The 43,800-nt window shown below is 37.4% G+C and carries 38 protein-coding genes; 28 read left to right on the top strand and 10 right to left on the bottom strand.

Annotation, left to right across the window (positions count from 1 at the left end; all coding sequences use genetic code 11):
- Nucleotide 1: 1 nt before the first annotated feature.
- A complete protein-coding gene (locus tag CBF33_RS09705; RefSeq protein WP_353094491.1) occupies nucleotides 2-85 on the top strand; it encodes an IS3 family transposase in 84 nt (27 codons plus the stop codon).
- A gap of 63 nt (nucleotides 86-148) precedes the next feature.
- On the opposite strand, the gene CBF33_RS09000 is transcribed toward CBF33_RS09705, so the two are convergent.
- The gene (locus CBF33_RS09000) at nucleotides 149-1,543 is read right to left on the bottom strand and encodes a 6-phospho-beta-glucosidase (protein ID WP_126763574.1); all 1,395 of its coding nucleotides are present in this window, start codon (nucleotides 1,541-1,543) and stop codon (nucleotides 149-151) included.
- A gap of 181 nt (nucleotides 1,544-1,724) precedes the next feature.
- Between CBF33_RS09000 and CBF33_RS08995 the strand changes: the two genes are divergently transcribed.
- A complete protein-coding gene (locus tag CBF33_RS08995; protein WP_126763572.1) occupies nucleotides 1,725-2,525 on the top strand; it encodes a MurR/RpiR family transcriptional regulator in 801 nt (266 codons plus the stop codon).
- Nucleotides 2,526-2,531: 6 nt separating this feature from the next.
- On the opposite strand, the gene proC is transcribed toward CBF33_RS08995, so the two are convergent.
- Nucleotides 2,532-3,344 carry a pyrroline-5-carboxylate reductase gene (gene proC / locus CBF33_RS08990; protein WP_126763570.1) on the bottom strand — a complete coding sequence of 271 codons (813 nt, stop codon included), beginning with the start codon at nucleotides 3,342-3,344 and terminating at the stop codon, nucleotides 2,532-2,534.
- 97 nt (nucleotides 3,345-3,441) lie between these two features.
- On the opposite strand from proC, the gene mprF reads away from it, so the two are divergent.
- The 4 genes from mprF (at nucleotide 3,442) to CBF33_RS08970 (ending at nucleotide 8,544) form a co-directional block, all read left to right on the top strand.
- The gene (mprF, locus tag CBF33_RS08985) at nucleotides 3,442-6,009 is read left to right on the top strand and encodes a bifunctional lysylphosphatidylglycerol flippase/synthetase MprF (RefSeq protein ID WP_126763568.1); all 2,568 of its coding nucleotides are present in this window, start codon (nucleotides 3,442-3,444) and stop codon (nucleotides 6,007-6,009) included.
- A gap of 64 nt (nucleotides 6,010-6,073) precedes the next feature.
- Nucleotides 6,074-7,039 carry an ABC transporter substrate-binding protein gene (locus CBF33_RS08980; RefSeq protein WP_126763566.1) on the top strand — a complete coding sequence of 322 codons (966 nt, stop codon included), beginning with the start codon at nucleotides 6,074-6,076 and terminating at the stop codon, nucleotides 7,037-7,039.
- Nucleotides 7,023-7,793, top strand: coding sequence for an ABC transporter ATP-binding protein (locus CBF33_RS08975; RefSeq protein WP_126763564.1), 771 nt, complete (start codon nucleotides 7,023-7,025; stop codon nucleotides 7,791-7,793). The genes CBF33_RS08980 and CBF33_RS08975 overlap by 17 nt, the downstream gene beginning before the upstream one ends.
- Nucleotide 7,794: 1 nt before the next feature.
- Nucleotides 7,795-8,544, top strand: coding sequence for an ABC transporter permease (locus CBF33_RS08970; protein WP_126763562.1), 750 nt, complete (start codon nucleotides 7,795-7,797; stop codon nucleotides 8,542-8,544).
- 49 nt (nucleotides 8,545-8,593) lie between these two features.
- Here CBF33_RS08970 and CBF33_RS08965 read toward each other — a convergent pair whose 3' ends face one another.
- Complete coding sequence (locus CBF33_RS08965; protein WP_126763560.1) at nucleotides 8,594-11,194, bottom strand: YfhO family protein; 2,601 nt, start codon at nucleotides 11,192-11,194, stop codon at nucleotides 8,594-8,596.
- A gap of 320 nt (nucleotides 11,195-11,514) precedes the next feature.
- On the opposite strand from CBF33_RS08965, the gene CBF33_RS08960 reads away from it, so the two are divergent.
- Entirely contained in the window at nucleotides 11,515-13,503 is a 1,989-nt protein-coding gene (locus CBF33_RS08960; protein WP_126763576.1) for a KUP/HAK/KT family potassium transporter, read from the top strand.
- A 62-nt stretch (nucleotides 13,504-13,565) separates the two neighbouring features.
- On the opposite strand, the gene CBF33_RS08955 is transcribed toward CBF33_RS08960, so the two are convergent.
- Nucleotides 13,566-14,588, bottom strand: a complete 1,023-nt coding sequence (locus CBF33_RS08955; protein ID WP_126763558.1) for a serine hydrolase domain-containing protein — start codon at nucleotides 14,586-14,588, stop codon at nucleotides 13,566-13,568.
- Nucleotides 14,589-14,721: 133 nt separating this feature from the next.
- Between CBF33_RS08955 and CBF33_RS08950 the strand changes: the two genes are divergently transcribed.
- The 4 genes from CBF33_RS08950 to CBF33_RS08935 all read left to right on the top strand — a co-directional run bounded on the left by CBF33_RS08950 (nucleotide 14,722) and on the right by CBF33_RS08935 (nucleotide 18,972).
- Complete coding sequence (locus CBF33_RS08950; protein ID WP_126763556.1) at nucleotides 14,722-15,894, top strand: MFS transporter; 1,173 nt, start codon at nucleotides 14,722-14,724, stop codon at nucleotides 15,892-15,894.
- A gap of 246 nt (nucleotides 15,895-16,140) precedes the next feature.
- Nucleotides 16,141-17,346: an NAD(P)/FAD-dependent oxidoreductase gene (locus tag CBF33_RS08945; protein WP_126763554.1), complete on the top strand. Its 1,206-nt coding sequence runs from the start codon at nucleotides 16,141-16,143 to the stop codon at nucleotides 17,344-17,346.
- A 125-nt stretch (nucleotides 17,347-17,471) separates the two neighbouring features.
- The gene (locus tag CBF33_RS08940; protein ID WP_126763552.1) at nucleotides 17,472-17,912 is read left to right on the top strand and encodes an OsmC family protein; all 441 of its coding nucleotides are present in this window, start codon (nucleotides 17,472-17,474) and stop codon (nucleotides 17,910-17,912) included.
- A 178-nt stretch (nucleotides 17,913-18,090) separates the two neighbouring features.
- Nucleotides 18,091-18,972 carry a YitT family protein gene (locus CBF33_RS08935; protein ID WP_126763549.1) on the top strand — a complete coding sequence of 294 codons (882 nt, stop codon included), beginning with the start codon at nucleotides 18,091-18,093 and terminating at the stop codon, nucleotides 18,970-18,972.
- 23 nt (nucleotides 18,973-18,995) lie between these two features.
- Here CBF33_RS08935 and CBF33_RS08930 read toward each other — a convergent pair whose 3' ends face one another.
- Nucleotides 18,996-19,685, bottom strand: a complete 690-nt coding sequence (locus CBF33_RS08930; protein WP_126763547.1) for a type 1 glutamine amidotransferase — start codon at nucleotides 19,683-19,685, stop codon at nucleotides 18,996-18,998.
- Nucleotides 19,685-21,031, bottom strand: coding sequence for a Mur ligase family protein (locus CBF33_RS08925; RefSeq protein ID WP_126763545.1), 1,347 nt, complete (start codon nucleotides 21,029-21,031; stop codon nucleotides 19,685-19,687). Before CBF33_RS08925 ends, CBF33_RS08930 begins: the two co-directional genes overlap by 1 nt.
- A gap of 191 nt (nucleotides 21,032-21,222) precedes the next feature.
- On the opposite strand from CBF33_RS08925, the gene CBF33_RS08920 reads away from it, so the two are divergent.
- From CBF33_RS08920 to CBF33_RS08905, 4 genes are all read left to right on the top strand, one after another.
- Complete coding sequence (locus tag CBF33_RS08920) at nucleotides 21,223-22,941, top strand: DNA-binding protein (protein ID WP_126763543.1); 1,719 nt, start codon at nucleotides 21,223-21,225, stop codon at nucleotides 22,939-22,941.
- A 130-nt stretch (nucleotides 22,942-23,071) separates the two neighbouring features.
- A complete protein-coding gene (locus CBF33_RS08915) occupies nucleotides 23,072-24,424 on the top strand; it encodes a cell division site-positioning protein MapZ family protein (RefSeq protein WP_126763541.1) in 1,353 nt (450 codons plus the stop codon).
- 46 nt (nucleotides 24,425-24,470) lie between these two features.
- Entirely contained in the window at nucleotides 24,471-25,256 is a 786-nt protein-coding gene (locus CBF33_RS08910; RefSeq protein ID WP_126763539.1) for an AAC(3) family N-acetyltransferase, read from the top strand.
- Between the two features lie 20 nt (nucleotides 25,257-25,276).
- Nucleotides 25,277-25,456: a 2-hydroxymuconate tautomerase gene (locus tag CBF33_RS08905; protein ID WP_126763537.1), complete on the top strand. Its 180-nt coding sequence runs from the start codon at nucleotides 25,277-25,279 to the stop codon at nucleotides 25,454-25,456.
- A 31-nt stretch (nucleotides 25,457-25,487) separates the two neighbouring features.
- On the opposite strand, the gene nhaC is transcribed toward CBF33_RS08905, so the two are convergent.
- Nucleotides 25,488-26,870, bottom strand: coding sequence for a Na+/H+ antiporter NhaC (nhaC, locus tag CBF33_RS08900; RefSeq protein WP_126763536.1), 1,383 nt, complete (start codon nucleotides 26,868-26,870; stop codon nucleotides 25,488-25,490).
- Between the two features lie 399 nt (nucleotides 26,871-27,269).
- Between nhaC and CBF33_RS08895 the strand changes: the two genes are divergently transcribed.
- From CBF33_RS08895 to whiA, 8 genes are all read left to right on the top strand, one after another.
- Nucleotides 27,270-28,226 carry a LacI family DNA-binding transcriptional regulator gene (locus tag CBF33_RS08895; protein WP_126763535.1) on the top strand — a complete coding sequence of 319 codons (957 nt, stop codon included), beginning with the start codon at nucleotides 27,270-27,272 and terminating at the stop codon, nucleotides 28,224-28,226.
- Between the two features lies 1 nt (nucleotide 28,227).
- Complete coding sequence (locus tag CBF33_RS08890) at nucleotides 28,228-28,884, top strand: hypothetical protein (protein ID WP_126763533.1); 657 nt, start codon at nucleotides 28,228-28,230, stop codon at nucleotides 28,882-28,884.
- 132 nt (nucleotides 28,885-29,016) lie between these two features.
- The gene (uvrB, locus tag CBF33_RS08885) at nucleotides 29,017-31,011 is read left to right on the top strand and encodes an excinuclease ABC subunit UvrB (protein WP_126763531.1); all 1,995 of its coding nucleotides are present in this window, start codon (nucleotides 29,017-29,019) and stop codon (nucleotides 31,009-31,011) included.
- An 18-nt stretch (nucleotides 31,012-31,029) separates the two neighbouring features.
- On the top strand, nucleotides 31,030-33,849 hold the full coding sequence (gene uvrA, locus CBF33_RS08880) for an excinuclease ABC subunit UvrA (protein WP_126763529.1): 2,820 nt from the start codon (nucleotides 31,030-31,032) through the stop codon (nucleotides 33,847-33,849).
- 129 nt (nucleotides 33,850-33,978) lie between these two features.
- Complete coding sequence (locus CBF33_RS08875) at nucleotides 33,979-35,016, top strand: branched-chain amino acid aminotransferase (protein ID WP_126763527.1); 1,038 nt, start codon at nucleotides 33,979-33,981, stop codon at nucleotides 35,014-35,016.
- A gap of 126 nt (nucleotides 35,017-35,142) precedes the next feature.
- Nucleotides 35,143-36,030, top strand: coding sequence for an RNase adapter RapZ (gene rapZ / locus CBF33_RS08870; RefSeq protein ID WP_023606372.1), 888 nt, complete (start codon nucleotides 35,143-35,145; stop codon nucleotides 36,028-36,030).
- A complete protein-coding gene (locus tag CBF33_RS08865) occupies nucleotides 36,027-37,022 on the top strand; it encodes a gluconeogenesis factor YvcK family protein (protein ID WP_126763525.1) in 996 nt (331 codons plus the stop codon). The genes rapZ and CBF33_RS08865 overlap by 4 nt, the downstream gene beginning before the upstream one ends.
- 21 nt (nucleotides 37,023-37,043) lie before the next feature.
- Nucleotides 37,044-37,985: a DNA-binding protein WhiA gene (gene whiA / locus CBF33_RS08860; protein ID WP_126763523.1), complete on the top strand. Its 942-nt coding sequence runs from the start codon at nucleotides 37,044-37,046 to the stop codon at nucleotides 37,983-37,985.
- Between the two features lie 46 nt (nucleotides 37,986-38,031).
- On the opposite strand, the gene clpP is transcribed toward whiA, so the two are convergent.
- Entirely contained in the window at nucleotides 38,032-38,625 is a 594-nt protein-coding gene (gene clpP / locus CBF33_RS08855) for an ATP-dependent Clp endopeptidase proteolytic subunit ClpP (protein WP_023605592.1), read from the bottom strand.
- 172 nt (nucleotides 38,626-38,797) lie between these two features.
- Here clpP and CBF33_RS08850 point away from each other — a divergent pair, with 172 nt between their 5' ends.
- Entirely contained in the window at nucleotides 38,798-39,307 is a 510-nt protein-coding gene (locus CBF33_RS08850) for a hypothetical protein (protein ID WP_126763521.1), read from the top strand.
- A gap of 133 nt (nucleotides 39,308-39,440) precedes the next feature.
- Complete coding sequence (gene rplS, locus CBF33_RS08845; protein ID WP_126763519.1) at nucleotides 39,441-39,788, top strand: 50S ribosomal protein L19; 348 nt, start codon at nucleotides 39,441-39,443, stop codon at nucleotides 39,786-39,788.
- 56 nt (nucleotides 39,789-39,844) lie between these two features.
- On the opposite strand, the gene CBF33_RS08840 is transcribed toward rplS, so the two are convergent.
- Both CBF33_RS08840 and CBF33_RS08835 read right to left on the bottom strand, forming a co-directional pair.
- The gene (locus CBF33_RS08840) at nucleotides 39,845-40,678 is read right to left on the bottom strand and encodes a VOC family protein (protein ID WP_126763517.1); all 834 of its coding nucleotides are present in this window, start codon (nucleotides 40,676-40,678) and stop codon (nucleotides 39,845-39,847) included.
- 64 nt (nucleotides 40,679-40,742) lie between these two features.
- A complete protein-coding gene (locus tag CBF33_RS08835; RefSeq protein ID WP_023605588.1) occupies nucleotides 40,743-41,282 on the bottom strand; it encodes a biotin transporter BioY in 540 nt (179 codons plus the stop codon).
- Nucleotides 41,283-41,407: 125 nt separating this feature from the next.
- Here CBF33_RS08835 and CBF33_RS08830 point away from each other — a divergent pair, with 125 nt between their 5' ends.
- The 3 genes from CBF33_RS08830 to CBF33_RS08820 all read left to right on the top strand — a co-directional run bounded on the left by CBF33_RS08830 (nucleotide 41,408) and on the right by CBF33_RS08820 (nucleotide 43,568).
- Nucleotides 41,408-42,316: a YitT family protein gene (locus tag CBF33_RS08830; RefSeq protein ID WP_126763515.1), complete on the top strand. Its 909-nt coding sequence runs from the start codon at nucleotides 41,408-41,410 to the stop codon at nucleotides 42,314-42,316.
- Nucleotides 42,317-42,396: 80 nt separating this feature from the next.
- On the top strand, nucleotides 42,397-43,155 hold the full coding sequence (locus CBF33_RS08825) for a prolyl oligopeptidase family serine peptidase (RefSeq protein WP_126763513.1): 759 nt from the start codon (nucleotides 42,397-42,399) through the stop codon (nucleotides 43,153-43,155).
- Between the two features lie 77 nt (nucleotides 43,156-43,232).
- Entirely contained in the window at nucleotides 43,233-43,568 is a 336-nt protein-coding gene (locus tag CBF33_RS08820; protein ID WP_126763511.1) for a metal-sulfur cluster assembly factor, read from the top strand.
- The last annotated feature ends 232 nt before the right edge of the window (nucleotides 43,569-43,800 follow it).

Raw genomic sequence — 43,800 nt, 5'->3', positions numbered from 1 at the left:
CATTAAGTATTATAATAAAACACGAATTCAACAAAAATTGGGCTACAAGTCACCGATAGAATATCGGCAATCTGTAACCCAATAAGAAAGCTTTTTTGATACTGTCCCATTTTAATGGGTCAGTTCCTGTAAAAGCGGTGTTTTTGTTTTAGTTAGATTTCATTAAATCATGAACATATTGAACAGTTTCGGGTTGTTCTGCTTTAATTTTTTCAATAGCCTCTTTAAATTGTGGTAAATGATCTTCGTGAGCGATTAATAACTCATCTAATAATTGTTTAGCCAAGTGACCACCAGGTACTAATGGATTAATAGTGAAAGCCTGTAGAGCAGCACCATAATCACCTGTAATAGCAGCACGTATGGTTGTTTCTTCCATGCCTTTCATCCCTTGTAATAATCCACGGGCAGCAGGAGGGAATGCCCCCCAGTTATATGATTCAGGACCATGAGCGGTAATGGAAGCCGATACTTCAACCGCACAGTCATAAGGTAAGTCAGTTATCGTTCCGTTATTTTCCATCGAAACGACCATATCTGTACGTTTATCATTTTGTAATGACGCGATAACTTCACAAGCAGCATCACTGTAATGTGCACCACCACGTTGTTCTAGTTCCTCAGGTTTATAATCCAATGTTGGATCTTTATAAAGCTCGAAAAGAGCAGTCTCGGTTTCTTTAACGACTTGCGCACGTGTTTCACCGTTTTTAAATTCATCAATGGAATGATTTAACATCTCGTCTTCTATATAATAGTAACGGTGATAGCCACACGGTAACATTCCTAAATCTTTAATTTGTTCATAATGGAAAGGAACATTGTGAATGTTTTTTAGGTGACTTTCTGATTCGACTTGCGGACCGTAAATAAGGTCAATTAATTCATCTGTTCGTTCATTTCCTTCTTTGTCCCATACACGATGCCAGTGGAAATGATTAATACCTGCGTACTTGACAAATAAATCTTCCTCAGGAACTCCTAATTTTTCCGCAGCTTGTTTAGTATGACCGATAGGAACGTTACATAATCCAATCGTTTTCTTCCAGCCTGCATGTTTAATAGCGGCTTCAGTTACCATACCCGCTGGATTTGTAAAGTTGATTAACCAAGCATTAGGACATAAACGCTCCATATCAGAAATAATATCCATAATGACAGGAATAGTACGGAAGGCTTTAAACATACCGCCTGCACCGTTTGTTTCTTGTCCAAGAACACCGTGTGAAAGTGGGATACGCTCATCTTTAACACGAGCATCGAGTAGACCAACACGAAACTGAGTCGTTACAAAGTCAGCGTCTTTTAAAGCAGCCTCGCGGTCAAGTGTTAAATGAACTTCCCAATCTAACCCTGCAGCTTTAATCATTCGTTGCGCCATTGCCCCAACAATTTCTAATTTTTCACGACCTTCTTCAATATCGACTAACCAGATTTCTTTAATTGGGAGTTGGTCTTTTCGTTTGATATATCCTTCAATTAATTCCGGTGTATAACTAGAACCACCACCGATAGTGGCAATTTTCAATGCATGACGTGTCATAAACATCCTCCTTGTGATTGTTTTTCTTTTGATACATTTAGTGTAAGCCCTTACGGTTAAGACATCAATAGGTTGACTAGATTCTGGTTTGATTAATCAAAATTCTCATTTCTCAACGTTTAAATATGAATAGAAACGCCAAAAAAAGAAATATGAGGTATAATCGAGGTGGAGGTGTCCTATGATTTTAGAAAAACTAGCACAGGAGAGTAATCTAACTCCCTCTGAAAGAGAAATAGCTCGGTTTATCTTAGCGGAAACCACTGATTTACGTGGTCTATCCAGTGAAGAACTAGGGAAACGTACATATACATCGCAAGCAACAGTCACGCGACTGTATCAAAAACTAGGTTATCAAACATATCGGGAATTTATTGTTGCTTTAAATGAACAGTTAAATGAGCGTCATCGTGCTAATAATATGATTCGAGATAATCGCCCGTTCCGTGAAGACTCGACATACGCTGATGTCATTGAAACATTGCCACATTTGTATACAAAAACAGCTATTAATACGAAACTGATGCTAGACGAAATGGTTGTAAAAGAAGTGGCTCGACAAATCAGTCATGCTCAAATGGTGGATATCTACGGTAGCGGGATTACATCGACCTTAGCCGAGCAACTCGCTTTTAAACTACGTGCATTGGGTATTTTTTGTCAAACACACTCAGGCTATAATAGTAGCTATGTAGAACAAATTGCTTCAGATAGAACACATCTCTCTATTGTTATTAGTTTAACAGGTCGTAATAAGATGATGGAACAAGTCGCTCAGCGTTTAACAGCGAACGAACTGCCAGTTGTCATTATCGCGGGGTCACTTCGTCAGACGGAATTACTGCCGGGTGATTATGTTTTGTCACTAGATCGTAATCACTATTTTGGGATTGATACGATGTCGTCGCTTTTTTCTGCTCAGTATTTAATTGATTTGATCTTTTCGTTATTATTAGTTGAAAAAATAAAAAAAGAGTCGTAATCTAAGTTACGTCTCTTTTTTACTAAGAAAATAATCTTTTGAAATAGTAGCATCGACTGCTTTGACAATAGTAGGGATAAATCGTTCATCTTCTAATGTTGTGACACCCTCAATCGTCGTGCCACCAGGAGAACAAACATCTTGTATAAGTGTATTTGGTGATAGTTGTTTTTCACTCATTAACATAGCAGTGCTTTTGGTGGCAGATATTGCGATATTAACGGCTTCTTGATAAACAATACCATTTTTCACACCCGCACGCGCAAGTCCTTCTATAAATAAGGCGATAAAGGCAGGAGAACAACCCGCGATACCAGTAAAGGCTGGTAACATCGTTTCGCCGATTAAATATGCTTGTCCGACAGTCTCGACGAGAGCCGTTACATCATCCAATTCTGATTGATTTACCTGTTTGTTAGGAACAAGTGCAGTTGTGCTTTGTCCGATTTCAATCGCCATATTAGGCATTAAGCGGACGATTTTTTGCTGCTTGTGCGTTGCATCTTCCATACTAGCTAGTGAAATACCCGCAGCAAGCGATAAAATGATTTTCTGATTCTTCACAAATAAGTCACGATTTTCAGATAAGATAGGGATGATAGCGTGAGGTTTGACTCCTAAAATAATCCAATCGCATGTTTCAATTAATTCGGCATTAGAAGGCGCATACCTCACACCTAATAACTCAGCTTTCTTTTTAGAGCTGCTGATGCTCGAGCCAGTGACATATATACGGTCAGCTGTTATGTAGTGGTTATTTAGTAAGCCATGAATAAGTGCTTGCGCCATTTTGCCAGCACCGATAATTCCAATTTTCATATAAATATCCTTTCTATAATTGGTTCGATTAGTATTTGAAAAAATATGTTAAAATAACAAGAGAATTTAAGTATAAAGTAGAAAAGTAGGAATAAAAATGAAGCATTTTATACAGTCTATCTTTCAGTTTATCAAAAAATATCAACGTTTGATACAATTAGTTTTTTTAGCATCCGTTGGTTTATTTGTCGTCAATCAATTGACGGCCATTTTACATGGTATGACTTGGCAAGAGTTGAAACTATTGCTGTTCGGTCAAAGTAAAAAAACACTTCTAGCTATGATAGGGGTGGGATTACTTGCAGTTCTTCCTTTATTGACTTATGACTGGGTTACCATCCAGTTGTTGGAAGATGAAGGTGAAATTGATTTATCCTTTAAAGAACGCACGTTGACAGCATGGATGATTAATACATTAAACAATTTTATTGGATTTGGTGGCGTCATTGGGGCCACATTGCGCGGGAAGTTTTATGGAAAAAATCACGATGTTAAACGGGTCGTTGCGATTGTTTCTAAGGTCGCGTTGTTCATGTTAACCGGGCTGTCGTTCCTATCATTTTTAACATGGCTCGATTTAGTTTTTTGGCATTCAACTCATGTATTTTCTCACTATCGTTGGTGGTTGTTAGCGGGAGCATTGTATTTACCAGGCTTGTTAATTTTCATCTACTTGCGTCGTCAGACGTTGTTTAAAGAATTTCGTTTTTATCATGTTTTTGAATTAGTGTTAGGCTCTACTGGTCAATGGACGTTTGCGTTAGCGTATTTCTTTTTTATAGGAAAGCTTTTACAACTCAATATATCCTTTTTACACTTATATCCTTTATTTGTTGTTGCTACATTGATTGGGATGTTAACAATGGTACCTGGGGGAATGGGAACATTTGATGTGTTAATGATTATGGGGTTAGGTTCCTTAGGTGTTTCGCGTGAGCAAGCCGTAGTCTGGCTTTTATTTTATCGTCTTTTCTATTTTGTTTTACCTTTTTTGACAGGTTTATTAACGTACTTGTATCAAACAGGAAGTCGGATTAATCAGTTTTTTGACGATATGCCGAAAATGTTGACGTCAAAATTTGCTCACGCTGTTATGGTCGTATTGCTTTATATTTCAGGCGTTATCATGGTGTTAATTGGGACAATCCCTAATGTATCTCAGATTAATCGTTTTATGACCTATTTGTTTTCCTTCTCATTTAACTTTTTAGACCAGACATTAAATATGTTAGTCGGTTTTATCTTGATTGGTCTAGCCAGAGGGGTAGCCAATAAAGTAAAAGCGGCATATTGGCCGACTGTTATTATTTTAATGTTTAGCGTGGTTAACACCTTAACGCGAACCATGTCTTTTAAATTAGTTTTCTTTTATTTATTTGTGTTAGTTTGTTTATTCTTATCTCGACATCAGTTTTACCGACAACAACTAGTGTATTCTTGGGAAGCATTAGTAACTGACGGTATATTATACGGGTTGTTGCTTATCTTATATTCTGTCATCGGTTACTTTAACCGCGTAACGACCCCTGTTAAAGATGAACTCGCTCACTATATTTACTTTCCTTCTGAAGAAGTGTGGTTTCAGGGCTTGCAAGGAATTCTCTTAGCATTCTTCACGTTATTGATTCTGTATCATTATTTAGGTGGCGAGCAATTGAAACCTGGCGAGGCGTTTGATGCGGATAAGTGGCATCTGTTTCAACAAAAATGGTCGCGCACACTTTATATGCATACGCCTTTTATTCAAAATAAACGCTTGTTTTACTTTGAAAAGGACCAACAAACAGAAGTGCTAATAGTGTTTGAATTGAAAGCCAATCGAGTTTTTGTTTTAGGAAATCCAATGGGAAATCAAATGCATGTCGATCAAGCTTTAATGCGTTTTTTAGAAGAAGTCGATCGATTAGGTTATGAAGCTGTTTTTTATAATGTCAGTTCACCGATTGCTTTGACTTTACACGACCACGGTTACGAATTTATTAAAATTGGTGAAGAAGGCGTGATTGATTTAGCGACGTATGAAGACTCTGTGGCAGGGAATAATTGTTCAGACGACTTGACTTTTAATTTGCTAAGTGAGGATGAAATCCGTGATGTTGCTTGTCATTTACATCATATGGTGAGAGATTGGGAAAAGCAGCATCAACAAGTCTTTTACTCTTCGGCGCATCTAAAACTGGATGCTTTAATCGAAAGTGGTGTCGGTGTGGCGATGAGGCAAGACGAGATTGTTGGCTTTGTCACGTTGAAACAACTTTCTTATCGTCGTATGTCGTATGAGCTGTTATTTATTAAAAATGACGCACCGGAAGAGACCGGTCACTTTTTAGTGAACGCTCTCATTCACGAAATAAAAGAACGTGGTTTTCATTACTTTAGTTTAGGTTTTACCCCACTTGCGAATGTTGGGAAATCAGATTATTCATTCGCCGCGGAAAAAACAGTCAATTTATTGTATCGTTATAGTTCGCCTCAAAGTGGTTTTCAACCTATCAGACGTTTTAAAACACAGTATGTTACGGACTGGCATCCAGCTTATTTATCGTATAAAAAGAGACGCTCCCTGATGATGATTGCATGGCAACTACATCGTTTAATAACTGGTCATAATATCTTTTCGAAAAATCCAGTAGAAGTTTTAATGGAAGAAGAAAAGCAAAGATAGTTTTCTTTTTCACGATTATCAGTTAAAATAGTTAACTGTACCAAATAAGAAAGGAATGATGTAAATGAAAAAATGGTTAGCTTTAGCCGTGACTACTGTTGCTGCTTTAACCATCTTGGCTGGTTGCCAAAAACAAGATTCAACAACAAAAGAAAGCGCTGAAAAAGGTGCTTCTGAAAATAAAGTGGAAAAAATTCGATTGGGCGTCATGCCGTCGACCGATAATATTCCGTTCATTTTAGCTCATGATGAAGGAATGGATAAGAAAAATGGCGTTGATTTAGATGTTAAAGTATTTAAAAGCGCCTTGGACCGCGATGCTGCGTTTCAGGCAGGTGAGTTAGACGGTATTATTACTGACTTAGTCGGTGTAGCAATTTATAAAGAAGCAGGTAACGATGTTAAAATCGTAGGGGCCCCTCACGACCAGTTTGACTTAGTCGTTTCAGACGACGTCACATCTATGGCAGATTTAAAAGGAAAACCAGTGGTGTTTTCTGAGAGAACTGGGACAGCATATGCTGTGAACAAAATGCTTGAAGCCGAAGACATGACAGTAGATGACATTGTGGTGAAAGAAATACCTCAAGTACCGACACGTTTAGAATTGTTGAAAAACGGTCAAGTTTCTGGTGCGATTTTACCGGAACCATTTATTACGATAGGGAAGTCACAAGGATTGAAAGTTCTTTCTTCTACGCGTGATTTAGGGATTAACCCATTTGCCATTGTATTTAATGGAGAAGTCATCAAGGAAAAAGGCGATGCGATACGTGGTATGTTTGAGTCTTATAACGACGGTGTAGCATATATTCAATCTCATGATAAAGCAGATTATATTGACTTATTTGTCAAAGAAGTAGGTTTCCCAGAAGCGATGAAAGAAACCATTGAAATTCCTGAGTATGGTGCTTTAGAACAAGTTAAACAATCGGATATTGAGTCTGTTTTTGAATTTGCTAAAAATGAAGGGTTATTAACGAAAGAAGTATCACCTGAAGAAGTGTTAAGCAATGTCTATTTTAAATAATAAACAAACGCTTTATTTAGATGATATAAGTTTAAGACGTGCGGATAAGTTTATCATTAAAAACGTATCACTTGAACTAGCCAATCAAAAAGTCTATGCGTTGATTGGTCCATCTGGAACGGGTAAAAGTACGCTTTTAAATATTTTGTCTGGCGTGATTAAGGATTTTGATGGTCAAATTAAAATGGGTGAGCATTCGTATTCTCCTGACAATCATTTCATTAGTCTAATGCCTCAAAATTATGGGTTACTACCTTGGCAAACAGTTGAACAAGCGATATGTTTGCCGTTAAAAGCGGTTTTGAAAACAAAACAATTCAATAGTGAAGCTGAAACGAGCTATCAAGAAATGTTAAATCTTCTGGGCTTGAAGGGACTGGAGAAAGCCTACCCTAAACAATTGAGTGGGGGTCAGCAGCAACGTGTAGCAATCGCGCGTTCGCTTTTAATCCCCTCCCAGCTTTTACTAATGGATGAACCTTTTTCCGCACTAGATGCGTTAACACGTGAAACGTTACAAACCGTTTTCTTAAATAGTTGGCAACACTATCCTAAGACAACGATTCTAATTACACATGATATTGAAGAAGCGTTATTGCTGAGCGATATTGTCTTAGTAATGAACGGTCAACCTGGAAGGGTTACTAGAGAAATAGTCAATCCTTTAGCTAAAGATAACGCGACGTTGAATGAGCGACGTCAAGATGTGCGTTTTTATGAGTTAGTTGAGACGTTACGAAGGGAGATTCGTTGAGATGCAGACATCATCCAAAAATAAAGGAATCGCGTTTCTGATTAGTTTCCTTGTTTTGAACGTTTTATGGGCAGTTTTAAGTCGCATGATTAACAAGGATGTTTTACCTTCGCCAGTCGTCGTTTACACAGCTTGGCCACGTTTACTTGAATTAAACTTATTTGAACATATTTTTGCGAGTTTATGGCGTATTGCGGTTGGCATGGTTATCGCTTTAACATTGGGCGGCCTGATTGGTATTTTGATGGGGCGTTTTGAAAAAGTTAATCGTTATCTCGATCCTGTCGTTTATTTTTTATATCCGATACCTAAATTAGCGTTATTACCGATACTTATGTTACTTTTTGGACTGGGTGAGGTTTCTAAATGGTTGTTAATTATTTTCATCGTCCTACCACAAGTCATTGTATCCGTGCGTGACGCCGTAAAAGAAACACCTGAGCATTACTATCACATTTATCAAGGATTAAATATTTCACGTTGGCAACAATTTAAATGGATTACTTGGCCAGCCAGCCTCTCCGCCCTACTAAGTACTAGTCGTATTTCGCTGGGAACAGCCATTTCCGTCTTGTTTTTTGCTGAAAATTATGGAACAGAAAGAGGAATGGGATATTTTATCATGGATGCATGGATGCGGATGGACTATCCGTTAATGTACGCTGCCATTTTTACCTTGAGTATTTTAGGCTTAGTCCTATTTATTGCAATTGATCGATTAGCTAAGCATGTCATGAAATGGCAAGCATAAATAAAACACGTGAAAAGCAAGTATAGTGTTCTTGCTTTTCACGTGTTTTTTATTGTCTATTTTTTTGTCTGTATAAGAATATATAGTAGCTAGAGATTCCTACAAAAAATAGGAAGATACCTGTCTTTAGACCTTGAGGGAAGAAGATTAAATTAAGGGTTTGTTGTCCTTTTTCTACCGGGATAGTAATGAAACCGTCTTGAAAAGGTTTAATGTCTACTTCTTTTTCATTGATAAAGGCGCGCCATCCTTTGTCATAAGGAATTGTCGTCCATAACGTTTGTTTTTTGTCGCTCGTAAAGGAAGCAGTAGCAGAACGCTTCCCCATTTCGAACGCGACTTGTTGCTGACTTAGTTTATCCCATGTGCGTTCGAACGAGGGGATATCCAATAAGACAATATAAGGCGTCCAGATTGTAATGGCTGGCGTTCCAAAAAATTCGATGGAGAATGAAACGACCGTTTCTTCGTCGTAATAGCCTAAATCATAGAATAGACCTGTTGTACTGATTTGCGATTTCACTTTACGACCATTGACTAAGATGGTTGCACTCGAACTTTTAATCTGATTAAAATCAGAAGGAGATAAATTAAAGTAGGCTTGTTTATTCGCTGGAACAGTAATAGTAAAGAAGAGCGTTTTACCAATATTGGTTTGTTTTTCTTTAATTTGCCATTTTCTATTCTCGTACGTAATAGTTGCATTATCAAGTTGCGTTGGCAAAGGATACTGATAACTAAAGTAGTGCTCTTCCGTACTTGCTAGTTGATTGAGTAGTGTTTCTTGTGCAAGTAAGGGATTATTTTCCGGTAATTGAAAAGTATGTATTTGATTATCAGTTAAAAGACCTAAGTTTAATGCACGTTGATTTTGATAGGTTGACATCGAATCAACGTGGTCAACTAAGTCGAACTGATACTTGGATAGGGTATCGTTAGTCAGATTGTACTTGACACCAAAAAGACTATCCATTAGTAATGTATTATTTTGATAGCGTGTATTGGCATGGGCGCCACGTGAACGAAATCCTAATAGATTGAGAATCTCCGCACTTCTCGTATTACGTATTGAAGAAAATTGACTAAGTCCGGGATAGCCATGATTTAAGCTATCGTTGGCAGAGACAGGTGTCATCTGTTCCATTCGATAAAATTCAGAACCTTGTCGCTTTTTGATACGGGCTACACTTTCAGCTGTTTTTTTATAAGGTTCGCTATATAGGCTACGAGAAGGGTAATTCCAATCAGCTAAAATACCTTGTGTCATAAAGAAACTATTTAAGGATAATTCTATGACGATGATAGCGAGTGTCACGAGTGTCCACTTTTTTTTAGCATGAGTGTCATGTGCAGTATTAGCATAACTATATAGACAGACAGCATAGATGAGATAAAAGACGGCAGTGATAACAACGTGATACCATTTAATGTATGGATAATCAGTTTTAAAAATAGTCATGTATAGTAGACCAATAATGGGAATAAATGCCACAGATAAAAAAGGAAGCAAGTTAAGCGTCTCTCGTTCAAGATGTTCTAGTGTATAGGCAGTGATTAATAACAAGGTAAATGAAAAAAGAAAGCTATAACGAAATAGAAACATGTTTGGCGAGTGAAATCCTTGCCACATTAGGTTTAGCGGTTCCCAATAAAAACTTGTCATGATCAGTGTAAGGAGCAAGATGGCACTTGTTTTGACACGTTTATTTACTTTAGGTTGAACTAAAAATATAATAACAATTAAAAATGGGAGCAATCCTACATAGGTAAAGGGAATCGAGCCGTACTTAGTTGTATCATAGATGCCAATTAATTGCTTAGCAAATAAGTCAAATAGTTGAGTCGCCTCGGTCTTTCCCCAGTGAAGCTTAGAAAGTTCGTCACCATTGTTTTTTAAATCGAAAGCAGTAGGTAAAATCATAATCATAGATGCGATGCCGGCAGAAAAGGCGGTGACGAAGTAGTCGAGAATGTATTTTTTACGCCGTTCCCAATCGCTCCAAGTTAACAGACAAAAGTAGAGAAACGAAAATAAACCAATCATAAAACCAAAATAAAAATTACTAATAAATAAAATTAAGTATGACCAGAATAGTAAAGGACTTTTTCCAGTTTTTGTCACTTGATGAATACCTGTAAAAATAAGTGGCAGCCAGACAAAAGCATCAAGCCACATAATTAATTCTGATTGACCGATGATAAAAGACATTAAGCTGTATGAAAAAGCTAAGAATAAATGACTAGCATCGGATAGTCGAAATGTTTTTTGTGTGAAATAACCAAAGGATATCGACGCACAGCCTATTTTTAAAAGGGTCAGAAAGTATAGGGTGTCGGGCATTAAATGATTAGGCAGTAACAAGACTAAAGGAGTAAAAACACCTCCTAAATAATAAGAAATCAGTGCCCAGTAATTTAAACCAAGAGCGGAGTACCATGTATAGAATAAACTATCACCTTCAAGTAGAACACGGCGAAAACTCGCATGGAAATTTGAAAACTGTGAAAAAGAGTCACTGGCCATGACAGTTAATTTACTACCCGGGTAGATGCCGATAATTGCATAGCAAATAATCATGATAATGACTGGGACAAAAAACATGATAAAATAAAGTTTTTTGTCATGAAAAAATTGTCGTAAACGAAGCATAGATAAAACTCCTTTTTAGAATAATTTGACTGTACTCAGTTTAACATATAAGCTGAAGACAGTAGATAAAAACCCTCGTTAAATTAGCTTTTTTTATTTCGTTGTGAAAGTTCGCGAAAAGCATTGACAATTAATATAAAAATACTATAATTGTTTCTATTCATAAAGTTATCTCCATCAAAATTGTCAGAGTTACCGGTTGACTAAAAAGGTCAAAACCGGCCTTTTTCATGTTTGAAGAGAGATGGGAGGCATAATAAGTGTTACAAGAACAAAAGCAAAAGCGAGATCAATTTAAGATTGGTGGCGCACTCGTTGCTATGGGTGTCGTTTATGGCGATATTGGAACGAGTCCACTCTATGTCATGAAAGCCATTATTGAAGGAAATGGAGGCCTGTCAGAAGTTTCTGAGAACTTTATTATTGGTTCAGTTTCTTTGATTGTGTGGACGTTGACGCTATTAACGACAATTAAATATGTTTTGATAGCATTGCGTGCTGACAACCATGGAGAAGGAGGTATTTTCTCTTTATTTACACTGGTTAGAAAAATGAGTAAATATTTGATTATACCAGCGATGATAGGTGGGGCAGCGTTACTTGCCGATGGTGTTTTAACCCCAGCTGTTACGATTACGACAGCCATCGAAGGTTTGCGAGGAATCCCTGCTTTTTATAATGTTTTTGGAGAGAATCAACATGTCATTATTATTATTACTATCACGATTATCACGATTTTATTTATGATCCAACGAATAGGGACTGAAAAAGTAGGAAAAGCGTTTGGACCGGTAATGCTCGGTTGGTTTACTTTTTTAGGCTTAATAGGGTTGTACAACTTCTCAAACGACTGGACGGTATTACGTGCGCTAAATCCATATTACGCGTTTAAGATTTTGGTTAGTCCTGAAAACAAAGCGGGCTTATTTATTTTAGGGAGTGTGTTTCTAGCTACTACGGGAGCTGAAGCCTTGTACTCTGATATGGGCCATGTTGGAAGAAAAAATATTTTAGGTTCATGGCCGTATATTAAGATTTGTTTGTTACTTAATTACTTTGGGCAAGCAGCATGGATTTTATCTGTTCATCGAGACCCTTATTATCAAGGGATAGAAATGTTAAATCCTTTTTTCAGAATGATGCCTCAAAGTTTATCTGTCATCGGTGTTATTTTTGCAACGATTGCAGCAGTCATTGCGTCACAAGCCTTGATATCAGGTTCTTATACACTGGTTTCAGAAGCGATTAAGTTACGATTGTTACCACGTTTAAAAATTGTCTATCCAACTGATAATAAAGGCCAATTATATATTCCCGTTGTGAACTGGTTGCTTTTTGTTGGCTGTGTATCGTTAGTCTTTTTCTTTAAAACGTCGGCTCGATTGGAAGCAGCTTATGGACTAGCGATTACGATTACGATGTTAATGACAACTATTTTGTTATTGTTTTATCTTTTACAACAAGCTGTACCGAAAATTATTTCATTCGGCATTTTCTTTTTCTTTATGTTTGTTGAAACAATTTTCTTTATCTCCAGTGCAACGAAATTCTTACATGGTGGTTTCGTGGCCGTATTGATGGCTTTAATGATTTTATTTGTCATGGTAGTTTGGCAGCAAAGTCGCTTAATTCAAAATAAAGTGTCAGAAAGTGTTGATTTATCGGACTACGTGGATCAATTGGTAGAGCTTAGTCATGATGAGTCGATTCCTTTATATCAAACGAATGCTGTCTTTTTGACAAGTAACCTTAAAGGACATCGCATTGGTAAAGAGATAGTCTATTCCATTCTTGATAAATCTCCAAAACGTGCGAAAGTATACTGGTTTGTTAATGTACTAGTAACGGATGAACCTTTTACTAAAGAATATCACGTCGATATGATGGGAACAGACTGTGTGGTTAACGTACAGCTTCATCTAGGATTTCGTATGAGTCAAGACGTTAATAAGTACTTACGTCAAATTGTTAACGACTTAATGGAACAAGGAATGATTGAAGAACAACCGCAGAAATACACGATTATGCCTGGCAGGATTGTCGGAGATTTCTCCTTTATCTTAATCAAAGAAGAGTTGTCTCGTGTTGATTCTGGTTTGACAGCGTATGAACAATTTATTATGCATACGAAATTAGCTATTAAAAGCATTACCGTTGCTCCTACTAGCTGGTTTGGATTAGAGTATAGCGATGTTGTAGTCGAACATGTCCCACTCATTCTCGATTTAAACCGCATGAAAATGGACCGACCATTAAAACAAGTCATTGTTGACGACTTTACATCTGAAGAAGAAACTGATGAATTATAAAAAACATCTAGCGAATGGAACTGCCAATTCGAGAAAGGCCGTTTCCATCTCGCTAGATGTTTTTATTGGTTTTTTTCTGATAAATACGTGGCAATAAGCTCATCCCGTCGTGCGATGTAAAGCGGCCGATTATCCAAAGGATGAACACGGTTTGAAAGAAAGATAAAAGCTTGTTTAGTTTCTAAATCTACAATCATAAAGGTACCAGTATATCCAGTATGAAATAATGCATGAGTTTGATTGTTTGTCGACAATAAATCCCAACCTAAAGTTCGAGATTTTAAATGATCATCATTCCAATTTTTTGTTAATAAACGAAGTGTCTGAGCGTTTAAAAAGCGTTGATGATTTTGTGTTTTACCATTTGCAAACATCATGGATACAAAATTAGTTAAATCTCGGATAGTAGAGAATAGGCCGGCGCTTCCGCAACGTTCTTGTAAACAAGCCGCTTTGGGATCATGAACCTCTCCTTTAATTAATCCCCGTGCAAAAGAATATTCAGTAGGAGCGATTGGCAGACTATGTTCTTGAGGGTGAAACGTACTTTGTTTCATATTTAATGGAACTAAAACTTCTGCTTGAATAACTTCTTGAACCGGTTTTTGATAGTGTTTTTCAATCATAAGTCCAAGTAAAATAGTCCCTGTGTCTGTATAAACAACTTCTGCATTTTGTTTTTCTTTATCGATAGGGAGTTTCATATATGCGCTTATCAATTCATCGGCTGTTAGTGAATCACGATTCGGTATAAAACTGTTAATCCCACTCGTGTGAGTTAATAGTTGTTGAATTGTCACGCTATCATCATGAAACTCAGGTAGGTGTTGCTTTAGCGTATCAGTAGGAGCCACATGGTTATTTTCAATAAGTTTTAAAATTACGGTAGTAGTGCCGACCACTTTGGTTAACGAAGCAATATCAAATAGCGTGTCCGATGTCATCTCTTCTTTTACCGGAAGAACTTGACGGGATCCGAGAGCTTTTTGCATCATTCTATTTTGGTCAATGATATTAAATACAGCCCCTGGAATAGTTCCTTCATGAATGATCTGTTGAATGAATTTAAGGGTATTCGGGTACATAGTAAACCTCTTTTCTTTTACCTTGATTTTTATCGCTGTCTTTTTTACTATTCAACATGAAAAAATATCTCTTGTCAAACAATCAAAAAATCGGCATAATATAAAAGATAAACAAAAAAGAGAAGGTGAATAAATGAATAATAATGAAGTTTCACATAAACGGATGATATTGATTGTTATCGCCAATTTATTCGTAGTATTTTTAGGGATTGGTTTAGTTATTCCAGTTATGCCAGCGATGAAGAAACTGATGGGACTGTCTGGTAGTACAATGGGTCTATTAGTTGCTATCTTTGCTATTGCACAGTTAATCTGTTCACCTATCGCGGGTCGACTGTCTGATAAGCACGGACGTAAAAAGATGATTGCAATCGGCATGTTGCTCTTTGCCATATCAGAAGTTATTTTCGGTTTAGCCGAAGATGTTTCGATTCTGTACTTTTCACGTGCCTTAGGTGGTGTGTCTGCCGCGTTAATCATGCCGTCGGTTATGGCGTTTGTAGCAGATATGACCTCTATAGAAGAACGTCCTAAAGCAATGGGGTGGGTTTCTGGTGCAATTAGTGGTGGATTTATCATAGGCCCCGGAATTGGTGGATTTCTAGGAAATATATCCGTACGATTACCTTTTTACTCAGCAGGTGCTCTTGGATTTCTTGGCTTTTTACTCGCTGTATTTTTATTAAAGGAACCTGTTAAAGAACATCATCACAATAGTCAACAGCTAGCGCCGTCATTATTACAGACGCTTTTTGATCCGGTCTTATTTTTTCCTTTTATTATCATCTTAATAAATGCGTTTGGATTGGCTGCATTTGAGTCAATGTACGGTATCTATGTAGATTTAAACTTTGGTTTTACAATGAACGATATCGCCATGGTTGTTACAGGTAGTGGAGTGTTAGCTTTGATTGCACAAGTTGTTTTTTTCGACCAATTAGTCCAACGCTTTGGTGAGATTGGTTTAATTCGTCTGTGTTTAATACTAAGCGTAGTATTTGTGGTGGCTATTGTGATTACAACGAACTATTGGGTCGTAGTGGGCGCGACATTTGTCATCTTTTTGGCATTTGATTTATTGCGACCTGCCATTACAACCTTCTTATCCAAAAATGCAGGAAATCATCAAGGAGCGGTCAGTGGCTTAAACTCCGCTTTAACGAGTGTGGGAAATATCGTCGGACCTCTATTATCGGGTACGCTCATAGATTTAAATCCACATTATCCTTACTATACGGTTGTCTTTATTTTATCGATAACGCTTGTTTTAACACTCTTTTGGAAAAAAGAAAAAACGAGAGATTAATGTAAAAGTTTCACAAACTTTTTATGAGTTAATCACTTTTTGAAACAAAACTGTTATATCAAGAAAAAACACGATGATAAAAGGTATTCATCGTGTTTTTATTTTTGCTTTATAACAGATTACAGAAAAAATGTAACAGAACACTGTTCTTTTTTTGTAAAATGCGTTACAATATGTGAAGCGATATTATATTCTATTTATATTATATTTTTAAGAGTTAAGTGTTTAAATTTAGGAGGAATCATTGTGAGTAAAAAACATATTGTTGTCTTAGGTGCTGGTTATGCAGGATTGCGTACCGTTAAGCAATTACAAAAGAAGAACTTGGATATTGAGATAACATTAATCAACAAAAATGACTACCATTATGAATCTACTTTATTACATGAAGTAGCAGCTGGAACAAGCAAAGCAGATAAGATTTGTTTTGATGTTGTGGAAGTAATTGATGATAAAAAAGTTCGTTTCGTCAAAGATACAGTAGAATTAATTGAAAAGGACCAAAAACAAGTCAAACTGGCTTCTGGTCAAACAATTAGCTATGATTATTTAGTCGTTGCGCTTGGCTTTGAGTCTGAAAGCTTCGGAATCCCAGGTGTAGATGAGTTTGCTTATGAGCTAGTTAATATTCCAACAGCTGAACGTGCTTTAGCTGAATTGGATAAAAACTTAGCTAATTATCAACATAGTCAAGATCCAAAAGACTTAAGTGTCGTAGTTTGTGGAGCAGGCTTTACAAGTATCGAGTATTTAGGTGAAATTACTAACCGTATTCCTAAGCTAGCGGATAAATATAAATTCCTAGCTAACCAAGTGAAGATTACGTGTATTGAAGCGATGCCTAAACTGTTACCAATGTTTACTGAAGAACTTTCAGATTACTGTGTGGATGTTCTTGAAAAACGTGGTGTTGAGTTTATCGTTGGAACACCTATTAAAGAAATCAAAGAAACATCTGTCGTGTATGAACAAAATGACGAACTTAAAGAAGTTGATGCGCATACCATTATTTGGACAACAGGCGTTAGAGGTTCTAGCGTTATCGGTGCTTCAGGTTTTGACGAGCGTCGTGGACGTGTCATGGTTAATAGTACGTTGACAGTGCCAGAGCATGAAGATATCTTCATGATTGGGGATGTCAGTGCAGTGATGGATGAGGCGTCAGGACGTCCATATCCAACAACCGCTCAAATTGCATTAGCACAAGCAGATGTTGTAGCTGATAATATTGAAGCAACATTAAAAAATCAACCTTTAACAGATTTCGTATACCAATCAAAAGGAACAGTTGCTTCTATTGGTAACAATAATGCAATTGGTAACGCCTTTGGTAAAAACTTTAAAGGATTTATCGCTTCAGCAATGAAAAAAGGTATTGTTGATAAGTCTCTTTTACAAGTTGGTAGCCCATCTGTTATGTTTAAAAAAGGAAAATTTGACTTTTATCATTAATTTTTGAAAAGAGTAGCGTGAGCTGCTCTTTTTATTTGTAAGAATTTGCTAAAAATTGAGCAAATCTATTGCAAACGATTTAGTTTGTGATAAACTTTACTTAATTATTGAAGGAGGTCATATAGATGGCAGTAGAAATTTACAAAGCAGAAACACAATCAATTAAAGGACTTCAAGTAGCGTGTCGTGCGCGTGACTTTGAGTTTGTATTAGATGAACCGAAGAATGTTGGTGGTACTGATGAAGGTATGACACCAGTGGAAGCGTTATTATGTTCATTAGGAGCATGTAAAGTTATTGTGGCACGTTCTTTTGCAAGAATGCATAAGATTAAATTAAATGATATTCGTGTGGAACTTGAAGGTGTCTTAGACACAGACGGTTTCATGGGTAAGAATAAAGATGCTAAAATTGGTTTTTCAAAAATGACATCAAACTTTTTCATCGATGCTGACAATACTGAAGAAGAAATCGCAGCGTTTGTTGAATTTATCAATGCCACATGTCCAGTACACGACACAATTGCTAACAGTCCAGAATTTGAAACAAATGTAACACTTCTATAAAAAGTTCAGTGAAAAAACTAGAAAGAAATTTCTAGTTTTTTTATTTTGTGATAATAGTGGAAATTATATTGTCAATCTTAAAATGATAACCGTTTCATGCATATTTTGTGAAAAGAGGGTTGCATAAAAGCCAAGCTTTTAGTAAGGTAGATTATGCGTGAAGAAGAGGAGTGATGAGATGAAAATAGATAAAAAACGATTATTTTGGGATCTTGTAAAAATGACAGTGGGAGCATTCATATTTGCTTTAGCAGTGAATGTTTTTGCTTTGCCTAATGATTTAGGAGAAGGGGGAGTCACTGGGGTTACGATGATTCTATATTATACTCATGGTATCTCACCGGCTCTGACAAATATATTTTTAAATACGATTATTTTGACACTAGGTTATAAGTTTTTAGACCGAAAAACGATTATTTTTACATTCTATGCCATTGGTGTCATGTCATTCTTTCTAAAAATAACAGAAGGCTGGGGCTTCATTCCTCAAGAAGGTATTGTAGCAGCTATAGCAGCTGGTTCTGTTATGGGAGTTGGTATGGGCTTAATCATGAAAGGTGACGGAACCACAGCTGGTAGTGCCATTTTAGCTAAAATTATGAATAAGCATTTTGGTTGGAATACAAGCTATGCGTTGTTATTTTTTGACTTGATTGTCGTTGTCCCATCTGTCATAGTTATTGGTTTGGAAAATATGATTCTGACTGTTATCTCGTTGAGTGTGTCGACTAAGCTATTAGACTTTATTTTAGAAGGATCAAATCCGAAGAAAACGGTCATGATTATTTCAGATAAGTATGAAGAGATTGCTGCTGAAGTTGATGCGCAGTTAAGTCGTGGTATTACGATGATGGATGGAGTGGGTTATTATAAACGTGAACCGAAAAAGATTTTATATGTGGTCATTAGTCGTGAACAATTAATCCCAATTCAAACGATTATCAATGAAGTAGACCCGCAAGCGTTTGTGACGATTAACGACGCTCAGAGTGTCATTGGTGAAGGCTTTACTCGTGATATTTTTATTGAACCAGAAATGGAAAATCAGATAGACAAATAAAAAAAGTGCCGTATGGCACTTTTTTATTTGTCTTGAAATAGATGTTCAAAGCTCTCTTGATATTTTTTTTCTAACGCTGTGATTAATATTCGCTTAGCGAGGTTCAAATTGCGTGCTAAGATAGGGCCGTGGAAATAAGAACCAAATGTATTGCGGTAATGTACGCCTTCTGTTTGGTCTTGACCGTTGTTACCGTAGCCTTCAATAACCCGACCCAGTGGTTGTAACCCTTCTCCTAAGAAAGTCATGCCGTTATGGTTTTCAAAGCCGACATATTCTTCATTAAAGACCTCATTGACAATGCGAACATCTCCAATAAAACGGTTGTTATCTTGACTTAAAGTGTAATAATCAATAGCGCTGATTCCTTTAATTTTTTGACCGTCAGCGCCCATATAATAGTGACCTAATAACTGATAACCACCACAAATCGCCAACATGACTCCGTCATTTTCAATAAAGCGCGTAATGGCTTCGGCTTTACGTGGAATATCGCGTGACACGATAGTTTGCTCAAAGTCTTGTCCGCCACCAAAAAAGAACAAATCGTACTGAGTTTCATCTAGTTCTTCATCGATACTAATGATTTCAGAGTGAAAGTCTATATTAGCTTGACGAGCTAGATAGTCTAGAACAAGTAGATTACCGTTATCGCCATAAGTATTTAATAAATTTCCATATAAATGACAGACGTTTAAACTGTACTGTGACATTACGCCATACCTCCTTCGAGATAGCCTTGTTGCGCCAGTTCTTTACGTAATTCTAGTACTGCGGTATAAGTAGCTAAAATAAAGACGCGTTCGGTTGGTAATTCTTTGATTGCTTTAATCACTTCTGTAATTTCTGGTCGTACGGTAATATCTTCATTAGAAAATCCGGCGACTTTTAAACGTAAGGTAATATCTTCATGGCGTTGACCGCCAGTTATTACGTGAGGAATTGTCATCTCACTTAAATCTTCATAATGACCGTCCCAAATCCAACTAATATCTATCCCATCAGCATAATTAGCGTTTAGTAAGTGGACGAGTGAAAAAGGCTGTGGTGCTAATGCCATTAGGTCAATGACTTGATTAAGTCCCACAGGATTTTTAACTAAAACAAGTGTACATTCTTTGTCTTCAATCTGTATGACTTCTTGGCGCCCAAATACTTTTTGGTCATGCGCTAATCCTTTGCGAATGTTTTCTGGTGAGACATGATAGTGATGTCCCACAGCGGTTGCTGCTAAGGCATTATAAACGTTATATAGGCCTCCAACTTCTATCTGATAAGGCTCATTTTCAATAGTAAATGCGGCCGATTGATTGGTCATCGCATTAATGCTTGTTAATTTTACATCTAATTCAGGTCGCTTAAAGTGGCAATGTGGACAGTAATATTTACCTTGATTGCTATATGTAATCATTTTGTAGTGTAAGATATGATGACAGTTTGGACAAACGACTCCGTCTGTATTAAAGTGAGCCATTTGCTCTACATCTTCTTGGTGGTCAAAGCCAAAATACTCTCTAGGATTGACAGTGTCAATAGAATTGAAGATGGGTAAATCACCATTTGCTAAAATAGGGGCATTTGGAGCCTTAGCTGCACCATCTACAATCATTTGATAGGTAGAATAAATTTCGCCATACCGATCCATCTGATCTCTAAATATATTAGTAAAAACAAAGAGAGAAGGGGTCAAATACTCCGTAACTTTTGTTAAGCTAGCTTCATCTATTTCTAGTACAGCATATTTTTTTTCGCGTTTGGCTGCTGGTTGACTTAAAAATGTCGAAACAATACCTTGAAGCATGTTCGCACCAGTAGTATTAGTTAGAACTGGGCCGTATTGTTGCTCTAGAATATTGACTGTTAAAGCGGTCGTGAGAGTTTTACCATTTGTACCCGTTACAACAATGATTTCATAATTTTGAGCGAGTTTATTTAAAACGTGCGGATCTATTTTTAAAGCCAATTTACCTGGTAAACTGCTGCCACCTTTAAAAAAAGTTTTGAGCACCCACTGCGTTGTTTTACCAGTTAAAATCGCGAGTTGACTTCTCATACTCATGTTAGTTCCTCCGATCGTAAATATCACAAAACAATAATTTAACAGAGTCTATCATATCACATCCATCATAAAATGATAATAACTTTAAACAGAAACAAGAGAAGCTTAAGAAAAAGCCAAAATAAGACTTACGATGTATTGCAGTTTTGTGCGCATTTCTTTAATCTTAAAGTATAAAGGAGGAGAGTCAAATGATGTTAGGTCAAATTGGGTTGAATAGTATTATGTATCTTATTATCTGTGTTGGTTTTCTCGTAAAACAACAATTTAAGGTGAATAAAAATCAGAGAAAATGGCTGATTAGCAGTACGATAGCCGTTATTCTATTACAAATGGTATATATATGGACGGTCTTACCTAGTAAGTCATTATTAAATTATTTAAGTCATAACATTATCATCGGCCTTATTGCTGTAGGCGTAGTCTATTTAGCGGAAAGAAATGCGGATGTCATTTCATCAGCTAAAAATCATTCTTCAATCAAACTGGCTTTGATTTTAGTAGGGAGCTTCGTATTATTATTAGGGGCTTCTTTTACGTATGATATTGCCAGTAAGAAACATGTGTATAGCACACTAACGCTAGTGGAGGGTCAAGATACACCTGAGCTAGATAAAGACGATACGCCAGTTACGATTCCACCAAAAACCGTGCGAAACAAGATGAAAAAATCGATGAATCAATTTGATAATCAACAGTTTTATGAATTAGGGGAGTTGCAAGTTCAAAAAATAGCCGGTGACGTCGTGTATGTTGCACCATTAGAGTTTAAAGGTATATGGCGATGGTTAAAAGCAGGTGCATCAGAAGGTTATTTAAAAATGTCTGCTACGGATGTTTATGAACAACCGGTACCGGTTAAGCGTGAAATGACGTATATTCCGAGTGCTTACTTTTTTAAAGACGCCGCTCGTAAAATTTACTTTGCAAGTGCTCGCTATAAATCAATGGGTGTACCACAATTAGAAATCGATGACAATGGTAAGGCTTACTATGTGCAAACCTTGTATCGTCCTCGAGGTATTTCAGAAAACCCGAACTATAAAAAGATGAAAATCGCTGTCCTTGATACTGAAACAGGCAAGGTTACTTTATACGATTTGAAAGATGTGCCAAAATTTATAGATGCGCCTATCTCTCCAGAAATGGCTAGTGAGATGAATAGTGTATATGGTAAGTATGAAGAAGGTTGGTTGAACAGTCAGCTTGCAAAAAAAGGAGTAAAACTTGCGACAACGAACGGGACTGAAGATGAAGTGACACCTATTTTTAATGAAAAAGGTGAGATGCTTTACTTTACTGATTTTACTTCCCCATCTAATAGCGATGATTCTGCTATCGGATATTCTTATATCAATGCACGTACAGGAGAATTAACCTATTATAGTAAGAAAAATATGATGGATAGTGAGGGTCTTCTCAGCCTTGTAAATTTGGTCTATCCAGAGAAAAAACTAGTCGGAAATATGCCTCTTCTATATAATATTGACGGCGTTCCTACATGGGTTGTCTCCATGCTTGATAAAAACGGTATTTTCAAAAAAATTGCTTATGTTAACGCGACGGATACCGATATTTTGGCAATGGAAGATACAGTTGATAAAGCACTGCAAGTTTATCGTTTAAAACTGGGAGAAAAACGGAGTAATGTTACAGCCACCTCTAAAGTAACAGAGAAAGAAATAAGCGGACAGATTGTTCGTTTGACGTCGCCGATTGAAACGAGTGATGGGGTAATTATTAAATTTGTCTTGGATGACAATCGTATCTATACGGCCAGTGAAGCGGATAACCCATTAGCTCTATTCTTGCAAGCAACGGATAAGGTTCATTTTTCAGCAAAATTAGTGGATGATGAAGTGCAAGGTTATATTACAAACCTTTCGATAGAGGGATTTGACATTCAATAAAATCGAATCTGCTAGTGATATCACTAGCAGATTTTTTCTGTCATCATATCGAGATACAATCGTAATAGGCACTCTTGTCATTTTATGATAAAATAGAACACAGATTAAAAAAGGAAGTGGAGAGTAAATCATGTCTAAAATGATTCAATGTACCAAATGTCATGAAACGTATGATGAAACACTAGATGCTTGTCCCCATTGTGGAGAAGTAAATCAGCATACGAATATTTCTGAGACGCCAAAACGTCGCCGTCGTGAACCTCAATTAGCTAAGCTATTAAATATAGATGAAGAAAATAATCAAGAATCAACCAATAAATCTTCCGATATGAAAGATGAAACGGCTCAAAAACCAAGTGATAAAGAAGCGCCAACTACTAAAAACGAGAAACAAGAGAAGGAATCAAATGTTCATCCCACACGTGAAAAGAAAAAATCGTCACGCAAATGGAGCGTGATAGTGGTCATTTTATTAGCGTTGGTCGGCGCGGGATTATTAGGGAAAAAGTATGCTGACGCAAAAGAAGCCGAACGTCTTGAAAAGGTTGAACAGGCCTATCAAAAAACGACACTGGCTTTTGAAAAGCTATACTTTGATGAACAGCATATCTTTCTCAATGCTGGGATAACGGAAGATAAAATTTTAAGAGCGGATAAACGTATTGACGCGGTTGATAATGATGCGTATCAAAAAGAATTGACCAAAATGTCCGTCGATATTCATGACCGCTTTAAAAAACAACAGAGTATTAATCAGTACTACGAAAACAATTATATTGTAGGTAATACACTTAACGATCAAGCAATCTTAAAAGAAAATGTGGATGAAATAATAACGCGTCCAGTTAATTCAGAAAAAGATGAGTTTGATAAAATGATCAATCATGCGTTAGAAGAAACGAAGCTACAATTGAAAGTTAGACAGGAAGCGCAGAAGGCTGTGAAAGCCTTAATGAATGATGATAAGCAACCGAAAGAAAATCTAACGAAGAAAGAGATTGACGAAGCGAATCAACTTGTTCAACAGGTGACGCATCCTAAGATTAAAACGTCGTTAAATGACTCGATGAAGCAAATCATTTTAACTTTTGATGAACAAGAAGCTAAAAAGAAAGAAGAACAAGAAGCAGCTAAGAAAAAAGAGGAAGAAGAAAATAGAAAGAAATTAGAAGCAGAGAAAGCTCAGAATCAAAAAGTGAATCCACAAGACGACCCAAATGCTAGCGATGCATGGGCTTGGGCGCCTGGAGTGAAAGAGCAAGTGCTTGCAGAGTGTTTACGTCGTGGATATATTGTTGACGGTGGTTATACCTTGGTTAAAAAAGAAATACGTGACGGACAGGGATATTATGATTTATATGCTACGAATGCCGAGTCACCACTATTGCAGCCATGGCCAAAAGCTGAAATGCCTTTTTATCTCGTCACAATTAATTGTAAAACAGGTTGGTTTAAAGGAAATGGAACGGACGGTACGCGTTAAGAAAGAGCGTACGTTTGATTAAATAAAGATAGGGAGCGAATAATGATTGCATACAGTTAAATCATTGAAAAAAGATTTTGAAAAACTTGGTTTATTGCCGACAGATACCGTTTTGGTTCATACGTCAGTGAAAGCCGTTGGGCCTATGGAAAATGGCGTTGACACATTAATTGACGCTTTGATGACCTATTTAAATGAAGGACTGTTACTTGTACCGACCCATACTTGGCGACAAATTAATGAAGAAAACCCTATTTTTAACCCGGAAACAGAACAACCTTGTATAGGGATTATGCCTGAAATTTTTCGACATCGGGAAGGCGTAAAACGCTCGTGGCATCCGACACATTCGCTAGCGGCCTACGGGAAACCGTCAGAAGTAGATATCTTTACGGAAGGCGCAGAACATTTTGATACACCCGCACCGCCAAACGGTTGGATAGGCCATATGTTAGACCGAAAAGCAAAAGTCTTATTGATAGGGGTTAATCATAATCGTAATACGTTTATTCATGGTATTGAAGAAATCGTAGATGTACCCGACCGAATGACGATTGAAAGACAACCGCTGAAAGTTAAAGTAAATGGACAAGTCATCGATTCGCCACAACGACGTCACTATGGAAGTACGTCAGAAAAATACAACAAGTTGTATCAACCATTCTTAGATTACGGTGTAGCTGTGGAAGGTAAAATAGGCGATGCGACATCACAACTTTGTGATACAGTAAAGATGACAGAGTTTGTTACTTATCTATTAAATCAGGAAATATCATTATTTAGTCACTTTGAACCTATTCCAGAAAGCTATTTGCCAAAGGATAGAGTATAAATAAGAAAGAAGGATTAAGTATGCCAATCGTAACAGTTCAAATGTTAGAAGGAAGAACCGTTGAACAAAAACAAGCACTTATTAAAGAAGTAACTGAAACAGTGGTTAAAACAACGGGAGCAAAACAAGAGGCGGTTACCGTCGTTATCGAAGAAATGAAAAAAGAAAATTATGGTGTAGCGGGTGTTTCACCAAAATAAAAAACTGCGACTTTCACGAGTCGCAGTTTTTTTAAGCTGTTATGGGTTCTTTTTCACTTAATCCAATTCCAGTCACACCAGAAGCAATTGAAAGAATGGGAGACAGTAAGTTAAAGAAACAAAATGGCAAGTATACAAGTGTTGGGACGCCTAACGTAGCGGCCATGAAAACACCACTAACTCCCCATGGAATCAATGTATTAAAGACTGTTCCAGAATCTTCCAAAGCGCGAGATAGAGCAGTAGGGTCAAGGGAAGATTTATCGAAAGAAGGTTTCATAGCCTTACCTGGTAAAATAATCGATAGGTATTGTTCGCCAATTAAAACATTAGCTAAGATACCCCCTATGACAGTCGCTGAAATTAAACTAGTTGGGGATGTTAATCTTTCGGCTAAAGGAGCCATTAACGCTTCGATAATTCCAAACTTCATCAATAAACCACCAAGTGAAAGTGTCAACAAGATGAGCGCGATAGAGCCTAGCATACTATTTAGTCCCCCGCGACTGAGTAGAGCATCTAAGCTTTCGACACCAGTCTCTGCAACGAAGCCTTGTTCGATGATAGTTGCAATTTGCTTAATCGTTGCTGATGGAGATTGTATAACATACAGCCCAATTGAAACACTAATATTTAGTAGAAGGGTTGCAATGGCTGGCATTTTTAAAAGTGAAGAACCAACCATTAATAAAATCGGTATGGCTGAAAACCATCCTATATGAAACTCACTTTTTAACGTATCGATCAATAAATTAATCTCAGCTGTACCTTGAGTCGCATGTGTTTGATTACCTAATATAAAAAATAAAATCAGTGAAAGAATAAAAGCTGGAACGGTCGTCCACATCATGTTTTTGATATGTTTAAACAAGTCAGTACCAGCTACGGCTGCAGCTAAGTTTGTTGTATCGGATAGAGGTGACATTTTATCACCAAACACCGCACCAGAAATAATAGCACCAGCTAATAACGCAGGATTAAAGCCCAAGCTAATTCCCATCCCCATGAGTGCCAAACCAACAGTGGAAGCTGTTGTAAAGGCACTTCCAATCGATGTTCCGATAATCGCACAGACGACGAAAGCGGAAGGAATGAAGTAATTCACGTTTACTAGTTTAAAGCCAACGACCATCATAGCTGGGATAATACCAGCAGCAATCCAGCTGGCAATTAAGGCACCGATTAAAAGAAATATAAGCATGGGAATAATTCCTGTCGCAACGCCTTCTTGAATTCCGTCATGTATATTTTGCCATGAGTGACGACGCCATTTTCCCCATAAAATGAGAAGTGCTAAAGTAAGAATAATCGGCACAATCGGCGACAAACCAAGATAAATGACGCTCACCCCGATGATGCCTAACATAGTAACAAATATAAATGCTGCTTCTTTGAATGTAATGGTTTTAGTCATAATGTGCCTCCTTTTAATATGTGTAAGTGTGTTAAATAAAATAAAAAAAGCCCCTATCAATCATGTCGATTGATAGGGGCGAGATATTCGCGGTACCACCCTAAATTGACTTAATGTGCACCTTAAGTCATCTTTATCATCTGCTATCGTGAGATGAAACGAATCAGCTTGTTAAAAAGATGTAATTCATGATTGAATCCTGTTTGACTCGCACCAACCGTCAATTCTCTGAACGCTGAAATTCATCACTACTGTTCTTTTCTGATTTTTTTATTTTATTGTGTCTTACTATCTCATGCTTAAATTACATTGTCAACCCCCAAAATTAAAATCAGCTAGCAATTTATTTTTAAAATCGCTATAATAAGCTTATTAAAGGAATGGTCTAGGAGGAACAAAATGGTTACGCTAACCGATGTTGCCAAACGAGCAAATGTATCAAAAATGACAGTTTCAAGAGTGATTAATCATCCAGAGCAAGTCACGGATGAGTTAAAAGAATTAGTATTTCAGGCAATGAAAGAACTCAATTATAAGCCTAATGTGGCGGCAAAAGCATTGGCACATAATCGCACGCAAGTGATTAAACTTTTTATCTTAGAAGAGATGGATACGACTGAACCATACTACATGAATTTGTTGATGGGAATTTCAAAAGAATTAGATAATCATCAGTATTCCTTGCAACTTGTGTCAGAGAACAGTTTTGATATTGGACAATGTGACGGCTATATCATTACGGGAATGCGTGATAAGGATTATGACTGGATAAATGGAATCGAGAAACCTGTCATCCTTTTTGGAGAAAATCGCTATGGCTATGATTTTGTTGATACTAATAATCAACAAGGCACTTATTTGGCGACGAAACATGCGCTTGCCTGTGGATACGAGCATATCATTTTTATCGGAATTGATGTTATGGAGCCTTTTGAATTCTCTAGAGAAGCAGGGTATATTAATGCGATGCAAGAGGCGGATATGCTTCCTCAAATTTTAAAATTTGATAATCGCTCACGCTACACAGCCCGATACATCGATGAAAATTTTGCAAGCTTTTCAAAAAACACCGCCTTTGTATGCAGTTCCGATCGTTTGGCATTTGGTATTCAGCGAGGATTACTAGCAAAAGAAGCAACAATTCCACATGATTTTGGTATAGTCGGTTTTGACGGGGTGTTTTTAGATCAAATTGCCTATCCAAGATTGACGACGATTAAACAAAATGTGGTGGAAATGGGGTCAGCTTGTGCTAAAATGCTGTTGAATAAAATTGAACAAAAAGGAGCACCTCAAGGCAACCGCTTGTTTGACCCAGAGTTAATTATTCGTGGGAGTACGAAAGGAGAAAGCTAATATGACGGCAGATGAGTGGTTAGCTTCAGAAAAATTTATTTATATCACGCTTCCCATTTTATTTCTTATAACAGGATTGGTTTTATTTGTTTTAATTTTCTTTTTACTGTATCGTTTTCCTTTAAAAAAGAAGATGAGATATCTGACGTTGTTTATCATAGTATTAACAGGAAGCGGACTTATCTATGCCATGATATCTGGAACAAAGTCAACAAAAGACTATGATCATTTATCGCGTTTAGTAACACCGGCAATGCGCGATCGACGTCCAAAGGTATTTCGTTATCAGTATTATCATTATCATCCAGCAAAATTATTAGACAAACCCAAAATAGAAGAAATTGGTCTATATGATAAGTCAGAGATTTTGGAAGAAGATGTTATCACTTATCTGGGGAGTACACGTTACCTTTATTATTTTAAAGCACATGATAAACTGTATAAAATTAGTCGTTCGACGAAATATATCACATTTTCAGATGAGGTGGAAACACCTATCAGAAAAGGGTATAGTTATCAGTTAAATGACATGTCGTATGCCTCACTTGGATTTTATGACACCATCTCTCCGTTATATACAGAAATTATTTTTCCTAAAGAAATGGAAAATCTCACTTATGAACATGGTGGAGGCAAGACATCAGAATACACATTTTAAAGAGTGGTGTGAACCACTCTTTTTTATCGTATTAGACGAGTAAAATAAACCGAAATAATAGCGAAAGTATGTTCGCTATGTTAAAATAGAGAGTATTAGACAACACGATTTAAGAGTAAAAGGAGCGGACTTATGATTGAACGTGAAGAGAATAGACAGTTTCAATTAGTATCCAATTATCAGCCAAATGGCGATCAACCAGAAGCAATTAAACAGCTAGTGACAGGCTTAAAAAACAATAAAAAAGAACAAATTTTATTAGGTGCGACTGGAACAGGAAAGACTTTTACTATTTCAAATGTTATTCAAGAAGTAAATAAACCCACCTTGGTCATTGCACATAATAAGACGTTAGCTGGTCAGTTGTACAGCGAATTTAAAGAGTTTTTTCCTAACAATGCAGTCGAGTATTTTGTTAGTTATTATGATTACTATCAGCCGGAAGCCTATGTTCCAAGTAGTGATACATTTATCGAAAAAGATGCGAGCGTGAATGATGAAATAGACAAACTGCGTCACTCGGCAACAAGTTCGTTGTTAGAACGTAACGATGTGATTGTGGTAGCTTCAGTTTCTTGTATTTATGGATTGGGTGATCCAAACGAATATCAAGCGAAAGTTTTATCACTTCGAGAAGGTATGGAAATTGACCGCCAAGAATTATTAGAACGTCTTATAACGATTCAGTTTGAGCGCAATGATATTGATTTTCAACGTGGACGTTTTCGTGTCCGTGGAGATGTTGTCGAGATTTTTCCAGCTTCTCGCGATGAACATGCTTTGCGCGTTGAGTTTTTTGGAGATGAAATCGAGCGTATTCGTGAAGTTGATGCGCTAACGGGAGAAATATTAGCCGATCGTAAACATGTTTCTATTTTTCCAGCGACTCACTTCGTAACGGATGCAGCTCATATGGAGACGTCGATTGAAAAAATTCAAGCAGAGTTAAAAGAGCGATTAGCAGAGTTAAGAGCAAACGACCAGTTGCTTGAAGCTCAACGCTTAGAACAACGGACGAATTACGATATTGAAATGATGCGTGAAATGGGATATTGTTCGGGTATTGAAAATTACTCTCGTCATATGGACGGACGTGAACCGGGAGAAGCGCCTTACACCTTATTAGACTTTTTCCCAGAAGATTTTCTAATCGTCGCTGATGAGTCGCACGTAAGCTTACCGCAAATTCGTGGTATGTATAACGGTGACCAAGCGCGTAAGAAAATGTTAGTTGACCACGGTTTTCGTTTGCCAAGTGCTTTGGATAACCGTCCCTTGCGTTTAGAAGAATTTGAGAAACACGTGAATCAGATTATTTATGTTTCAGCTACACCAGGACCTTATGAATTAGAAAGAACGGATACTGTTGTCGAGCAAATTATTCGCCCGACTGGTTTATTAGATCCGTTAATCGAAGTTCGTCCAATTATGGGGCAAATTGATGACCTAGTCGGGGAAATCAATGAGCGCGTTGACCGCGACGAACGGGTGTTTGTCACGACTTTAACCAAAAAGATGTCGGAAGATTTAACCGATTATTTAAAAGAGTTAGGGATGAAAGTCAAATATTTACATAGTGACATTAAGACGTTAGAAAGAACAGAATTAATTCGCGATTTACGTTTAGGAGAATACGATGTACTTATTGGTATTAACTTACTGCGTGAAGGGTTGGACGTGCCAGAAGTTTCTTTAATCGCCATATTAGATGCCGATAAGGAAGGCTTCTTGAGAAGTGAGCGTTCGTTAGTCCAAACAATCGGACGAGCCGCGCGTAATGAAAATGGTCGCGTCATCATGTATGCTGATAAAATAACTGACTCAATGAAAAAAGCAATGGACGAAACTGCTCGACGCCGTGAAATTCAACAAGCTTATAACGAAGAACATGGTATTGTACCAAAAACTATTAAAAAAGAAATTCGCGATTTAATTCGCATTTCAAAAGTGGCAGAAGAAGACGAATCATTTAGCTTAGTAGATAACTATGCGAATTTAGATAAATCTGAAAAAGAAAAAGTCATGCTGGAAATGGAACATGAAATGAAAGAAGCGGCCAAAGCATTAGATTTTGAAAGGGCGGCTACCTTGCGTGATGCATTATTAGAATTAAAGGGAAAAAGATAGGATTCAGGAGGAGATAGCATGGCAAATGATAAGATTGTAATACACGGTGCGCGTGCTCATAATTTGAAAAATATTGATGTCACGATACCACGGGATCAACTCGTAGTTGTAACGGGGTTATCGGGCTCTGGGAAAAGTTCGTTGGCATTTGATACTCTTTATGCTGAAGGACAAAGACGGTATGTAGAAAGCTTATCTTCTTACGCCCGTCAGTTTTTAGGACAAATGGATAAACCGGATGTCGATAGTATTGATGGACTTAGTCCAGCTATTTCAATCGACCAAAAGACGACCAGTAAAAATCCACGTTCTACTGTTGGAACTGTTACAGAGATTTATGACTACTTGCGACTTTTATATGCTAGAGTAGGGACGCCGATTTGTCCTAATGACGGCACGGAAATTGCAAGTCAATCTGTCGAACAAATGGTCGACAGAGTCATGGCGTTGGAAGAACGCTCGAAAATTCAACTTCTCGCGCCGATTATTGTTAAGAAAAAAGGGCAACATAAAAAAGTATTTGAGATGATTAAAAAACAAGGATACGTTCGTGTGCGTGTTGATGGCGAAACGTATGATGTGACAGAAGTCCCAGAATTAGAAAAAAATAAAAAACATTCGATTGCGATTGTCATCGACCGAATTATCGTGAAAGAAGGTATTCGTTCTCGTTTGTTTGATTCATTTGAAGCGGCGCTACGTTTAGCAGAAGGTTATGCTTTAGTCGATGTGATGGGACAAGAAGAAATACTCTTTAGTGAGCATTATGCGTGTCCGTACTGTGGGTTTACGATAGGCGAATTGGAACCGCGTTTGTTCTCTTTTAATGCGCCGTTTGGAGCGTGTCCAGATTGTGACGGATTGAGTATTAAATTAGAAGTCGACCCAGACTTAGTTGTACCAGATAAAAAGAAAACGTTGCGTGAAGGAGCGTTAGTGCCTTGGAATCCGATTAGCTCGAATTATTATCCGCAAATGCTAGAACAAGCATGTCTAGCATTTGATATCGATATGGATACGCCTTTTGAAGAGCTACCACAAACCGCTAAAGATTTAGTATTAAAAGGGTCAAACGGACAAACGTTTCATTTTCATTATGAAAATGACTTTGGAGGCGTTCGAGATGTGGAAGTTCCGTTTGAAGGCGTCTTGAATAACATTAACCGTCGCTATCATGAAACAAACAGTGACTATACGCGCGAACAAATGCGTTTATATATGACAGAGTTACAATGTCAAAGTTGTCATGGATATCGATTAAATCCGCAAGCCTTATCTGTTAAAGTAGCCGGTAAGCATATTGGTGAAGTGACGGCCTTGTCGATTACCGACGCGTTGACATTTTTTAGAGAGTTGACACTTTCCAAACAGCATCAACTCATCGCTCGTCCAATTTTAAAAGAATTAATAGACCGATTGACATTTTTAGAAAATGTCGGATTAGACTATTTAACATTAAGTCGTGCATCGGGTACACTTTCAGGTGGTGAGGCTCAGCGTATTAGATTAGCGACACAAATTGGCTCGAACTTGTCAGGTGTCATGTATATTTTAGACGAACCCTCAATAGGGTTACATCAGCGTGATAACGACCGTCTGATTGAGTCCCTGAAAAAAATGCGAGATTTAGGTAATACGTTAATCGTAGTCGAGCATGATGAAGACACGATGCGAGCAGCTGACTATTTAATCGATATCGGACCTGGTGCCGGTGAACACGGCGGCGAAATCGTGGCAGCAGGGACTCCTGAAGAAGTGGAAGCACAAGAAAATTCTTTAACAGGGCAGTATTTATCTGGTAAGAAACAAATAGCCGTGCCTGAAAAACGTCGTCCGTCAACCGGGCAATACGTCCAAGTTAAAGGAGCAGCAGAAAATAATTTAAAAAATATCGATGTTGATTTTCCAATGGGGCAATTCGTAGCAGTGACAGGGGTATCTGGTTCGGGTAAAAGTACGCTCGTTAACAGTATCTTAAAACGCGCTTTGGCTCAAAAGCTAAATGGTAACAGTGTGCGTCCCGGTAAATATCGTGAAATAACAGGCTATGAAACGATTGAAAAAATTATCGATATTGACCAAAGTCCTATTGGTCGGACACCAAGAAGTAATCCCGCAACTTACACTAGCGTATTTGACGATATTCGCGATTTATTTGCGATGACAAATGAAGCGAAGGTTCGTGGCTATAAAAAAGGCCGTTTTAGTTTTAACGTAAAAGGCGGGCGCTGTGAAGCTTGTCGTGGAGACGGTATTATTAAAATTGAAATGCACTTTTTGCCTGACGTCTATGTTCCATGTGAAGTATGTCATGGAAAACGTTATAACTCTGAAACGTTAGAAGTTCATTATAAAGGGAAAAATATCGCAGATGTTTTAGAAATGCGAGTTGAAGAAGCGGTTGAATTTTTTGAATCAATTCCAAAAATTCAGCGAAAGCTGCAAACCATAGTCGATGTTGGGCTGGGATATATTACGCTTGGACAGCCAGCGACTACCTTATCTGGTGGTGAAGCACAGCGAATGAAATTAGCGAGTGAGCTTCACAAACGACAAAGTGGCCAAAGTTTTTATATTTTAGATGAGCCGACAACGGGCTTACATTCTGATGATATTAAACGATTATTAGAAGTCTTAAATCGTTTAGTAGATGCGGGAAATACGGTTTTAGTGATTGAACACAATCTTGATGTGATCAAAACAGCCGACCACGTCATTGACTTAGGTCCAGAAGGTGGTGCAGGTGGCGGGACAGTGATAGCGACTGGAACCCCTGAAGAGATTGCCAGTGTAGAAGAAAGCTATACAGGGCAGTATCTCAAAAATGTTTTAAAATAAAAGTCAAAACACTTTACAAATAATGGTTATTTGTAAAGTGTTTTTTTGTTATTATGTAAAAAACTCTGTATCTCATGAGTTTTTAATGATACACTAGATAAAATATCATTTTATACAGGAGGAATTGCGATGACAAAAACAAATAATGTGACCCCAGAAACCTTAGACTGGGAAAATTTAGGATTTTCGTATATTAAAACTGATAAACGTTTTGTATCATACTGGAAAGATGGCCAGTGGGATAATGGTGCTTTAGTTTCAGATAATCAAATTACGATTAGTGAAGGGTCTCCAGCATTACATTATGGACAAAGTTGTTTTGAAGGAATGAAAGCGTATCGTCGTAAAGATGGAAAAATCCAACTTTTCCGTCCAGATGAAAATGCAAAGCGTATGCGTAAAAGTTGTGAACGCTTATTAATGCCATCATTTCCTGAGGATAAGTTTGCAGAAGCTGTCAAGCAAGTTGTAGCAGCCAATGAAGCATGGGTGCCACCTTATGAATCAGGTAGTACACTTTATATCCGTCCGTATATGATTGGTGTCGGTGATAACATCGGGGTGGCTCCTGCAACAGAATATCTATTTTCGATTTTTGTTTTACCAGTTGGCCCATATTTCAAAGGCGGGTTAGCTCCGACCAATTTTATCGTATCGGATTATGACCGTGCGGCTCCACAAGGAACAGGGGCAGCAAAAGTCGGAGGAAATTATGCTAGCAGTTTAATGCCAGGGAAAGAGGCGAAAGATAGACAATTTAGTGATTGTATTTATTTAGACCCAGCAACCCATACACAAATTGAAGAAGTCGGAGCTGCGAACTTCTTTGCTATCACGAAGGATGATCGATTCGTGACACCTAAGTCACCGTCTATCTTACCAAGTATTACTAAGTATTCTTTGTTATATTTAGCAGAGCATGCTTTAGGGTTAGAGGTAGCCGAGGAGCCAATATTTATTAACCAATTGGATGATTACAAAGAAGCAGGAGCGTGTGGTACAGCGGCCGTTATTTCTCCGATTGGTGGGATTCAAACGCATGATGATTTCCACGTTTTCTATTCAGAAACAGAAGTCGGACCAATTACGCAACAACTTTACAAACTCTTAACAGGTATTCAGTTTGGTGATGTTGAAGCACCAGAGGGTTGGATAGAAGTCATTTAACCATCCATCAACACACTGTGAACTCATTGTATGTCAGTGAGTTCACAGTGTGTTTTTATATCGAATGGATACCATGATACGCCCGGCTGTGTTATACTATATAAGAAGATTGAAGGAGATGATTAAATGATTGAAACATTAAAACTAGTCGTCATCACTGGAATGAGTGGTGCCGGTAAAACCGTTGCAATGCAAAGTTTTGAAGACATGGGATTTTTCTGTGTTGATAATATGCCACCAAGTTTATTACCAAAATTTTGGGAATTAATTAAAGAATCAGGAAAGGTTACGAAACTCGCGTTGGTGATTGATTTACGTTCTCGTTCGTTTTTTGAAGAATTACAAGATACGTTAGTTGAATTAGAGAACACTAAAATGATTGAAACTAATGTTTTGTTTTTAGATGCTTCAGATGAAGAACTAGTATCAAGGTACAAAGAAACACGTCGTACCCACCCACTCGCGATGGATGGCTTAGTCACTGATGGGATTCAACGCGAACGCTTAATGTTAGCTGATATTAAAGCGGAGTCAACCGTTATCGATACGACTAATCTGACGCCTCGTCAATTGCGTGAACAAATCATTCATGAATTTAAAAGTGCCGATACTAAAACATTCCGTGTCGAAGCCGTTTCATTCGGGTTTAAATATGGGCTGCCGATTGATGCTGACATCGTAATGGACGTACGTTTTTTACCGAATCCACATTACATACCAGAATTACAACCACTCACTGGAATGGATCAACCCGTTTACGATTACGTGATGTCTTTTGAAGAAACAGAGCAGTTTTATCAACAATTTAAAGACTTAGTGATTTCGATTTTGCCTGGTTATAAAAAAGAAGGAAAAACAAGTCTGACGATTGCAATTGGATGTACGGGCGGACAACATCGTTCTGTGGCATTAACAGAGCGTTTGAGTCAAGATATAAAAGAAACGACTGAATTTCACGTAAACACTACCCATCGTGACCGTGGAAAACGTAAAGAAACGGTGAATCGTTCATGAAGACCTATCGTATCCGTAAGCCTAAAATCGTGGTGATAGGTGGTGGGACTGGTTTACCTGTTATTTTAAAAGGATTAAAGGACCAAAGTGCTGATATTACAGCGATTGTGACGGTTGCTGATGATGGGGGGAGCAGCGGTTCATTACGCAAATCGGTTAATATTTCACCACCTGGGGATTTGAGAAATGTTTTAGTTTCACTGTCGGAGATGCCTCAAGTTTTTGAAGATTTATTTCAGTATCGTTTTCACGAGAGTGATGAATTTTTAGCTAATCATTCGGTTGGGAACTTAATTATTGCGGCATTGTCTGAAATGAAATCTAGCACATACGAAGCGATACAAATCTTAAGTAAAATTATGCAAGTTGAAGGAGCAGTTTATCCAGCTTCTGAGAAATCATTGACCTTGCATGCGACATATACGGATGGTTCGACTGCAATGGGCGAGTCTACAATCGGTCAAAATGGCAAACAAATTCAACGTGTCCATGTCACGAATACAGGAGATGACGAGGAACCTCGTGCCTCTCGTAAAGTAGTGCAAGCGATTATGGATGCCGATATGATTGTTTTAGGACCGGGTAGTTTATTTACAAGTATCTTGCCTAATTTGATGATTAAAGAAATAGGAGATGCTGTTAAGAAGTCACCAGCAGAAGTTGTCTATATCTGCAATATTATGACACAAAAGGGAGAAACAGAGCATTTCTCAGATTGCAATCATATTGAGGTGTTACACGATCATTTAGGAGAATCGTTTGTCGATACAATTTTAGTAAATACTGAGCCTGTTCCACACGATTATATGGATCGTGAAACGTATGACGAATACCTTGTACAAGTCGCTCATGATTTTAAAGGGTTGCGTAATCAAGGTTGTCGCGTCATTTCCGCTGACTTTTTAGAATTGCGTGATGGCGGTGCCTTTCATGATGGAGACAAAGTAGTAGAAGAGTTATTTCGGATTGTATTCGGTTCTAGGTATAGTTAAAGAGGAAGGAAGGGGATTTATATGTCTTTTGCTTCCGATGTCAAAAAAGAACTGACCACATTAGAAGTAAGTCGTGAAATAGCAAAAGCTGAGCTAGCGGCATTAATTCGGATGAATGGCGCATTGTCGCTTTCCAATCGTCATTTTGTTTTAAATGTTCAAACGGAGAATGCTGCGATAGCGCGTCGTATTTATACATTGATACGAGATTATTATGACGTCCAATGTGAATTTATCGTACGACGAAAAATGAAATTGAAGAAAAATAATATTTATATTGTTAGGCTCATGCAAAATACGTCAGAAATATTGGCGGATTTAGATATTTATGAAGATGGGATGTTAAGCAATCAAATTTCTCCGCTTATTATGGGAAATGTTGAAAAAATGAAAGCTTATTTAAGAGGGGCCTTTTTAGCAGGTGGCTCGGTTAACAATCCAGAAACAAGTCGTTACCATTTAGAGATATATTCGTTATACGAAGCACATAGTGAAGAATTAAAAGAGATGATGACATATTTTTCATTCAATGCGCGAACGTTAAATCGTCGTAATGGGTATATTACTTATTTAAAAGGGGCAGAAGATATTTCAGATTTTCTCGTTTTAATTGGTGCGACTAGCAGTATGCTTAAATTTGAAGATGTACGCGTTATACGGGACATGCGAAATTCTGTCAATCGTTTAGTCAATTGTGAAACCGCTAATCTTACGAAAACGATAGATGCAGCTTCTAAGCAAATTGAAAACATCGAGTATATTGACCAAACTGTTGGATTGGGACACCTATCAGAAAAGCTAAAAGAAATTGCTGAATTACGTTTAGAACATCCTGAAGTTAGTTTAAAAGAACTCGGAGAGATGGTGCCGTCTGGTGCGATTTCAAAATCAGGGATTAACCATCGTATTCGTAAAATTAATGAATTTGCTGACAAACTAAGAGAAGAAAAGCAAAAAAACTGACGCTTATATTAAAGCGTCAGTTTTTTTATGTTTATATCGAGTTGTACTATTTTAAGCCTTGACTATTTACCATTACTTCGTCAATTAAACCATATTCTTTTGCTTGCTCAGCGGTCATAAAGTTATCACGGTCTGTATCCTGTGCGATTTTTTCGATAGGTTGACCAGTACGTTCCGCTAAAATGCGATTAAGTCGCTCGCGAGTGTTTAAGATATGACGTGCGGCAATTTCAATTTCCGTTGCTTGACCTTGTGCGCCACCTAGAGGTTGGTGAATCATGATTTCGGCATTTGGTAAAGCAAAACGTTTACCTTTTGTTCCAGCTGTTAATAAAAAGCTTCCCATTGATGCTGCCATTCCTAACACGATTGTTTGAACGTCAGATTTAACAAAATTCATCGTATCATAAATAGCAAGTCCAGCCGATACGCTTCCACCTGGTGAGTTAATATAAATATAAATATCTTTTTCTGAATCTTGTGCATCTAAAAAGAGTAATTGCGCAATCACTGAGTTTGCGACATTATCGTCAATGGGACCGCTCAACATAATAATGCGATCTTTTAATAAACGAGAGTAGATGTCATAAGCACGCTCTCCTCTGGCAGATTGTTCAATGACTGTAGGTATTAAATTCATGTTGTAGCCTCCTATAAAAGTTTCTTTCTTATTTTAGCACAAAGCATCGTATACTTCATATCTTAAGTTTAAAACAAAGGTCAACAAAGGTCAATCAAATCGGTTCATCTTTCACTCATTCGCGAAAATGTGGTATAGTATAGACATCTATCAATGAAAAGAGGGGAAGAATTTGGCAGGATTTATCGGTGTGTTACTCGGAGCGCTAATTGCTATTATTGGAATGAGATTTACCTTCAATACGATGATGAAGGAGTTTGACCGTCGCGAAATTATGAAAGAAAAAATGCGCGAAATAGATGCACTCAACTTACTTAATCATAAGATACAAGAAATTCTTCAAAAGCGAGATGTTTTATTAAAAAACGCGATTCGCGATGTACCAGATTATCAAATATTATCAGATTTAGATAATGTCATGATTACCATTGATGATTTTATTTATTTGCAATCATTTTGTGCTCAGAATCATTATTATTTACCTACTTTTATGGTAGAGGAGTTTTTTAGTAAAATCTCGCATCGTAAAGTTGTCATGGACCCAGAACAAATCCGTAAAGTGGGTGCCTACACTTACAAAGGCGGACGTCTTGTTTTAGAAGAGTTTTCTGACCAACTAATGCAAATGATAAATGACCGTAAAATCGAGTTACGTCAGTATACAAAACGACGTTATATTTAGCTTGTTTTAGTTTTTTCTTTACAACAACATAGGCTTGTGCTATGATGTTTTGGTGAGTAAAAACTCACAACTATTACGACATTCCGCTGTGACATTAGCTCATATGAGTGTTTGGAATAAGGAGAAGGATAAAATGAATCCATTAATTGCATCAATCACTAGCGAACAATTACGCAGTGACATCCCAGAATTTCGTGCAGGTGACACATTACGTGTCCACGCAAAAGTTGTAGAGGGTGAACGTGAGCGTATCCAGTTATTTGAAGGCGTATGTATTAAACGTCAAGGTACTGGTATTAGCGAAACTTACACTGTACGTAAAATTTCTAACGGCGTTGGCGTTGAAAGAACTTTCCCAGTTCACACACCACGTGTAGAAAAAATTGACGTAGTACGTCGTGGTAAAGTACGTCGTGCTAAATTATACTATATCCGCGATCGTCACGGTAAATCAGCACGTATTAAAGAATTACGTCGTTAATTTATTAGGATATCAAGTAAAAAGACCTTTTGACATTTATGTCAAAAGGTCTTTTTTTATGTAGTGAAAATATAAGAAATACCGTTAGGGTCATCGAAAGATAAATGATGGTCATGAAAATTATAAGAATAATTTTCGTTTTTCATGTTTGTGACAGTTTGCTCTAGTAGCTCAGGGGAGACTTGCACATGAATTCGAGCTAAGCCTGGTGTAAATGGGTTGTTTTTCGCCGTATGGTTAGTTTGCCAAATATTCGCTGCTAACTGATGATGGTAACCGTCCATGCCGTAAAACGCGACTTGATTACCAAACTGAGAAGTATTGGTAAATCCGAGAATCGTTTCATAAAAATGATTAGATGTTTCGACATCAGTTACAGATAAATGTACGTGACCAATAATAGTGTCAATCGGTAATGTCTCAAAATGCTGGTCCCCTTCGTTTAGAACACTTTCTATATCCATACGTTCCGTAATCCCCATAATAATCCCATTTTCACGTTTATTCCATACGTTCTCCGGGCGATCTGCATATACTTCAATACCATTTCCTTCGGGGTCATTTAAATAGACAGCTTCACTGTAGGCATGGTCACTTGCGCCAACTATTGGGTAATGGCTTTCTGCAAGATGATATAAAAAGTTCCCTAAATCTTTTCGACTTGGTAGAAGATAGGCAATATGATACAGCCCTGCGGTCAAAGTAACAGCGGTATCTACACGGACGATTTTTAGTAATGCCTCAGATGAATTTTTTAAACCTAAATATAATACATCATCAGTTTCCTGAATGACATGAAGTCCCATAATTTCTTGATAAAAATGTTTCATTTTTTTTAAGTCAACCGCATTAAGTGTGACAGTTTTAAAGTCAAAATTTTGTCGATACATTAGAATTCCTCTTTTCTTAAGTGGTAAACAAAATATAACGCAATTTTGACTTACTTACAAATAGTTAGCTTGCGAAACGTAAATAAAAAATGTGCTTTACTTTTAAACCAATGTAAGAGGCAGCAATCGCTTTGATAATACCGGGTAAAATAAAGGGAGTAAAAGCCATTGTAAAAGCAGCTGGCCATGTTTGGTTAATCGCTATTTTTAGCCAGATTGTGCCGCCAATCATGGTCACGAACGCTCCTATTAAATTGGCGACTAATGCCCAAGTAAATGTGTCTTTATAACGTGTAATCAACCAGCTAGTTATCCAAGCATTCAGTAAAAAAGCGAAAAGAAAGCCACCAGTTGGGCCAAATAATGCGCCTAATCCACCAGAAAAACCTGCGAAGACAGGCAAACCAATTGCTCCCATTAATAAATAGACGGCCACCATTGTCGTGCTAAGAAGTGGTGGGAAAATAGTCGCAATTAAACCAATCGCAAAGGTCTGTCCGGTAATAGGCACGAAGCCAAGTGGAATCGTTAGTTGTGAACAGACCGCGATAATGACCGCACCTTGTGCAATTAATAGTAATTCTTTCAAAGATAATCGTTTCATTGTTAACCTCCTTTTATGATTGTTAACTATATCATGTTTAGATTATTCTGACAATATATTTTTCACTTTAGTTATTGTTCGAAGTGTAGTACGATGATTTTATAACAGTTAAAGGTGGTCTTTTTGTGAAATTTTTAGGTAGTCATTGGATTAAACATGATACATTTATAAAGCTCTCAGTTGTTTTTTTAACAGGTATTTTATCAGCTATTTCGCTTAATTATTTTTTAATACCTGCCAATATTTTTTCAGCAGGAGTTAATGGCGTCGCCCAATTAGTGTCGGGCGTCCTAGTTCGATTTTTAAACTTAGAATTGAATACAGGGTTGTTAATTTTTATTTTAAACATCCCCATATTTTTATTAGGATGGTGGAAGTTAGGAGCGAAGTCTACGCTTTATAGCTTATTAACAGTAACGTGGATGTCGATTGCGACGATGCTTGTTCCTGAAATGGTGATAACAGAGAATCCACTACTTAATGCGATAGTAGGAGGGGTGATTGTCGGAATAGGTGCTGGTCTATGTTTAAAATTTGGCTTTACGACAGGAGGTTTTGATTTACTTTCAGTCATTATTGCTAAATCAACAGGAAAATCTGTAGGTAGCCTTGTTTTTGCGATGAATTTAGCCATTGTTTTTTTTGCGGGGCTATTGTTTGATTGGGAAAAAGCAATCTATACGATTATCTCTATTTATGCTTTAAGTGTTTTGATTGATAAGCTTCATACAAGTGGTCATCGTCTAACCGTCTTTATTATTTCACAAAAAGATAATGAAGCAATCATCGAAAATGTAAAACAGAAAATTGCACGAGGTATTACAGTTTTACCGGCTTACGGAGGAATTAGTAAAGAAGAGCGGTCTGTCATGATGATGGTAATCAGTCGCTATGAGTTATACGATTTACACAAACAAGTTTATGAAGTCGATGAGTTAGCATTGATTAATGTTTTACCAACGGAAGAACTGTACGGACAGTTTTTAACACCTGAAGAACAAGCAAAACTAATCGGTGAGTTATACGGATCCTAGTTAGCTTATAAGTTGTTTTTTTAACGGATGTTCATGTAAAATAGACTGTATAAATTGAACAGCAGACAGGAGCTGATAAAATGATTATTGTCAAACATCATACGATTAACAACGTCCCATTTTTAGAGGTGGTTCAAGCTGAGCACGCTGAAAAATCTATTCCTTTAGTCTTTTTTTATCATGGGTGGACGAGTCAAAAAGAATCCGTATTAGTACACGGATACGAACTTGCAAAACAAGGCATACGAGCCATTTTGCCAGATGCGTTGTATCATGGAGAACGCCAAGTAGGCCCGAGTGTTGAACACCATTATGCGGAGTTTTGGGATATTGTCATTCAAAATATTGAAGAGTTTCCGATGTTAGTTGATTATTTTGTGACAAAAGGATTGGCGGATTGGGAGCATGTTGGTGTCACAGGCTTGTCCATGGGAGGCATTACGACATGTGGGTTATTTGCAAGTGAACCACGAATTAAAGCAGCAAGCTGTTTAATGGGGGCGCCAAATTACTCCGAGTTTATGGACATGCTCGTCTCAGAAGGACAAAAACGCTTGAATTTCACGTTCCCTGAAGCAATGGTAGCTACGATGAAGCAAAAGCTAGAGCCTTATGATTTAGGACGTGCGCCTGACAAAATAGCAGGTCGTCCATTTCATCTGTGGCATGGAAGACAAGATGGTGTCGTGCCATTTCAACCTACCTATCATTTTTACAATACCCATAAAAATGAAGAATACGGCCGTCGCATGCGTTTCACAGCAACAGATGATGAACATAAAGTACCGTATACGATAACGCTTGAGATGTCACGTTTTTTCCGGGAGCAAATGTTTTAACGCTAACGCTATTCTTTTCTCGTTTACAACAAATAAAAATAACGGTATGATAGAGAAAATGGATGAGGAGGTATAGCATGACAGAACATTCATGGAATGAAGATGAATTAAATGAACTAAAAGGAAAGGTCATGGCGGCGTTAGAAACAGTCATCGACCCAGAGTTAGGTATAGATATTGTCAATCTTGGATTGATTTACGATGTGGATTTTGAAGAGAACGGCCTATGTGTAGTTAAAATGACGTTAACAACTATGGGGTGTCCATTAGCCGATGTTATCACTGAAGAAATTCACGAAGCAGTCCGAGATATTGAAGAGGTCAAAGATGTCGAGGTCAAACTCGTATGGTATCCTGCGTGGACGACAGATAGAATGTCGCGATATGCACGAATTGCATTGGGGATAAGATAGCAACATTCAGATATGAATAAGGTGATTATTGACCTTTAGATTGAGAGTTAGCAAAGGAAAGATAATTAAACAGTTAATAGAATAAAAGCTCATTCATTAATAATTCCGGCTCTATAATTTAAAGGACTGATGAATCATTTATTTGATTCATCAGCCCTTTTTTAATTTTCTTAATTTTAGGTATTAAAAAGCATACCGTTCTCCTATATGATTAATTTACCACAAAAAAACA

Origin of the sequence: Vagococcus lutrae, assembly GCF_003987555.1 — a bacterium.
GTDB classification, from domain to species: Bacteria; Bacillota; Bacilli; order Lactobacillales; family Vagococcaceae; genus Vagococcus_A; species Vagococcus_A lutrae.
This window is presented reverse-complemented; position numbering and strand designations above follow the sequence as displayed.

What these genes read in the sequence shown, in the direction of transcription:
- CBF33_RS08825 (WP_126763513.1), top strand. Translation starts at nt 42,397, where the DNA reads ATGATTATTGTCAAACATCATACGATTAACAACGTCCCATTTTTAGAG.
- CBF33_RS08905 (WP_126763537.1), top strand. Translation starts at nt 25,277, where the DNA reads ATGCCAATCGTAACAGTTCAAATGTTAGAAGGAAGAACCGTTGAACAA.
- clpP (WP_023605592.1), bottom strand. Translation starts at nt 38,625, where the DNA reads ATGAATTTAATACCTACAGTCATTGAACAATCTGCCAGAGGAGAGCGT.
- uvrA (WP_126763529.1), top strand. Translation starts at nt 31,030, where the DNA reads ATGGCAAATGATAAGATTGTAATACACGGTGCGCGTGCTCATAATTTG.
- CBF33_RS08970 (WP_126763562.1), top strand. Translation starts at nt 7,795, where the DNA reads ATGCAGACATCATCCAAAAATAAAGGAATCGCGTTTCTGATTAGTTTC.
- CBF33_RS08890 (WP_126763533.1), top strand. Translation starts at nt 28,228, where the DNA reads ATGACGGCAGATGAGTGGTTAGCTTCAGAAAAATTTATTTATATCACG.
- CBF33_RS08920 (WP_126763543.1), top strand. Translation starts at nt 21,223, where the DNA reads ATGATGTTAGGTCAAATTGGGTTGAATAGTATTATGTATCTTATTATC.
- CBF33_RS08835 (WP_023605588.1), bottom strand. Translation starts at nt 41,282, where the DNA reads ATGAAACGATTATCTTTGAAAGAATTACTATTAATTGCACAAGGTGCG.
- CBF33_RS08840 (WP_126763517.1), bottom strand. Translation starts at nt 40,678, where the DNA reads ATGTATCGACAAAATTTTGACTTTAAAACTGTCACACTTAATGCGGTT.
- CBF33_RS08980 (WP_126763566.1), top strand. Translation starts at nt 6,074, where the DNA reads ATGAAAAAATGGTTAGCTTTAGCCGTGACTACTGTTGCTGCTTTAACC.
- CBF33_RS08935 (WP_126763549.1), top strand. Translation starts at nt 18,091, where the DNA reads ATGAAAATAGATAAAAAACGATTATTTTGGGATCTTGTAAAAATGACA.
- CBF33_RS08940 (WP_126763552.1), top strand. Translation starts at nt 17,472, where the DNA reads ATGGCAGTAGAAATTTACAAAGCAGAAACACAATCAATTAAAGGACTT.
- CBF33_RS08915 (WP_126763541.1), top strand. Translation starts at nt 23,072, where the DNA reads ATGTCTAAAATGATTCAATGTACCAAATGTCATGAAACGTATGATGAA.
- CBF33_RS08875 (WP_126763527.1), top strand. Translation starts at nt 33,979, where the DNA reads ATGACAAAAACAAATAATGTGACCCCAGAAACCTTAGACTGGGAAAAT.
- CBF33_RS08965 (WP_126763560.1), bottom strand. Translation starts at nt 11,194, where the DNA reads ATGCTTCGTTTACGACAATTTTTTCATGACAAAAAACTTTATTTTATC.
- CBF33_RS08955 (WP_126763558.1), bottom strand. Translation starts at nt 14,588, where the DNA reads ATGTACCCGAATACCCTTAAATTCATTCAACAGATCATTCATGAAGGA.
- rplS (WP_126763519.1), top strand. Translation starts at nt 39,441, where the DNA reads ATGAATCCATTAATTGCATCAATCACTAGCGAACAATTACGCAGTGAC.
- uvrB (WP_126763531.1), top strand. Translation starts at nt 29,017, where the DNA reads ATGATTGAACGTGAAGAGAATAGACAGTTTCAATTAGTATCCAATTAT.
- proC (WP_126763570.1), bottom strand. Translation starts at nt 3,344, where the DNA reads ATGAAAATTGGAATTATCGGTGCTGGCAAAATGGCGCAAGCACTTATT.
- rapZ (WP_023606372.1), top strand. Translation starts at nt 35,143, where the DNA reads ATGATTGAAACATTAAAACTAGTCGTCATCACTGGAATGAGTGGTGCC.
- whiA (WP_126763523.1), top strand. Translation starts at nt 37,044, where the DNA reads ATGTCTTTTGCTTCCGATGTCAAAAAAGAACTGACCACATTAGAAGTA.
- CBF33_RS08995 (WP_126763572.1), top strand. Translation starts at nt 1,725, where the DNA reads ATGATTTTAGAAAAACTAGCACAGGAGAGTAATCTAACTCCCTCTGAA.
- CBF33_RS08975 (WP_126763564.1), top strand. Translation starts at nt 7,023, where the DNA reads ATGTCTATTTTAAATAATAAACAAACGCTTTATTTAGATGATATAAGT.
- CBF33_RS09000 (WP_126763574.1), bottom strand. Translation starts at nt 1,543, where the DNA reads ATGACACGTCATGCATTGAAAATTGCCACTATCGGTGGTGGTTCTAGT.
- mprF (WP_126763568.1), top strand. Translation starts at nt 3,442, where the DNA reads ATGAAGCATTTTATACAGTCTATCTTTCAGTTTATCAAAAAATATCAA.
- CBF33_RS08865 (WP_126763525.1), top strand. Translation starts at nt 36,027, where the DNA reads ATGAAGACCTATCGTATCCGTAAGCCTAAAATCGTGGTGATAGGTGGT.
- CBF33_RS08820 (WP_126763511.1), top strand. Translation starts at nt 43,233, where the DNA reads ATGACAGAACATTCATGGAATGAAGATGAATTAAATGAACTAAAAGGA.
- CBF33_RS08930 (WP_126763547.1), bottom strand. Translation starts at nt 19,685, where the DNA reads ATGTCACAGTACAGTTTAAACGTCTGTCATTTATATGGAAATTTATTA.
- CBF33_RS08925 (WP_126763545.1), bottom strand. Translation starts at nt 21,031, where the DNA reads ATGAGTATGAGAAGTCAACTCGCGATTTTAACTGGTAAAACAACGCAG.
- CBF33_RS08950 (WP_126763556.1), top strand. Translation starts at nt 14,722, where the DNA reads ATGAATAATAATGAAGTTTCACATAAACGGATGATATTGATTGTTATC.
- nhaC (WP_126763536.1), bottom strand. Translation starts at nt 26,870, where the DNA reads ATGACTAAAACCATTACATTCAAAGAAGCAGCATTTATATTTGTTACT.
- CBF33_RS08895 (WP_126763535.1), top strand. Translation starts at nt 27,270, where the DNA reads ATGGTTACGCTAACCGATGTTGCCAAACGAGCAAATGTATCAAAAATG.
- CBF33_RS08960 (WP_126763576.1), top strand. Translation starts at nt 11,515, where the DNA reads ATGGGTGTCGTTTATGGCGATATTGGAACGAGTCCACTCTATGTCATG.